Origin of the sequence: Cryomorpha ignava, assembly GCF_010686655.1 — a bacterium.
In the GTDB taxonomy this organism is placed as follows: Bacteria; Bacteroidota; Bacteroidia; order Flavobacteriales_D; family Cryomorphaceae; genus Cryomorpha; species Cryomorpha ignava.
In genome coordinates this window covers 1-57,671 of record NZ_JAAGVY010000023.1, presented here as the reverse complement: position 1 = coordinate 57,671, position 57,671 = coordinate 1, and the positions used below count along the sequence as shown (strand labels likewise).

32 protein-coding genes are annotated in these 57,671 nt (G+C 43.0%); 20 read left to right on the top strand and 12 right to left on the bottom strand.

The window, feature by feature from the left end:
* Positions 1-18 precede the first annotated feature (18 nt).
* Together G3O08_RS12395 and G3O08_RS12390 are read left to right on the top strand one after the other, a co-directional pair.
* Entirely contained in the window at positions 19-759 is a 741-nt protein-coding gene (locus G3O08_RS12395) for an SDR family oxidoreductase (protein WP_163285697.1), read from the top strand.
* 41 nt (positions 760-800) lie between these two features.
* A complete protein-coding gene (locus tag G3O08_RS12390) occupies positions 801-2,201 on the top strand; it encodes an NAD-dependent succinate-semialdehyde dehydrogenase (RefSeq protein WP_163285696.1) in 1,401 nt (466 codons plus the stop codon).
* Positions 2,202-2,208: 7 nt separating this feature from the next.
* Here the strand turns inward: G3O08_RS12390 and G3O08_RS12385 are convergent, their stop codons facing one another.
* From G3O08_RS12385 to G3O08_RS12370, 4 genes are all read right to left on the bottom strand, one after another.
* Positions 2,209-2,379, bottom strand: a complete 171-nt coding sequence (locus G3O08_RS12385; RefSeq protein WP_163285695.1) for a hypothetical protein — start codon at positions 2,377-2,379, stop codon at positions 2,209-2,211.
* A 469-nt stretch (positions 2,380-2,848) separates the two neighbouring features.
* Positions 2,849-3,745 (bottom strand): type IX secretion system membrane protein PorP/SprF, encoded by an 897-nt coding sequence (locus G3O08_RS12380; RefSeq protein ID WP_163285694.1) that lies wholly within the window; start codon positions 3,743-3,745, stop codon positions 2,849-2,851.
* Between the two features lie 2 nt (positions 3,746-3,747).
* Positions 3,748-5,055, bottom strand: a complete 1,308-nt coding sequence (locus G3O08_RS12375) for a T9SS type B sorting domain-containing protein (RefSeq protein WP_163285693.1) — start codon at positions 5,053-5,055, stop codon at positions 3,748-3,750.
* 10 nt (positions 5,056-5,065) lie between these two features.
* Positions 5,066-14,713, bottom strand: a complete 9,648-nt coding sequence (locus G3O08_RS12370) for a LamG-like jellyroll fold domain-containing protein (RefSeq protein ID WP_163285692.1) — start codon at positions 14,711-14,713, stop codon at positions 5,066-5,068.
* A gap of 345 nt (positions 14,714-15,058) precedes the next feature.
* On the opposite strand from G3O08_RS12370, the gene G3O08_RS12365 reads away from it, so the two are divergent.
* Complete coding sequence (locus tag G3O08_RS12365; RefSeq protein ID WP_163285691.1) at positions 15,059-19,381, top strand: hybrid sensor histidine kinase/response regulator transcription factor; 4,323 nt, start codon at positions 15,059-15,061, stop codon at positions 19,379-19,381.
* Positions 19,382-19,676: 295 nt separating this feature from the next.
* Here the strand turns inward: G3O08_RS12365 and G3O08_RS12360 are convergent, their stop codons facing one another.
* The gene (locus G3O08_RS12360; protein WP_163285690.1) at positions 19,677-19,955 is read right to left on the bottom strand and encodes a hypothetical protein; all 279 of its coding nucleotides are present in this window, start codon (positions 19,953-19,955) and stop codon (positions 19,677-19,679) included.
* A 50-nt stretch (positions 19,956-20,005) separates the two neighbouring features.
* Entirely contained in the window at positions 20,006-20,344 is a 339-nt protein-coding gene (locus G3O08_RS12355; protein ID WP_163285689.1) for a hypothetical protein, read from the bottom strand.
* A 341-nt stretch (positions 20,345-20,685) separates the two neighbouring features.
* Between G3O08_RS12355 and G3O08_RS12350 the strand changes: the two genes are divergently transcribed.
* The 5 genes from G3O08_RS12350 (at position 20,686) to G3O08_RS12330 (ending at position 26,461) form a co-directional block, all read left to right on the top strand.
* The gene (locus G3O08_RS12350; RefSeq protein WP_163285688.1) at positions 20,686-22,290 is read left to right on the top strand and encodes a T9SS type A sorting domain-containing protein; all 1,605 of its coding nucleotides are present in this window, start codon (positions 20,686-20,688) and stop codon (positions 22,288-22,290) included.
* A gap of 245 nt (positions 22,291-22,535) precedes the next feature.
* On the top strand, positions 22,536-22,919 hold the full coding sequence (locus G3O08_RS12345) for a hypothetical protein (RefSeq protein WP_163285687.1): 384 nt from the start codon (positions 22,536-22,538) through the stop codon (positions 22,917-22,919).
* 167 nt (positions 22,920-23,086) lie between these two features.
* A complete protein-coding gene (locus G3O08_RS12340; RefSeq protein WP_163285686.1) occupies positions 23,087-25,738 on the top strand; it encodes a T9SS type A sorting domain-containing protein in 2,652 nt (883 codons plus the stop codon).
* 160 nt (positions 25,739-25,898) lie between these two features.
* A complete protein-coding gene (locus tag G3O08_RS12335; RefSeq protein ID WP_163285708.1) occupies positions 25,899-26,126 on the top strand; it encodes a hypothetical protein in 228 nt (75 codons plus the stop codon).
* A gap of 80 nt (positions 26,127-26,206) precedes the next feature.
* On the top strand, positions 26,207-26,461 hold the full coding sequence (locus G3O08_RS12330; RefSeq protein ID WP_163285685.1) for a UPF0175 family protein: 255 nt from the start codon (positions 26,207-26,209) through the stop codon (positions 26,459-26,461).
* Positions 26,462-26,627: 166 nt separating this feature from the next.
* Here the strand turns inward: G3O08_RS12330 and G3O08_RS12325 are convergent, their stop codons facing one another.
* Complete coding sequence (locus G3O08_RS12325) at positions 26,628-27,977, bottom strand: sensor histidine kinase (protein WP_163285684.1); 1,350 nt, start codon at positions 27,975-27,977, stop codon at positions 26,628-26,630.
* The gene (locus G3O08_RS12320) at positions 27,967-29,304 is read right to left on the bottom strand and encodes a sigma-54-dependent transcriptional regulator (protein ID WP_163285683.1); all 1,338 of its coding nucleotides are present in this window, start codon (positions 29,302-29,304) and stop codon (positions 27,967-27,969) included. Before G3O08_RS12320 ends, G3O08_RS12325 begins: the two co-directional genes overlap by 11 nt.
* 705 nt (positions 29,305-30,009) lie before the next feature.
* Between G3O08_RS12320 and G3O08_RS12315 the strand changes: the two genes are divergently transcribed.
* From G3O08_RS12315 to G3O08_RS12260, 12 genes are all read left to right on the top strand, one after another.
* Positions 30,010-31,263, top strand: a complete 1,254-nt coding sequence (locus tag G3O08_RS12315; protein WP_163285682.1) for an efflux RND transporter periplasmic adaptor subunit — start codon at positions 30,010-30,012, stop codon at positions 31,261-31,263.
* Positions 31,264-31,532: 269 nt separating this feature from the next.
* The gene (locus tag G3O08_RS12310) at positions 31,533-32,222 is read left to right on the top strand and encodes an ABC transporter ATP-binding protein (RefSeq protein WP_163285681.1); all 690 of its coding nucleotides are present in this window, start codon (positions 31,533-31,535) and stop codon (positions 32,220-32,222) included.
* A 4-nt stretch (positions 32,223-32,226) separates the two neighbouring features.
* On the top strand, positions 32,227-34,611 hold the full coding sequence (locus G3O08_RS12305; protein ID WP_163285680.1) for an ABC transporter permease: 2,385 nt from the start codon (positions 32,227-32,229) through the stop codon (positions 34,609-34,611).
* Positions 34,612-34,637: 26 nt separating this feature from the next.
* Positions 34,638-37,106, top strand: coding sequence for an ABC transporter permease (locus G3O08_RS12300; RefSeq protein WP_163285679.1), 2,469 nt, complete (start codon positions 34,638-34,640; stop codon positions 37,104-37,106).
* Between the two features lie 27 nt (positions 37,107-37,133).
* Entirely contained in the window at positions 37,134-39,488 is a 2,355-nt protein-coding gene (locus tag G3O08_RS12295; RefSeq protein ID WP_163285678.1) for an ABC transporter permease, read from the top strand.
* 27 nt (positions 39,489-39,515) lie between these two features.
* Positions 39,516-41,966 (top strand): FtsX-like permease family protein, encoded by a 2,451-nt coding sequence (locus G3O08_RS12290; RefSeq protein ID WP_163285677.1) that lies wholly within the window; start codon positions 39,516-39,518, stop codon positions 41,964-41,966.
* Positions 41,967-41,993: 27 nt separating this feature from the next.
* Complete coding sequence (locus G3O08_RS12285) at positions 41,994-44,441, top strand: ABC transporter permease (protein ID WP_163285676.1); 2,448 nt, start codon at positions 41,994-41,996, stop codon at positions 44,439-44,441.
* Positions 44,442-44,513: 72 nt separating this feature from the next.
* Complete coding sequence (locus G3O08_RS12280; protein ID WP_163285675.1) at positions 44,514-46,934, top strand: ABC transporter permease; 2,421 nt, start codon at positions 44,514-44,516, stop codon at positions 46,932-46,934.
* A gap of 2 nt (positions 46,935-46,936) precedes the next feature.
* Positions 46,937-49,348, top strand: coding sequence for an ABC transporter permease (locus G3O08_RS12275; protein ID WP_163285674.1), 2,412 nt, complete (start codon positions 46,937-46,939; stop codon positions 49,346-49,348).
* 243 nt (positions 49,349-49,591) lie between these two features.
* Positions 49,592-51,991, top strand: coding sequence for an ABC transporter permease (locus G3O08_RS12270; RefSeq protein ID WP_163285673.1), 2,400 nt, complete (start codon positions 49,592-49,594; stop codon positions 51,989-51,991).
* 135 nt (positions 51,992-52,126) lie between these two features.
* Complete coding sequence (locus tag G3O08_RS12265) at positions 52,127-52,795, top strand: ABC transporter ATP-binding protein (RefSeq protein WP_163285672.1); 669 nt, start codon at positions 52,127-52,129, stop codon at positions 52,793-52,795.
* 32 nt (positions 52,796-52,827) lie between these two features.
* Positions 52,828-54,243, top strand: a complete 1,416-nt coding sequence (locus G3O08_RS12260) for a TolC family protein (RefSeq protein WP_239541196.1) — start codon at positions 52,828-52,830, stop codon at positions 54,241-54,243.
* 590 nt (positions 54,244-54,833) lie between these two features.
* Here the strand turns inward: G3O08_RS12260 and G3O08_RS12255 are convergent.
* The 4 genes from G3O08_RS12255 to G3O08_RS12240 all read right to left on the bottom strand — a co-directional run bounded on the left by G3O08_RS12255 (position 54,834) and on the right by G3O08_RS12240 (position 57,261).
* Positions 54,834-55,595: a YsnF/AvaK domain-containing protein gene (locus G3O08_RS12255; RefSeq protein WP_163285671.1), complete on the bottom strand. Its 762-nt coding sequence runs from the start codon at positions 55,593-55,595 to the stop codon at positions 54,834-54,836.
* Between the two features lie 50 nt (positions 55,596-55,645).
* The gene (locus tag G3O08_RS12250) at positions 55,646-56,032 is read right to left on the bottom strand and encodes a YsnF/AvaK domain-containing protein (protein ID WP_163285670.1); all 387 of its coding nucleotides are present in this window, start codon (positions 56,030-56,032) and stop codon (positions 55,646-55,648) included.
* A 114-nt stretch (positions 56,033-56,146) separates the two neighbouring features.
* The gene (locus tag G3O08_RS12245; RefSeq protein ID WP_163285669.1) at positions 56,147-56,653 is read right to left on the bottom strand and encodes a PRC-barrel domain-containing protein; all 507 of its coding nucleotides are present in this window, start codon (positions 56,651-56,653) and stop codon (positions 56,147-56,149) included.
* 2 nt (positions 56,654-56,655) lie between these two features.
* Positions 56,656-57,261: a hypothetical protein gene (locus tag G3O08_RS12240; RefSeq protein WP_163285668.1), complete on the bottom strand. Its 606-nt coding sequence runs from the start codon at positions 57,259-57,261 to the stop codon at positions 56,656-56,658.
* Between the last annotated feature and the right edge of the window lie 410 nt (positions 57,262-57,671).

The window sequence follows — 57,671 nt, the reverse complement described above, 5'->3', positions numbered from 1 at the left end:
AATCAAAAATAAGAAAATATGAAAATTGACAAGAAAGTAATCCTGATTACAGGAGCATCAAGCGGAATAGGACAAGCTACAGCTATGAAACTTGCAGGCAAGGGAGCCAAAGTAGTATTGTGCGCCCGGAGCGAAGACAAGCTTGAGAAACTCAAAAAAGAAATTGAAGCAGAAGGTGGAACGGCGATGGTCGTTACTTGCGATGTAACAAAGCCCGCCGATTTTAAAAATGCGGTTAAAGCGGCTGTGGATGAATACGGGGCTGTACATTGCCTGATAAATAACGCAGGCCTAATGCCACTTTCTTATCTAAAAAATCTGAAAACGGACGATTGGGAAGAAATGGTTGACGTGAACATAAAAGGTGTTTTGAATGGAGTGGCCGCTGTGCTGCCCACTATGATTGAAAATAAAGAAGGCCATATTATAAATATCTCATCTTCAGCAGCTCACCGCTATTTTCCCGGTGGTGCCGTGTATTGTGCAACTAAGGCGGCCGTGAAAATGCTCTCTGAAGGAATGAGACAAGAGCTGGCAAAGAAATACGGAATCAACGTTACTTCTATTGAACCCGGAGCAGTTGATACCAATTTATTTAACACCATTACCGACGAAGAAGTATTGAAGCAAATGGAAGGAATGAAAGATATGACAACCATGGAAGCTGAAGATATTGCCGAAGCGATATATTATGCCATATCACAACCGGGCAGGGTGAACATCAATGATGTTTATATCATGCCCACCGAGCAGCAATAATCGTTCAAAAAATAATGTTAAGAACCTTAAAATAGACTATAATGAGTACCGAAACACTTGAAGATCAAATTACCACCGTGAATCCAACCACGGGCGAAGAGTTGGAGCATTACCCATACCATACGGACACGGAAGTGACGAATGCCATTGAAAATTGCCACAAAGCTTTCTTGAACTGGAGGCATGTGCCACTAGAAAAGCGCGCCAAAACGATAGCAGCAATAGGCAAGGAGCTTACAGCAAATAAAGATGCATTGGGTCAACTCATGACCGATGAGATGGGAAAACTCCTAAAGCAAAGCGGGCAAGAGGTTGATCTCTGCGCTGCGATATGCGCTTATACAGCCGAGCATGGCCCCGAAGAGTTGAAAGGCGATGAGCGGACTAGGCTAAACGGCGGAAAAGGACTTGTGTCTTATGAGCCGATAGGAGTTATTTACGGAGTTCAGCCTTGGAATTATCCATCTTATCAAGTTATCCGCTTTGCAATTGCCAGTTTGATGGCTGGTAATGGCGTTATACTAAAGCACGCATCTAATGTAACCGGGACAGGTAAAATGCTTGAAAAGATTTTTAAAGATGCCGGGTTGCCAGATCATTTATTTTCCACATTGGTTATTGAGCACGATCAGTCTGATGCGATCATTGAAAACGATCTGATACGCGGCGTTACCCTTACGGGAAGTCCGAGTGCTGGTAGAAAAATTGCCGAAAAGACGGGCTCTGAGCTTAAGAAATCGGTGATGGAGCTAGGTAGTAACGATGCATATATTGTGCTTGAAGATGCGGATTTAGAACTCGCAGTTAAAATGTGTGTAAAAGGTAGAATCTACAACAATGGCGAGACGTGTATTGCCGCAAAACGGTTTATCGTAGTAGATAAAATATACGATAAGTTTAAAGAAGGATTTGTCGCTGCGATGAAAGCTATCAAATTGGGTGATCCCAATAACGATGAGTCCCAATTAGGCCCCATGGCACGAGAAGACCTCCGCGAAACCCTGCACAAACAGGTTACCAAAAGTGTAAGCCATGGCGCTGAAATTCTCTGCGGTGGCGAGATTCCCAATGGGAAAGGATTTTACTATCCGGCCACAGTGCTTGGATCGGTTAAGCCCGGACAACCTGCTTATGACGATGAGCTTTTCGGACCGGTGGCATCGCTTATAAAAGCGAAAGACACCGATGATGCCATGCGCATAGCCAATGACAGTAGATTTGGTTTGGGTGGCGGAATTTTCTCGAAAGATGAGAAAGGAGCCATTGAGCTTGCACAAAAACACTTCGACACAGGAATGATTTTCATCAATACCTTTGGACTGGCCGATCCGGCGATGCCATTTGGCGGTGTGAAAGACTCCGGTTACGGACGCGAGCACGGCGGATTTGGGTTGAAGGAATTTGTGAATGTGAAGTCTGTGATTTTAGGAAAATCGAAATAATTAAGTACTAATGCTCTCGAATATTTTCGGGATGTATAGAAATTAAAAAAGCAAAGCCGTGAACTTTAGAGTTTCCGGCTTTGTGTTTTTCAGTGGCGGAGTAGTTTGCGCTATCGCAGACGTTCTGAAATTGATGAAATGCAATTCTTCCAAATGAATGAATGATTCGAAATTTCATAAATCGGAATTTCACTGGCAATAAGGTCATGGAGCGTTCAGCTACAGCAAAAAGGAAATTGATGAGGTTTATAATTATATCCTAAATCAAGAAGCGCATCATAAAAAACAATATTTTTCGAGATGAGTATGTAGATCTACTCAAAATGGACGATGTGGATTATGATGAGCGATATCTTTTTCATCCGCCTATCTTACTATATCTTTTTACACTGGGCGTACCTGCGACACGCTGGCGCCAACAGCTCATGGGTTACCTAATGTAAATCTCCGGCTTACAATAAGGAGCGTACCTGCGGCACGCTGGCGATATCTGCTTTGGCTATCGGTGATAAACCCCCCTGGCTTATCAAAATGTTCGTCCGGAAGGCACGGCCTCAACAACACTTGTATTACGGCAGGGTCGCACTTATCTCCATCAGCACTGTTTATGCTGTTTCCTCACAAGGCAGTTCTCGTTGAATCAATGCCTACCACAACTGCAATCTCTTTTCGGGATTTTTAGAACCAGAGCGGAAGGTGATGTTGATATTGTGGATGGCGGGCACAATGGCACTGAACTCCTGAAGAAATCCATTGTACGCATAGCCTATCGTAATGTATCTGGTGTCGACCCCAATGGCACCTACGAGGGTGTTGGTGGTGCGGGCGCCGGCCTTGATCCAGACTTGATTTTTGAAGTCGATTTTTGCACTAAACTCGGCAGAGATTGGAGCTACGTTTGAGCCGAACATTAGCGCTTCGGGTCGGATGCCAATTACTTCGCCGGCCTGGATGCGGTATGACACATTGGCGAGGTATATTGGGTTAAAATCGCTCTCGGTACGTGCGAAGGAGGGCATTGAAAATCCGGCTTTCAGCTTGTTGAGGTAGTTGTAGCCCAGGCCAAAACCAAAGATGAAGCGGTATTGCGGAAAGGCATTGTCCACAAGCATGGGGTCGGTGCGGTTTACAAACTCATTGAGCTCATTGGTGCGCAGTGAATTGAATTGCATTCCAGCGCCGAAACCTGCAAAGAGATGGCTGTTGGCGTTAAGGCGCACTTTCTTGGCGGTTTCGAACTGCATTGTGCTGGTTCGAAAAAGGCCGTAGTATTTCGACTCTACCCGCGTACCAATAGCCAAACCTGACTTTTCCAGTTGGGTAAACCCTTGAAAGTTGATCTGTCCGGTATTCTGTATACCACCGCCTGTCGTGTTTGTAAGCGCTACGGTGAAGGTGGCGTCATCGTCTGCGATAAAGGCGGAGTTGTAGCCAAATTCAGAAAAGTTGATGTTCTGCATCAGCAATGCATCTTGCGCATTTGCCGAAAGGCATAACAAAATGCTGTAAGCGAGTATGGTGAATCTTATTGCGGAATTTTTCATGGCTAAAATTTATTTTCCCGGTAGAGGTGAATGTCACCTTCAAACCGATTTTGGTTATTATCAACTTCTTGAAATATATAGTAGTAAGTTCCGGTGGGCAAAGCAACGCCGCGGTTGGTGTTCCCATACCAGGAATTGTCGTAGTCGCGCATGTCGTAAACTAAATTGCCGATGGCATTGTACACCAGCAATTCGTAATTGACATAAAAGGCCAAATTGGGAATAAAAAAGGTGTCGTTGTATCCGTCACTATTTGGCGATAGAAGATTGCTGGCTTGCAATTCGCCCAATTCTATCACGTCAATGACACGCACCAAGATTGTGGTCGATATCGAATTGCCTGAAAGGTCGGTAATGCGGATATCCAAGTGGTAGGTGTTTTGTGTTTCGTAATCGAGCGGTCGAGTGGTGTAGAGCTTATCGCCGGTAAGTTCAAATGCTGCATGGTCTAAATTGACATCTCCACTTTCGTCGAAAGCGTAAACATGTTCGTCGCCGGTGGTTTCGTCGAGAGCTTCGAGGGTTCCTACCAGCCTTCCAGAAGGTTCATTTTCGGGAACAAAAAGGGTGTCTGTAGTCAGACCTGTGGGCGGCACGTTGGTGTTTTGTACAGTGATTGCTAACACTTGATCAAGCGAGCAACCATCTGGAGTAGTGCCACTTATATGCACGCTAAGCGTATCAGGAAGTGTAGCACCCACTTCACCTTCCCAGATTAGAAACGAGGTGAGAATGCTAAATAGCGAATTGTCCGACCCGAGACTGTCGTTTACAAAAGTGAAATCTCCCACCAATGTATCTCCAATTTCATTGATCAGGAAAAGCTCACCAACCGATTCGCCCGTTTCCGTAAAATCAAAAATGGTATTTGCCGAAAGGGAAAGCTGTCCGATACCATACTGATCGCGAAACTGAAAAGGGGCATCCTGGTTTCCGGCTATTAGGCCATCCGAAAAAACGAATTCTTCAACAGCATCTGTCACCACGTCATCTGCGGCGTTGTAGAGCTTAAAACTCACGACACTTCCCGCTGCTACATGGTCGTAAATGGTGAGATAGGCGAGTTGCACCCCGTTCACTTCGGTGCCAAAAGCTGCTACCCCGCGCACTTCGCCATCGATAAATGCCGCCACCCGATCCATAGGGTTATTCGAGTTGGTACAATTGAATATTCCCATTCCTGTTGCCGTCATGGTGTATTGATAGTCGGGCGCGTTGACTTCCCAATTGGGTTGTGCGAATGCTGTATGAGCGAAGAGCAGTAATATTGTAGCCCCAATCGCGCAATTCCATGTTTTTATCGCTTTCATATCTCTTTAATTAGCGTGATTTAAAAATCTTTTCGGTGTGTATCGCAGCATTTGTTGTAAGCGTGATTACGTAAGCACCAGTGGCAAACTTACCTTCCGGCAAATCCAAGATCCATTGATTCAAGCCTTCTACTGCTATTAATTGCTCACTGTAAATGTCGCGGCCGCTCATATCGCGGATTACTACCACCGCGGTACCTTCGTTGGCGGAAGCCATAAATTTGATCTCCAAATAGTTTTGGAAAAGGGTGGGGTATACGCTGAATATACTGGAAGCAGGAGCGGAAGATGACCGGCAAAAGTCCGATGGAAGCTGTAAGATGTACGGCTGGTCGATGCTGCCAATATGGTCGTTGCCATTGTAACCCACGCCGCCCGTAGCTTGCCAAATTTCACCATTCTCTCGGTCTATCCAGTGCAGATCAATAGTTTCAATGGCATCGCCCCCAATGGTCAAGAAGCTGTACGCATTATCGCTTACTTCAACGAGTTCTGAAATCCCACGAATTTGGCCCTGGCGATCGAAAGCTCCTATGAGCAATCCCGCATCGAAAGCTGATTGCGCGCAAGAATCGGATGGCTGCACAATCATGGTCATATTGGTAGAATAAGCGGCGTAATCAGGCATCCAGCGGGGGTCAATAGGTTTCGAAGGTTTTTGATTCCCGCTTTTGAACATGCCTGCAAAGGGGTAGGTGAATGCCGTGTTTTGGGCAGATTTGTACATGTAGCCACGCCCGGGAACAAGGGTTTGAAGCGTACCCTGCCAACCCAATTGCTGATTTACATACACCGCAAATTGAGACCTTCCCTTTATCTGATCACCCGGTGCTGGGTTGAGATTGCCCAATGCCTGCGCGATGCCCTGGTTGCGAATTGAGATAAAACCAATCCAGTTCCAGCCTGTACTCAGTGTAATTGGCCTTGTGGTTGGGTCTATGATATCACCCTTAATGATTAACGTATCGGCATCGGAAGTGTAGAGTTTATTCAATTGCTCCGGTCGCAATCCCGCATTTTGCAAAGGCCCGTTCCAACCGCTGCCCGTGCTGTAATTTGCAAATTGTGTTTGACCACTAAGCTGATCGCCTGTTTCAGAATCAAGACTTTCTAGAAGGACATTGAAATTCGTACTGTCGGCATTGAGCAAGAAATGTGAGATCCAATTGTAGCCGGCGTCAAGTGGTATTTCTGTTTCTATTTGATAATTTGTGCTGAATATTTGGGGGTCAAGCGCCGAGCCTACCAAACTGTTCGTTGCAAAAGGAATCAATTCGGGTGTTACTTCGCTGTAAATGATTCCTGCGCTGGCATCCCAAATTTTAAAGGTCAGGTTTTCGCCTGCATTCACATTGCTATACACATCCATAAACACCAGGTAGCGGTCTATGGCTTCAATATATTCTACATTTTGACTACCGCGAACTTCGCCATTCACAAAAGCTGCAAGCAAATCTTCCGAATCGCTTGAAACAATATCCTTGATTCTGATCAAGCCCACGATGCCCATTGCTTGGCTCCACTGCGAGGGATCCACCGTCCATTCGGGCGGGGTTTCCCGCACCTTGAGCGCTATGGTAAGCTTTTCAGGAAAGTTGAAGTCCGTGAGCAATTGTACGTCTTGGGCATAGTCGCCGATGTTTACTAAAGGATCTACAGTGAAATTCACATTCATGCTGCTGTTTGGCGGTATTGTCCCTGATGCGGGATTGGCAGATAGCCAGGAAGGTATGTTTTGGATATTGAAGGCTTTGGCTGCTCCACCTTGATTTACCACTTGCGTGGAAAATGAAAGGGTTTCGCCTACATTCTTTTCAAAGCTTAGCAAATCGTCGCCCCATACCACCTGATTTTTGTCGACATAGGCGATCCAGGTGGCCGGTGAAGCCATCACATTTCCTTGCAGGTCTCTCACATTTAATACCGTTACGTCCAGCGTCACATTCTCTACCATTTCCTGTGCGGTGGTGGGCGTGAAAATAATTTCGTCGTTATTCACAGACCAGGTATAGGCTATAGACCCAACAGGACGTTGGATTTTGATGGTGGGAACTTCTTCGGTAAGCACAGTGCCATTGCTTTCCACAAGGTGACCATCCGTGTCGATCTGCTCATTGAATGAGGGTGTGAGTATGGCAATGCCGGTGAGGTCAAGTTCGTAATTTTCCATAGGCAGGTAGAGCTTGAGCGATGGCTCGTTGCCTAACATGCGGTTGCGCTTGTCGCGGCGTATCTGCTCCAGCTTGCGGGCGGTATTCCAGAAACGAAATTCGTCGATCTGTCCGTCAAAATGGTTTTCGACAGTTTCCACCACACCAGTGAGATACCCATGCGCGCCGATATACATGGCAGCACCCGAAAGTTGTTTGAAAGGTGTGGCTTGTGCGGCCAGCTGCGGATTTCCGTCCACAATGGCAGAGAGATTGGCGCTGCGGTTCATCACCACTGCCAGGTGGTGCCACTGCCCGTCGAAATAATTGTTTTGCGAAATCAGAAAGTCGATCCCGTTATTCCGCAGGTGCAGCAGCCCGTTGGCATCTTTTTCGAGCACCCAGGCATAGAGCGAGTCGGAGTTGATACCGTCGGCCTTGCCATTGGAGTAGAGCACGCCTGGGTTGGTTCCGCTTCCGCGAAACCAGAATTCGAGCGTGAAGTCCATATCCTGGGTAATCGCCACATCGCCCGAGCCCACTTTCAGGTAGTTGGTACTTCCGTCAAAATCGGCAGCCGATCCACCCGGCTCCACGCTCCAGGTAGGGCCGAAGATGGCCGCATCGCGGCGGCGCACATGGTCGATCGCAAGGTTGCCTTCCACTTCATCCATGCGCCAGTTGTAGAGCAACCCCGCTTCGCCGCCGCCGAGAATGCGGTTCATGGTGGTGGTAAATTCGGAGAGGGAAAGGGTGCGGTCCCAAACGCGTACTTCGTGCATATTGCCGTGAAACCAGCTGGCATCGCCATGGCCTTTTTTGCCCATCCACACCCGGCCTGCGCCCTGGTAGTTGGGGAAAATCGAAGTATTGCCATTGTTGATCAGTCCGCTGTTCAATTCGTTGGCAAGAAATATTTCAGCAGATTCGTTTTCTAAACTGTAAGCCAAAGCAATATAATGCCACATGTCATTGGCGAGCGGCACCGCATCTGACATTACTTCCTGGTCGTTGATGCGGAATACGATCTGGTTATTTGCCGTAAGGCCAAGATAAAGCTGCTCACCGGGATCGGCGCCTTGCGCAAAGAGTGAGCGCTCGCCGCTGCCCGTGGGCTTGATGGCCATTTGAATGGTGAAGTCGCGGTTGGTCAATGCCGCACCACCCGATACTTCTACAAAATCATCCACCCCATCAAAGAATAGACTCGCGGCATGGCCAGTTTCGGTACCGTTCAGCACACCGCGTATATCGAAGTTCTGGAAGGTAAGCGAACCCTGATCGATCGGCTCGTTGAAGCGGATGGAGAGCTCGTCGTTGGGACTTAAAATGCCATCGGCTGGCGAAGGCGACCCAAAGGGGTGGGGATTGATGCGGTCGATGATCCCCGAATAAGTCACGGAACTTTTCTCGGCCAGCGCACACTGCGAGCGCGCCCGCAAGTCGTAGTTTCCATCGGGCAACTGTCCAATAAGCCAGTCGTAATCCGTAAAGGCCAAACCGGTGGGGATGGGCAGCGCATTCGGGTCGTTGAATCCCGTTGTGTCTTTGTAGAAGGTCTGCAGTCCGTTCCAGACGGCCTCGTTAGAAGGCTTGTATTCCACACGCAGTTCTTCCAAGTCAAAAAAGTTGATATTGTAACCTGCCATGCGGGTATTGATGGTATCGTTGTTGAAATTATTTGCTACCCACAATAGCTCGGGATCGATAAATTCCACATCCGTGCAGGCTGGTATAAACCGCGCCGAGATATACACTGAATCGACAATATCCACACCGTCGCTGGTCCCCGCGCTGTATTGACAAGGGGCGTAAATCACAAACAGCAGGCTGTCGTAATTGTATACCGGACCGGGTCCTTTTTCAACGGTCAGCACTTTGTTTACCGAAGTGGCCGCGTTGATCACAATATCAATGGACGACTGCCCGTCTATCCGCGCGATGGCGCCGAAAGGATTGCTGGTACTCACCAATTGCACCGTGTACTCCCGGCCAGATCCGCTCTCGGACTCATTGGTGAGCGTGAGGTTAAATACAGCCGCATCATCCACGGGTGTGTTGAAGAGTATGGTCGGGGCAGCTGCGATGGCCGGCTTGTCTATTTGGTCGGTCGATGCCGAAATCTGGGTGCCCGGCTCATAAAATTGGGTGAGTTCTGCCCCTTCATGCGGACATGCAGTCTGGCCGCCGGCTTCCTTCCGGAAAATGGGACCCCATCCCAGCATAGAAGGAAATACGCTCACCGAAATCTGATCTCCTTCATCCGGATCTTGCAGGGTATAGGCTACCGTTTCCGTTTCGGAACTTTCATTCGTCCAGTCGCGGCCCGAAGAGAAGTTTACTCCGATATTTTTTCCGAAACCTATTCCGTTGTTGCTGATTTTCGCACTCACTTCCAGGCGCAGCTCGGTACCGATTTCGTATTCGTAAAGCTCTGTGGTGGCATGGCCAGTTTCCTGTGTACTGCTGGCGGTGTATTCCACGCCGCCCCCGAAGGAGACATTTGTTCCTGCTATTGGTAAGAAACGCGCAGTGATCCGCGCCTTTGCAGCCAGGTACTTTTCGTAATCGTCAATGTGCTCACCGATAGAGATGCCCTGGGCAGTGGTAAGGGCAAATACAGGTATACCCAAATAGGCAGTACCGGGCACAGGAATCGATGCCAGCGAAAAGGCAAACTCCGGCGACAACTCGAAATCGGCTTCTTCCAGCTCCTGGTGCTTTGCTATAACATCGGCAAATTTGGCGTCAAGCCGCGCTATCTCCAGCGTCTTCACACTGTCGCGGGCCTGTGTATTGTCCACATTTACCTTTTCCCATTCATTCAGCCGTATCGCATTTTCCCAGTGGCGGATTTGATCGTTCGCAAAGCGCACAAAATCCCGCACACTGTCTTCTGCCGTAACGGGCAAATAGGTGTAGCTCGGCCCGTTAAAATCTTCGTATTCGCCGGTCTCGGGGGTATCGGTGCTCACCGCGGTGCCAAAAACGGGATCGTCATTGCTCTTGCCATAATTGGGATGCCCTATTATCAAATTGCTTGTATACAATGGATTGGCCTGCATGGCAATGTTGCGGGCTTCAAGAATTTCGGGTATCTCATAGTTCAGAATATCGTTCTCGCTGTATATGAAAGTGGTGGCATAGCCACCCGGCACCACCGACATGCCGTATTTTTTGGCCAGCTTGAATTCGCCACCGTCAATGGCTATTCCGAGACACTCCACCTGTGCACAAACCGAATCGGGTATAATGGCCAGATGCTCGGCTATGCCAAATTGTACATTTTGGGTTTTACCTACGTAAATGTCGCTGCCTTTTCCGGGCAGATCTGAACTGCCGTTGGTAGTCCATGCTTGGGTATTGGTGGTGGTCATAAATTGGTTTCCGCTGCGCCCACCGGTAATGGTGCTGTTAAATCCCACGGAGACATTGGCTTCCACTTCGGTATCGATGCTTACACCCAGCCCGGTGGCGAGAGATACCCCGACAAAAATATTGTCTTCGGCGTGCGCGGCACTTTCCAGTGTCCAGCTCCAGTTGTTCACCGTGCTGCGGGTCGTACCAACTTCCCGGGAAGCAAAGCTGCCGCTTCCGGGCGGGTCGCGCAGCACGTACTCCGGTACCTGTGGGCCTTCGGTGAGGAAGTTCTCACCGTTAGACCGACCTGCCAGCACATAACCGCGAAATTGTCCGTCGCTGTTTGCAGGCTCTTCAAAGCCGTAATCGGGCTCCCAAAATATGCTTTGGCCATTGGCTGTAAGCAGGGTCATTGACAAACTTCGGGTGTAGCTGTAGGCGGGGATGCTGGGATTTTGGGCAAAGTTTGGGCTACCCAACTGAAAACTGTACACCATGGCGCGCAGCGTATCCAGCTCGTTTACACCCGCCAGCGATACCGACGACGATTCGAGTGTTGCAAGACTGTTATTCACCACAAGGGTGCCATCGGTGGTGGGCACGCGGTCCAGAATATCTTCCGATCCGTCATAGTTGATGTATGGCTCATAAACCCAAATCATACAGCGGTAGTAGTATTCATCGTCACTGTTTGCAAATACCGGCCAGCGCATGGGCTGGTCTCGCAGGTCGCGGGTGAGCGTATCGCCCGTGGTCGCTGATATATAGGTGTAAAGCGTATCGCCGATGAAGGGGTTTACCCCATCGCGGTCTTTTACTTCCACCACAGGGTTTTTGCGGTGCACGTAGTCCAGCCTTCTGTGGTACTGTACCGAATCGAGTCCCAGCACATCCCCATTGGTATCGTACAAGGTATCGTACACCGTTTGCAGGTTCAGATTTACCGAAAGGTCGAGTACATTGAGCACCCCAAAATCAACGATTTCACTGGTATTCAAAACTTCTACATCCTGTGTATAGCGCAATGGCGGAAGGTGCATGATATACTCACCGGTTTCGGCAGAAGTAACAATGGTATCTCCTGCACATGCGGGCCCCGACTCTGAAAGAAACGTGAGCTGGGCAAGGCCGATATTGTTGGTCGACTTGCCAAAACCGGGGATTTTATTGCCTTCGCGCAAGCCACCCACCACACGGCCCACAACTGTGATCAGCGTGGCATCCTGAAATTCGATATTGGCAAGGTCGTCCTGAAAATTGTATTTCCCCGTTTCCGGAAAACGGCCAACAGAAAAAGTATGGTTCTGCTTCTGCACAGTGATATGGTGCAGGCCGATGGGAACCTGTATGGAAAAACTTCCGTCATTGGACGTTTCCAGGGGAAGGCCATCTTCTATCACGGGATTGCCATCTATAAAGAGACCTATGCCTGGCGCCGGACAGGATGTATTGTCATAAAAAACGGTGCCCGAAACCATAAAGCTGGATATATCTTCAAAGTCAATATTGTTGAAAACAGCGGAGCCATCGCCCACAAAAAGGGCCCTGGTGGAGGGATCGAACTGGTGTATGAGAAATGAAGGCGTGAGCACGAAACTCTCACCGGTATTGTTGTAAGGTATGCTCATGGTATAATTGCCAAGGGCATTGGTGTAGGCCGCGATGCTCAACTGGTTCACACTGGGTATGGTTTCCGAAAAAACGATGTTGCCCGCAAAGCTTCCATGGTTCCGGTTAAAGGAATTGCCCACTTTCGATACATCGTAGGCAAAAGATCCGTAGCCTTCGTCCATACGCAGGTACAGACGTAGATTGGCTTCACCGCCCAGCATAAGTCTGCTGTGGTCCTGGGCCATTTGAAGGGAATCCTTTCCGGCTTTCCAAAAGCGCACCTCGTCCATGTGGCCCTGAAAACCGTTGCCCAGAATGAAGTCATCTGCACCGGCTTCCACAGCGGCATCGGTGGTGGTGAAGGTGGATGCTACCTGCTGCCCATTGATGAATAGCTGCAGGCTGTCCTGATAGAGCTGAAAGGCGAGGTGACTGTAATTATTCAGTGCGAAATCCGGGTCTGAATGCGTCAGGGTATAGCCGGTTCCATCAGTCGCTGTAATACCAAATTCCATGATGTCAGCCAGCGCATCATACTGCGCATAGTAGTCCGATCCCTTTTGGAAAAAGACTGCTGTACCCGAAAGTGCGGTGGGTCGAACCCAGGCTTCCATGAGGAAGGCCGTATCGGGGTTCAGGTCGGTATCATGCGCCACATCAATCTGCGAACTCCCATCGAGCAGGACGCTTTTACCGAAAATCTGGGATGTGCTCTCGGCAGCAATCTTCACACCTTCCACGGCAATTCCGCCGGTATAGGTCACTTTTCCGGTTACGGTGCCAAAAGGACGCCGAAAGCCCACGGTTTGCACGGCATTGGTATAGAGCGTAGCCGATTCGCACTGCGTTTCGCCCACGATGGTGTATGCGTAGAGTACCCCGGCATCGGCAAAATTGTCGATGTAAAGGTTGGTTCCGGAGGTTTCAGATGCCACCTGCACCGAGTCTTCGTCAGAACCAAGCTGCTTCCGGTAAATTTTGAATCCGTTGAGGATATTGTTGTTGTTGGCCACCGTCCAGCTCACTTCCACACGGTTTGAGAAGAAACCCTTCGATCCGCTCAAGGCATTTGGATTGAATGTATTGGAAAGATCGGGCACCAGGTTCCCAAAACGGGTGGAATCGCTGGGTACTCCATTGGGCGCACAGCCATTCACCGAACGCACCCGGTATTCATAGGTTTGGCAGGCCAGAATCGACCCATCCATAAAAGTGGTCAAATCGTTGTCCACCTCAAAGAAGGTTCCCCCGCCCCCGCCGACCTGGGTGCGCTCCACGCGGTAAGAATCGACGCCGATCACCGGCTCCCAGTCTATTTGAATGCCTTCGCCAGGAAGAATCTCTAGCAGCACATTGGCCGAACCGATCGGAAGACCGGGTGACACCCCTTCCAACTCCTGTGAAAAAGGCCCCCAACCACAATTATTTTTTGCCCGGATGGTGTAATTGAAACCTGTATCGCTGTCGGGAACCGGATCGCTGAAGTTGGTTACGCTGCCGGCCACTGCACCTACTGAAGCGCCATCGCGAAATATTTCAAGGCTATCTGTGCCGTTTACAAAATTCCAGGTGAGGGATACATTGTCAGTGCAATTTGTGGTGGACACGGAAAAACCGGGTGGGGGTGGCTGAGGGGCTTTGCGCATACCAATAACATTTGCCGAAAGCGGCCCGCTATTGAAACTCGTACCTGACTCATTTGTGGGAGCCAATTGATTTTCCATATAAGCCCTATAGATATATTCATCTCCACTCTCAACATTCAAATCAAGATATGTCCCGTCCATATAGGGAATCGAAGCAATAAGTTCAAAAGGGCTTCCCGGACTGCCATTGCTCCGCTCAATATTTACGCGGGTTTGGCTACAGATATTTGGAGGATAAGTCCACTCAAGGCTTACTCCCTCGCAGGAGGTATTATTAGAAGCTAAAAAATTACTCAACGCCGGCTGAGGAGGAATAAGTGCGTCCGCAAAATCGGGACTTACACCCCCTGATGACCATGTTCCATTTGCAAGACGAAACTGCATATTTTCACCTATGTGGTCGCCCAGATCCACGAAAGTGGTGTATATCATGTACGGATCGTTGTTGTCAAAAAAGTCGGTGTAAAAAGTATACTCGCTTTGATTGTAAGTTCTATAAGCGAGTCTGTAAGGTGTGAAATTGCTGAATACATTTTTCAATAGAACATAGCCTGGCGGCAAGGTACCTACGGGAGGAAAGAGCCTGTATTTTGCTATAGTGGTCCAGGATATGTCATTTCCGAACTTCAGCTGGAAATCTACACCCCACTCATATTGCTCGAAGCCGGTGTATGCGAAGAGTGCATCCGAAAGTGCAACGTTAAAATAATCATAATAAATCGCGTACTGCGCTGTTACAATTCCATTGCATTCGAAAAAAACTAGATTCGACCAATCATCCTGATAAGCCGGGGGTCCCTGAGCTTGTGCAAAATGACCGGTAATTGCTAAAGTACATAAGAACGACAGCCTTATGCAGATACTTTTTAGGATGGTACTTGACTTCTTCATTATATGGATTTTTAAAGATCAGAAAGCAATTTCGATGGTGGAGTATTGGAAAGAGGATGCGTTTACAGGTAAAATTTTGGTGGACATTGAATGAATTAATTAGAGCCAAACAATTCCCGAAACAAAGATGCCGCTCCTGCCTGTTTGTTGCTAAAACCAGCGTTCCAAATCCTTACAACCTTCGGGAATACATTGTCAGAATCGGTCTAAAATCTGCCATTATTGTTCCGGGTCTCTGATGCCAATCACAACTCAAATAGCTCATATATATGAAGGTTACACACCTTTGGCGAGTTGCAAAACATTGGTGCATTCTTGCAATTGTATTCAGGAATTCCGGGTCGGATGATTGTAGGTGAAATTTTGGAATTATGGACTCATGCAGGTATAGGTCAAAGAATAGTTCCGGAAGATCTACCCATATTTCATGCTTTAATTCCACCAGCCTATCAATTCCATCTCAAAGGCTATCACAATGGTTTCAAAATGCACTTTCAACTTTCAAATTGTCTCTGGTTTTCTCACCTTTACGTCATGATAGTGCGCCCACCCCTTATGCGAATCGTTTTACTCTGGTTCGTTCTGATGATTATTGCGTGCAGCGCGAGTAGTCAAATGGCGAATTACGACCTAAGGTTTCAGACGCTCACCATTGACGACGGGCTCACCCAAAATATGGTGCGAACTATGCTAGTGGACAAAACAGGTTTTCTCTGGATTGGCACTTCTGATGGCTTAAACCGCTTTGACGGTACCGATTTTATTCCCTTTCGCCATAACCCGGATGACCCGAAATCTCTACCGGCCAACCAAGTGTTATCGCTATATGAAGACAGTGGCTCCAGAATCTGGATCGGAACCGCTGATGGGGTGGCCATATACGACCCGACGACCGAACTATTTCGCCGAATTGCCGAACCGGAATCTGATGATTTATCGAAAAACCCGATTCATAGCATTGCGGAAGACCCGTATGGCAATATGTGGCTGGGGAGTTCAAAAGGACTTTTCAAAGTTGTGGTAAGCAATGCGAGTGAGTTCGATTCTGAAGTTTATGAGTTGTTGTTGATTGAGAAATTCCCGGCTTACTCTGTTACCGAATTGGCAAGGACAATGGTGGTGCGCATTTCGAGCTCCGGTCACGTTTACATGGGTTGCAATTCAGGGCTATTTGTGGCGAAAGCCTTAGAAACATCAGGAGCAAAAGAAGAGTTCAGGCAAATCAACGATTCGCCTGTAAGCCACATGGCTATTGATCGAAAAGACCGGATATGGTATGGATCTGCGCGGTTATATATATATCGGCCTATTGAAGGCATTTTTCTCGAGCCACTGCCAAATGAATTTACCCAGGGAAGTGCCATAAGAGCCATAGAGGTCGACCCAAAAGGTGCAATTTGGGTGAGCGTTTACAATTTCACCGAATTTGAAAGCGCAAGTAATCGGCTCTTCAAATTCGATTCTGAAACGCTTGTTCCAAATGAAATAAATGGATCGGATCGATTTTTTATTTCGCTCGCTTTTACGAGAAGTGACCTTGTTTGGGGCGGAACGGCCGGTTACGGCTTAATGCGTGGCGATTTGAAAAGCGCTAACTTCTCGGTGCACGATCTCAAAGCAGAGCTACACGAACTCCGGAATCCCAAGTCGGGAGAGTCTTTTTTCATTCAAAAAGGCAATCCACATTTTGTGCGGCTTCCTACCGAGACCCAACCTTCCAAAACGTACTACGACCCGCTATCAGAGCGAAACATGCCTTTTTCTGATAACCAGATTTTCCCTACCCAGTCTCACTTACCTGCCCACATTTCTACGCAATTTGCACACAAGGCCATCCGCGACAATAGAGGGCATTACTGGGTATTTTTAAACGGTAAGGATGGGCTCCGTGAGCTTCGCGAATACGACCCTTACATGAAGTTGATTCAGCGCAAAGATTTCAATTTGCCCTTAGTTCAGATTGTCTATTTCGATTCCAAAGGCAAGTTGTGGATATCGCTCGGCAAGGAGATTGCATTGTTTGATGAAAACAACTGGACTTTCCAAAAGCACGTTGTGCTCGATCAACCTAATTCTACCACCACGGTGAGTACGATTCTTTCTGATCGAAAGGGCATTTTTTGGCTTGGAACCGACGAAGGCCTCGTGCGATACGATCCCACCATTCGGAATGCTACACACTATCGCAACATCAATTCGGCTCTTAATTATGGCGTGCTCTCCCTATTAAATGATCCGCTGGTGCCCGATGATTATTTATGGGTAGGAACAGAAGGTGGTGGACTCATTAAACTTCAGAAATCTACTGGTACAACTACTCGGTATACAGAAAAAGAGGGCTTGTCCAATCTTGTAATTTACGGCATACTGCCTGATGTACTCGGCACGCTCTGGATCAGTACCAATAATGGCCTTATCCGCATCGATACCAGATCAATGTCTTTCTCTCACTTTACACGTGAGGATGGCTTGCCCACCAACGAATTTAACCGATTCATGTATGGAATCATCAACAATGGACACCTTTGGTTTGAATCGCTGGAGGGTATAGTGGCTTTCGATCCGCTTAAAGTATCGCTCGACACCGTGGCACCGCAAATGGCATTTACCCAAGTGAAGAGTTTCAACGATGTGCTTACCCCGGCCACGTACCCTGATCTTATCGATAAACCCATACCTTTCGCGAAAACAATAACCCTGCCCTGGAACGACAATGTGGTGACTTTTAACTACACCACTCTCGATTTTCGTGCACCGGGCAAGAATCAATTCAGCACACTGATGGAAGGTGTTGACAAGGATTGGTCGCCGCCAATGACTGAACGTACCGCCACCTATGCCAATCTCGCCCCAGGGAAGTACAAGTTTCGGGTGCTGGCTACCAACAGCAATGGAATTTGGAATGAAGAGGGCATCGCCATCACACTTACCATTTTGGCACCCTGGTGGCAAACGGGCTGGGCTTATGCGGTTTATATTTTGCTTCTGATAGCAGTAGTGCATGCCTTGTACAAGGTTCGGACTAACCGGATAAGGCTGCAATACAGCTTCAACAACCAGCGCCTTGAAGCTGGCAGACTCCAGGAAGTGGATCGATTAAAAAACGAGTTTTTCTCAAATATTACGCACGAATTCAGAACGCCGATTACGCTTATCATCAATCCCATTCAGCGCCTTCTGGCAAATACGGAAGTACCGGAAGAGCGCACCGAATTGCGGCGGATACACCGAAGCGCCAATCAGCTGCTACGTCTGATAAACCAGCTTCTCGACCTGAGCAAGATTGATAGCGGAATGATGCATATCGATCATGCCAGAGGCGAAGTGGTGCGCTTTGTGCGCGAAATAGTCGACTCATTTGCTCCCTTGGCAAATAGCAAGCAAATTAGCTTGCAACTGCATTGTTCTGATCCGCACCGCGAAGTTCTCTTTGATCCCGGTGCCTTGGAAAAGATTACTTACAACCTTCTTTCCAATGCCATAAAATATACTGACAAAAACGGCAGGGTAGATGTGTATCTGCGTTTTGAAGTCAAAGACGGCGATAGCAGGCTTTATTTGGAGGTCGCAGACACTGGTCCTGGAATCGCCCCATTCGACCAAAAGCGCATATTCGACCGCTATTACCGCAGCCGCGAAGGTAGCAACAATGCGGGTGGTGGCACGGGTATTGGGCTGGCTCTCGTACGCGAACTTACCCGAATATATGGCGGCGACCTGAGGCTGGAAAGCACACTAGGTGAGGGAAGTAAGTTTTCTGTTACATTGCCCATTCCGGAAACGGATAAGGGGCAGCACCTCCTTGATGGCCACATCGAGCGCACGCCTGTTGACGAATTTGAAGAAGATGAAGGTGATATTGGCGCAGATGAGAAACACTTGAACGATGAAAAACCAGTAGTACTCGTCGCCGAAGACAATGACGATTTGCGAAGCTTCTTACACACTTGCCTCGCTGAACAGTATGCTGTGATTGAGGCGGCAAATGGACAGGAAGCCTTCGACCTGGCTATAGCCCACATTCCAGATGCGGTATTGTGCGACGTTATGATGCCTGTGATGGATGGATTGAAATTTCTTGAAAAAGTCAAAGCCAACCAAAGCACGAGCCACATTCCCGTTATTATGCTAACAGCAAAAACGAACCGTACCGACCGTGAAGCGGGACTTACCAAAGGAGCCGACGCGTACCTTACCAAACCTTTTTACGAAACAGAGCTTCTCGCCTTGCTAAAAAATCTGCTCGTTTTGCGGGCTCAAACCTGGAATCTGCACAGGGCTTCTGTCATTAAGATTCAAAAAACTGGTCGCGACAACGCCGAAGATGCTTTTATTGGCAAATTGCAGACTTACATCGAGTCTCACCTTTCTGATACCGGAATTGGCGTAGATCATCTCTGCCAGGTAGCGGCGATGAGTCGTACACAGCTTCACCGAAAGCTAAAGGCACTTACGGGTTACTCCACCGGCACACTCATACGTCGGGTGCGCATTGAAAAAGCCCGCGAACTGCTGGAAGTAAAGGATGCCAATATTTCTGAAGTGGCCTTTATGACAGGGTTTAATACCCATAGCTATTTTTCAAAGTGCTTTGCAGATACTTACGGCATGAGCCCTACTGATTACCAGAAGCAATTCAGGACTTCAGATGGAGAAATGGCTGATTGAGGGCTGAAAAGCTACTGACTCATTGCGGATCGGTCAGCAAAAAAAGAGGTCCTCGTTTGGCACATGTACCGAGTTTGAAGGCGCATTAAAGAGCGGGATGTTTAAGGACAAACCTCTGTATGAGGGTATTGGAAATTGCACTTTGAAAGAAGGGAGGCAGGTTCAAGCCGAAATGGCTCTTGATCGCAGCCGCTTCTTCGCAGTCGGGAAGGGCACATTATTCAGAATCAGCCGGTAGCTATGATTATTGGGCGAAAGGGGTAAGGAGTCTTTAGTGACTTAAAACCGATTGACCCTAAAATGCCACTGCAAAATTTAAGGTTAGGGTTCGAATGGTTTCCCGGGTTTCTGAAGGGCCGAATCCTGTAAAGAAATTACCTCTGCGGTTTTCTACCGTATTTAAAATGTCAAAATTTTCGTAACCAATGGTTATCATTACTGAAGACTTACCAGAATTTTTTATAGAAATTCCTCCTTTTAGCATGAGTATGGGACCAGTATTCGCCCATTCTAAATTTGGCTGAAAACTCCCACCCAAACCGAGAACGAACACAGGAGAAATTTTTGTATTCATGGGGCGTAAGCGCATATCGAAAAACAAAGGTATTATGACTGCTTCTCTCTCTAAGGGTAGCCTAAGTCCGATACCGACCCCCATGGAGAGTACATCATAAAAACCAAAACCGTTAATGAAGTTAATATTGAAACACTTGATTCAGATAAAGGTATTCCAAAACCAGCCGAGAAAATTCCTTGATAATAGGCAGATCTTTCAGTGCTATAACTCTTTTTCCCGGTCACCACTTTTTTGGTGTAAGCATATCGTCTCACCTCTGAAGTGATGAGGGCAATTTCTTCGTTTGCTATGATTCTGCTCGCAGTGTCTCCTGCCAGAATTGTAACGCTCTCAGAGGGGATGCTATCAGTGATTGTGCCTCTAATCACTTCGGCACTTTTTAGCATTATTACGTCCCAGTAATTTGATTGCGCGTTCGCTTGATTTACGCACAATATCAATAAAAAAAGGGTTAAAATCCTGATTGCATTAATTCGCTTTGGAATGCCCATCACCGTCATAGTTTTTATTCATAGAAAACCAGTTTCGAATTTACCCTTTTAATTGAAACGGGCAATTATAAGCACTTTTAGTAATAGTCGATTTCCAATTGGGCCCTGTATAGGTATTGTCACTTCCTGTAAGTTTTGGTGGACAAAAACAACCCTAAAGTGCCACGGTAAAATTTAAGTGTACCGTGCAACCATCAAAACCCTTTCATCGTCAATTGATTACATTTGTTTCTCCTATGAGAAAACCAATCTCTTACCTCGCTTTACTATTCGCTTATTTTTTCACTCTCAATTTGGGATTAGCTCAATCTCAAATATTCCAGTACGATTGGGTATTGGCATCACCATACCCACAAGCGGGGAATCCGTTTTTGGGAACAGATGCATTTGCGGTAAGCGCTACCGGCGATCAATTTACTGCGCTTACTTCTGAAGGTTTTATTGACACAGGAGCGGGAAATATGGGATCAATAGATCTTACACGTTACGATTCTGAGGGTAACCTCATCTGGTCGATAAATTTGAACGACACCTTGTTTATCAACCAAATTGTTGCTACAACAAGCGGGGGATGCATTCTATTTGGAAGTTTTAATGGCAATCTTATTCTGGGAAACTTTATGCTGCCAGTAGCGGAGACAGCGGCTCAAAGCGTGCTTATTCGTGTTTCAGAGGCAGGTGCAATTGAAGATGTAATTCCTGCATCGTCAACTGTCGGAGATCAAAATCCTGCCGCTATTTGCCTGAAAGGTGATTTGCTCTATGCGATGTTAAACGGCAATGGCTTTGTAGATTACAGTTATATTGAAATATACAATTCAACAACATTTGAGCATCTTGAGACGATAAGTCAGAATAGTGTTTTTACCAATGATCTTGACGTGGATGCTTTAAGTAATATATACCTCACGGGATCTTGCCTTAGTCAGGATGGCACCTCAGATTTTAATGGAACAACGGTGGAAGGAGCCGGAGATTACAATAAATTTCTTGTGAAATACAATAGTTCTCACGAGTTTGAGTGGATACGTATTTTTGACGATGTGACCTGCCCGGAGCCGAGTGTGCGGGTATCTCCAGACGGGAATTCCATCTATTTTAGCGACGAATTATACGACGGTGTTATGATGGGAGATATTGCTCTCGAGGGGCCAAACTGGGTATATGATTTTTATATTGCTAAATATAATCCTCAGGGAGAACTTCATTGGGCCAAAGAAGTCCCTAATTTTGCTGTAGGCGATGCCAACCCCGGTAAAGGAGAATTTCTGGTTGCCGAAAATGACGGGCTGGCCATAACTGGGTTTTTTAGAAATTACCTCACCTGGAATCAGGATACCCTGCTCGCTGATCCGGGGTCACAGAGTTCCCTTTTTGTCCTTAAGCTAGATGTTCTTGGTGATGCTCAATGGTATAAAGGGGTACAGACCCAATCGGGAACTACCAGTGGTTTGTCTATGAGCCGTGCAGGAAATAGTTATTATGTCAACGGATTCATGTTGGGCAATTGTACTTTTTCAGAAGAATACAGTTTTACGGGAGATTTTTATCAAACATTTACTGCGAAGTTGAGTGAAACAGCAACCGATATCTCAAAAATTTCTAAGGAATCAGAACTGCAACTGTATCCCAATCCGTCATCAGATTTTCTTCAAATCAATCACGCTTCAACTCTATCCGGAAAGTCTTTCTCTATTTATTCCGTTTCCGGAAAACGTTTAATCCAGGGGGTTTTGAGTAATTCGATTCAATCAGTTGATCTGCGATCTTTTCCGGCGGGGGTTTATATCCTGAGCATATCGGGAGACGTTAGCATGATGGCACGGTTCGTTAAGATGTAGCTACTAAAAAAGTCAGAGTCCTTCTGCATTAATAATAAAATTTCTAGGCTTCGCTCTGCGTTCAATTCCCATAACGCCCTATTCTCTAGATTCATATTAATTGTTCGGGCCTTTCGTCTGGTATCTATTATGCTATCCATAGGTGAATTTATAAATCTTATCGATTCTCAATTCAAACTAAGCTAATATCCTGAACTTCAGTTTGCATTTTTCTGTATTCATACCAGAACAATCTCTGAAGAAAGATGAAAAAAAACATCCCCCAAGCTTCTATTGCGACCAGCATTATTATTTTCCTATTTCATTTTGCTATGCCCGCAGTCTCTCAGGTTTCTCAAGAATCACCTTCGCCATTAAATACGTCCAATGAATTGGCCTTATTCACGAAAGTAATAGACAGTAAAATAAACAGAAACGATACAGAAGTAGTACGCGCACTTCTTGAAAATTCTGGTCATGCTGAAATGCTGAAAAGCTACAGTAGCAACACCCTTTACATTATGGATTTAGACCAGTTTGAAGAAGGTATGGCCGATTTTGAAGTTTTTGGAAAGGAAGTTAAAGTTCTAACCAAATATGAACTGATGGACATAACCATTCCATATTTATCTCACAATAGATGGTTTTGACAAAAAAGGGACAAGTTGTGAAGCGGTAGTAACCATTCATCAGAAGAACGGAGAAGGTAAAGTGAGTGAGTCAAAGGTGATTAAGCTGCGCAAGTCTGCCCAAAACTGGGAGAAGCAAAATTTATCGAAATAAAATAGTCTTGAAAGAACCTCAAACAACGAAAGATATGGAAAGAAATCTACAACTCAACTTACGATCCACGTCACTCAAGTTTGTACTGCTAGTATTACTTGGAATGGTATCTATGCAAGGCAGCGCACAAACCGTTATTGAAAATGGAAAGCTGCGTTTTGGAAATGGTAGTCAAAACTCGGTGAATGCCACCGGTAATCTTCAGCAGCCCTTTTATTATAGCGTTCAACACAGCAGTTGGAGGCGACTTACTTTTTCAAATATTTCACTCAACGAAACAATTGCTTTCGGTGGTGACGGTACCGATGACTGGAATACACAAGGTACACGCATATCAGATTGTGCATTGACCAACCAAATAGTCAATACCTCTGGTTTTGAATATATTACTGGTACATCCGGCGCGGGTAGTGGTCAAATTATTTCTACGGGTACGCTTTCGGCTGATGGAAGAGTACTAGAAGTAGAAAACACCTATACCATTGCATCTTCTTGTTTTATTACCATAAAAACTAAGATTACTAACATAGGGTCTGTGAGTGCACCAAACCTGCGCTACTGGATAGGCACGCGTGATGATTATGTAGGTGGTATAGATGAACCACTTAAAGAAAGAGGAAATTTAGAAGGCGGAAATTTTGCCTTAATAGCAAATGCGACAGATCAGGCAAAGGCTATTCGCATAAAAACGGCTCAAGAGGGAGTCTTATTCTTCTCTACTTCAGACCGCACGCAGACAATTATTAACAATTGCTGCTCGTGGGATAATGTGCTCTATCAAAACCCTTCGTCCGCACCAATTTCTGTGACAAATGATGGGAGCTATGGAATATATGTACGAATGAATGATTTGGCCCCGGAAGAGAGCGATGAATTTATATGGTATTATGCCGCGGCCAATTTGACTGACCTTGATGCGTTGATAAGCCAAGTAGCCGTCGCTGCCGGAGGACTTGGAAATGTAACTTGCAACAGTGCTGTGTATGAAGCACAATCTAATGTGCAGGGCACAGGGTATTTAATGACCGTTCCTGATGGAGCGGTAGCCCCCGATGCTGAACAGATTAAGGCAGGAGTAGCTTATGGCGGAGTTACACCAATAAGCGCTTTATCTCAGGCTATGACTACAGATTCGACCTATGTGTTTAGTATTTCAGGGCTACTGCCAAATACAACTTACAAAACTTATTTCGTGCTTGAAGATACAAATGCTGTATTTATGAATGTTACAAACGCAGATATTACAACAGCCGGAAATCCTGAAATAACTTTTACGGTTACTGACGCCAACTGCATAAATAGTAGTGATGGTGTTTTGACTGCCTCTGCAACAAACGGAACAGCGCCCTTTGTATTTCACTGGACAGACGGCCCCGCAGATGCCACTTACAGCAATTTAAATGCGGGAGATTATGAAGTGTTGGCGACCGATGCTAATAATTGCCAGGCCACAGCCACCACTACAATTACCGTTCTTGATACTATAAAGCCAGATTTCTTTCTTGAAAGTATTGAACTCGAATTGAATGATGAAGGTGTTTCTTTTCTTTCGCAAAACATGGTGCTTCCATACGCAAGCGATAATTGTGCAATTGCCGAAGTAGAAATCCAAACACAGTCTTATTCATGCGAGAGCTTGCAGGAAGGAACTTCGACACAGATTTTGGTTACTGATATTTATGGAAATAGTGCGCAGAAAACACTCTTGGTAAATGTGGTTGATAGATCTTATCCGGAAATTGAAGTCATGGATATTGAAATCGAGCTCAATCACGATGGTATGGCGGTATTAACATCGGAAATGCTTGATATGAGGGAGAGAGATAATTGCGGAATCGTAAGCCATACTTTGAGCAAAACACAGTTTAGTTGTGAAGATTTAGGTAGCTCAATTATTGTAATGACTGTGAGCGACTTTTCAGGAAATGCCAGCAGCACAAGCTTCAGTGTGAGTGTGGTTGATAAAATGGCACCACAAATTATTCAGCCCGAGCCGATACAAATGTGTGAAGGAATTTTAGAATCTGTTTCAATCATCGTTTCAGACAATTGCTCTGCACAGCTTGAGCAAATTGATGGTCCTGTACCGGGATATTTCCTCACTCAAGGCGAATATGCGCTTACTTATCTGGCTACTGATGCTTCCGGAAATGAAGCGAGCGTTTCAGTAGAATTGCTGGTGTTTGCGAATCCTTTAGTGAATTTAGGAGACGATATTGAGGCCACGGAAGGAACTATGGTAACGCTTACAGCGGGCGATGATGCCGGTGCAACTTATCTGTGGAGTACCGGCGAGACCGATAATGAGATAATGGTTGAGGTTACAGAATCAACCACAATTTCAGTTCAGGTTTATTCTGAAACGGGATGCATGGATGAAGACAAAATTTTTATCGAATTGCTCAATCCATTGGGTGTTGACGACATTGAAAAAGGTGGCATTCAGGTATACCCTAACCCAACTGCCGATTACTTGAATATTGTACCTACGGGAGCTGATAATTTAGAAGGAGTTGCCATTCGAATATTCAACATGAACGGTAAGATGGTTTATGCTCAAGGGTCAGGTTCTTTTATTAAGGGTCAGCCTTCGGTACTTGATCTTTCAAACCTTAGTAAAGGAGTGTATGTTTTGAGTCTACAGTCTGATTATATCAACGCGACTCAACGAATTGTGAAACAGTAAAATTAAAGAGTAAGTAGTGAGAATTCAGTAAAGCCTCACGCCTTAATTGGTGTGGGGCTTTTTTGGTTGAAATGAAAATAACCTGGTGAATTTATGGCTGACTATCGGTCAATCGGATCTGCCTATAAAAATGATATCGGTCAAAGAAAATATTGTGACTATGAACATCGAAGCCACTAAATTAGAGTTAATGCAGCTTTTGCTTCAAACGCAAAAAGAAAGTTTATTGATTAAAATTAAAGCTCTGTTAGAAGCAGAGCAAGAAGACTGGTGGAGTGCAATGTCAAAAGTAGAGCAAGAAGAAATCAAAACAGGATTAGACCAGGCGGATAAAGGCGAATATATTTCTAATGAAGAGATAATGAAACGTTTTGATAGATGGCACTAATAGCAGCTACACGGTTTCTTAGGTAAGACATAAATTGGAATACATCGCCAAATTCAGTATCCTTAATTTAAAATTGAGTTATGGATCTCTTGATTAAAAAAGACATTTTAGAGAAGGCGGAAATAACCGCCGAAGAGTTGACAATAGAAATTGCAGTTCATCTATACGATACTAGCAGGCTATCTATGGGGCAAGCCAGAAACTTAGCTCAGCTTGACCAAATTTCTTTTCAAAAGCAATTGGCGAAAAGAGATGTTTACGTTAAGTACGACATCGAAGATTTGGAAACTGATTTGGAAAATCTAAGAATATTGAAAGAGAAAAGGGCATCGTAACAGATGAGAAATCTTTAAACTATTTAGTGTCCGTCGTCCAAATTGTATGTCTAGGTCATAAAGTTCAAGGCTTGTGAAGATGTGAAAATCAAGGAGTTTACATTTGTAAATGACTGTTTTCCAATCGAGCATAACGCAGATATTGGGCTTTATGGCCAGACATACCCTAATTCCGAAAAGTCAAAACCACCTCAGTCCCAACCCCAACTTCACTATTCAACTGTATTTTTCCTTCGTGCAAAGTCATGATCTGTTTGCAAAGGCTCAAGCCAATACCGCTTCCGGTTTTTTTGGTGCTGAAAAATGGAATGAAAATACTGTCGGCTATTTCTGCAGGAATGCCTTTTCCATTGTCCATGATTCTTATTTGCTCAATGCCTTTGTGATTCAATCCGGCAGAAACCGTGATTTGTGGATTGGCAACATTTTCAGTGGCATCTATGGCGTTTAAAATGACGTTGATTAGCACCTGCTCTATCAAATAAGAATCAATTTCAAAAATGAGTTTCTGATCGGTGAGGTCGAAATGGAGTTCTACAGACTTTTCTTCCAGCGATGGTTTCATCAAGGCATGTATACTGCTAAACAGGCTGGATGCTTCAATGCGCTCTTTGTTTACATGGGTTACCTTGTTCAAGGTTCTGTATGTCTTTGCAAACTTCATCAAGCCTTCGCTTCGTTTTTTAATGCTTCTCAGGCCGGCGTTTACATCTTCCAGTTCCAGTTTTTCAGAGCTGGGGTTTTCGATACTGTTCTGGATGTTTAGCTGAAGGGTTTCGGCAAGTGATGAAATCGGCGCAATGCTATTCATGATTTCGTGGGTCATTACGCTTAGCAGTTTTTTCCAGGCTTCACTCTCATTTCTGTTCAGCGTATCTTCAATATTTTGAATGACGATGAGCTTAAAGGAGTTGGCTTCCATTTCAAAAACCGTATCGGTAATCAATACTTTTAGCTTTTCCCGATTCATTTCCAGCGTTGCAGAAGTGGTGTTTGAATGGTAGGTTTCAAAAAGTTCGTCGTAGATTTTCGGACTCCTTTTTTCAACAAAGCTCACGTTTTTGAAAGCCGGGAAATTCAACATTTTTAAAACAGAATCATTTGCCCAAAGCACTTTGCCGGTTTCCACATTGTAGGCAAAAATTCCAACATCCACCATCTCCAAAATCTTCTGAAGGTATAGAAGTTGAGCCTGCCTTTCCTGGTCAATTGTCTTTATGGTTTTGTTTACGAGATTAAAACCACTGTGCAAACGGCGGATGTCGGCGGGGCCGTGTTCTTCTGAAAACCACCTTGAAAAATCGCGGTATTTCACGGACTCAAAAAAGTCGTCCATCTCAACAAAACGTTTCACCTGAAACCGATACAAATAGTAAACTGAAATTAATGAAAGTACCGATCCACCCACAATGGCGTAGGTGTTTTGCAGGCTTACGCCAAATGCCAGAACCAGCAGGGAGATGAGCACAGCCATAACCCGAATAAAAATCGAAAACCGGTAGCTATTAGAGTTCATATTTATTGAGTCGGCGGTAAAGTGCGGCGCGTGTAATGCCCAGTTCTTTGGCAGATTTCGTGATATTGCCGTTGTTTTTTTCGATTACGGCGTAAATGGTATTTCGTTCAATGGCATCGAGATTTGTCTCTTTTTGCACATCCGCTTTGAGCGGTTTTTCAATTGCAGAAAAGGTTAAATCGTCGGCTGCTAAAGAGGCTTTCTCTGCCATGATCACGGCGCGTTCCAAAACATATTGCAGTTCGCGGACATTTCCCGGAAACGGGTGCCCTTTTAATTTTTTCAAAAATTCAGGTGACATAGACAGACTTCCTTTGCTGTATTTCTGACTGTAAAAATCAACGAAATAATTTGCGAGAAGATTGAGGTCGCTTTCCCTTTCGCGCAAAGCGGGAATTGTAAAATCTATCGTATTAATCCGATAAATCAAATCCTTCCGAAAGGTGTTCTCATCTGCAAGGTCAGCAATGGACAAGTTGGTGGCGCAAATCAGGCGAATATCGATCGGAATAGATTCATTGGAGCCCAGTGGAGTGACCTGTCTGTTTTGCAAAACCGTAAGCAAGCGTGCCTGCTGGCGAAGGGGAATATTACCGATTTCATCTAAAAAAAGCGTTCCACCATGAGCAGACTCAAACCTGCCTTTTCGATCGGCGCGAGCATCGGTAAAAGCACCTTTTTTATACCCGAAAAGTTCGCTTTCGAAAAGGGTTTCGGTGAGCGCACCGACATCTACTTTTACAAAAGGCTTGTTTTTACGGAGCGAATTATCGTGAATGGCACGGGCAACGAGATCTTTTCCTGTTCCGTTTTCTCCCAGAATCAAAATGTTGGCGTCGGTCGGAGCTACTTTTTTCAGTTTCACAAACACGTTTTCCATGGCGGGGCTGTCGCCGATAATTGGGTTTTCGGAGTTCAGGTTGAGCTTGGGTTGCTTTTTCTTTTTCTCGACAAGTGCCTGGACTGCATTTAATATTTTTTCGTTTTGCCAGGGTTTTATTATAAAATCAGAAGCACCTTCCTTAAGCGACCGAATAGCCAAGTCGATATCGCCATAAGCGGTTATCAAAATCACATCGATTTCGGGATTAATCTCCTTAATTCTATTGAGCCAAAAGATGCCTTCATTCCCGGTATTTACGAGACTATTAAAATTCATGTCGAGAATAACCAAATCGAAAGCAGTGGCTTCCATCAAGTTTTGAATGCGATTTGGATTTTTACTGACTACGACTTCTTTCACTTTCGACTTGAGCAAAAGACGCAGGGCAGTGAGGACGTCTTCGTCGTCGTCAATGATTAATATTTTGGTGTTTTGAAGGTGCATTTTTTAAAATTGGTGCAAGATATGAAAGTATGGTGGTTTGACGAGAATTGTTATTTTTCCAAAATAGATGATAGTATTTTCATAGCGGTTTAACTTATTAGTGCTGTAGGCACGATAGTTATTTTAACCACGGGTTTGTAACCCGTGGTTAATTTCGTTTATTAGTTTACAAGTGCCATTGGCACGATCGTTTTTGCCTGATTCTCTTAGTTCGAGAAAATAAAATTTGAAAATCAATGTGTAATAACTGTCGTGCCTCTGGCACTTTGGTGGTATGGGATATTCTTAACCCAGGGTTAAACTTAGCGAAGCGATCTCACAACCGAAGGGCGTAAACCCTGGGCTACAATAATGGTCGTGCCTCTGGCACTATAAAGTATATTATCCTTCATCCTTCCAGAATTCATGAGTAATCGCAAAACGAATTACTCCCTTTTCGAACAGATTAATTTTGGAATATTACTATCATCTTTCACAAATCAATCAACCAAATCAATTCGTTCGTATATAACCATCCATCCACCCCACAATAGTACAAATTTCACATTCGCCGAAAGGCATAAAATATATCTGTACCACCACCGAACAGAGACTGTATTAAAACCGAACACTTTTAATATTTCACGAAGGTGTAAATTACTGAAAAACATAGCACAACGTTTCTGGCACTGTATTCACACCCCATTTTATGAAAAGATATGTAAAATGGACATCCCAATTGAAAAGAAACGATTTAGTACCAAGAAAATCCTGCTTTATGGCGGTATCCTTTTACTCTTGTGCTTTATTGTTTTTGTGATTGCTTCTGCTAGTGGCGTTTCGAAACTGAACGTGGAGATAGAGCGGATGAGTATCAGTACGGTGAGCGATGGTGTTTTTCAGGAAAATATTCCGGTAAATGGAATTGTGCTTCCTATCACTACCATTTATCTCGATGCCCTTGAAGGCGGTCGTGTAGAAGAAAAATATGTTGAGGATGGAGAAGTTTTGGAAATAGGTGATCCGATTTTGAGACTTTCAAATACCGACTTGGAATTGAGCCTTGTAAACCAGGAAACGCAGGTTTATAACTTGCTTACGCAAATGCAAATTTCGCAAAATGCAGCACGCCAAAACACCATCAACAAGCTCAACCAATACACCGATGTGGAGAGTAGTTTGATTGAATCAAAACGGGTTTATGAACTCAATAAAGTGCTGCATGAAAAGGGAGCCATTGGAAGACAGGATTTCATTAAAGCCGAAAATGATTACAACTATCAAAAAGAACGAATGAAGCTTTCGGGCGAAATTTTGAAGGAGGATTCTATCGCCATCATGCAGGAAAACGAGCAGGTAAAAAGCAGCTATGCCCGCACCCAAAGCGCATTGGATTTGATGCGTCGCAAAGTGGCTGATCTTGTTGTGAAATCGCCAATCGCAGGACAGCTTACTTCGCTCGATGCAGAAATTGGCCAGTCTAAAAACAAAGGTGACCGCCTGGGACAAATCGATGTTTTGAGTGGATTTAAAGTCCGTGCAGACATTGATGAGCATTACATTTCGAGAATTTACACTGGTCAGACGGGGAGTTTTACGATGAATGACCAATCGTATTCGTTGGTTATCAAGAAGGTCTACACGCAGGTTACAAGTGGCCGTTTTCAAGTCGATATGCAATTTGCAGATTCGGTGCCCCAGGGAATACGACGGGGACAGACATTGCAAATACGCCTGGCCTTGAGCGACGAAAAGCAGGCTGTATTGATCCCAAAAGGTGGCTTTTTTCAGCAAACGGGTGGAAACTGGATTTTCAAAATCAGCGAAGATGGGAATACGGCTTATAGAACTGATATTTCATTGGGTAGTCAAAATACAGAATACTACGAAGTTTTAAGTGGTTTGAATCCCGGTGATAAAGTGATTACGAGCAGTTATGATAATTATGGGGATGTGAAGGAATTGGTGTTGAAGGAGTGATGTTTTTTTTAATCGCCAAGTCGCAAACCTCGGATCAAGCCAGAGGCATGAGGTTAAGCGCAAAGAGCTTTATGTACAAGGACACACTTTTTGAAAAAAGATTAAATGAATTATTTTAATATAAATATAAGTGTTTGAATTATAGAGTTTGATAGCAAGGTGCACGCACTTTTGGAAATCAAGGAGTTGACGCATGTCAATGACTGTTTACAAAAGAGCGTGCAACGCAGATAGCGAACTATATAAACAGACACCAATTAAAGGAAAAGATGATAAAAATAAAAGATTTAGAAAAGTACTACGCTACCGAAGATGTGAAGACCATTGCCTTGAACAAATTGTCTTTTGAAGTGAAAGAAGGTGAATTCGTTGCCGTTATGGGGCCTTCGGGTTGCGGCAAATCTACGCTGCTCAATATTTTGGGTCTATTGGACGATCCTGATGGTGGCAGCTTCCTGTTTAATGGCACCGAAGTAGCTGGCTACAACGAGCGAAAGCGCGCCAATTTGCGGAAGCATAACCTCGGATTTGTTTTCCAGAGCTTCAACTTGATAGATGAGCTTACCGTTTTTGAAAACGTGGAACTTCCGCTGATTTATACGGGTGTAAAACCAGCAGAACGCAAACAGCGGGTAGAAGAAGTGCTTGAAAAAATGGGGATTATGCACAGGCGCAAACACTTCCCGCAGCAGCTTTCAGGTGGGCAGCAGCAGCGCGTGGCTGTAGCGCGTGCCGTGGTAAATCACCCGAAGCTTATCCTTGCCGATGAGCCTACAGGGAACCTGGATAGCAGCAATGGAAATGACGTAATGGATTTGCTGACAGAACTCAACTCGGCTGGTACCACCATCATTATGGTCACGCACAGCGAGCACGACGCCAAGTACAGCCACCGCATTATCAGAATGCTCGACGGCCAGAAAGTTACAGAGAACATTTTATCAGAGTTTACGCACTAAAAAGATGATCAGGAATCACATTAAAATATCGCTTCGCAATTTGTGGAAAAACAAACTACTTTCCAGTCTTAATCTTCTGGGATTGAGCATAGGAATTGGTAGCGTACTAACCCTTATTTTCTCAGTGTATGCTTATTATAATGCAGATTCTAATATTGAGAATCAAGAGAACATCTACTATTTAAAAACGATGACCACCGGCGGCGATTCATATTCGCAGACTCCATACCCGCTGCTAAAAGAAATCGTTAAAGCGTCTACGGAAGTTATTGCCGCAACTCACATACAAGGCTGGACTCAACCGTGGTTGGAATATGGCGAATTGGATTTCCAAGAACAGACGGATTATGTAGAACCCGAATTTTTTCAAGTTTTCTCATTGCCATTCAAATATGGTGATCCGGAAACGGCGTTGGATAAAAAGTACTCTATTGTACTGACCAACAAGGTCAGCCTCAAAATTTTTGGCGAAGAGAATCCGGTTGGTAAAATCATAAGTGTTCATGACACGCTGAACTTAACGATAACCGGAGTTTTGGAACCTATAAGTCCGTATTCCGCATTCCGTCTGGGTGTTATAATGCCTACCAAACTTTTAGAAGACATTCCCAGCTTTAAAGCGCGTGCCAATTGGAGCGACAGTTTCACGATGAATTTTTTAAAGCTAAGACCATCTACGAATATTGCTCAGTTTGAAAGGCGTATCAACGATTTGGTCGAGACAAACTACTCAAATCCGACTACAATTGCGGCTATAAAGCTAATGCCTTTCGCGGGTATGAGAACGGATTCGATTCCGGTGGTCGATACTATTATCAGTGGCTCAATAGCAGCTTCGATTTTTGTATTGCTCATTGTACTTATCAATCTGCTCAATCTGAATGCTTCTACGATGTTTCACCGTACCAAGAATATCGCGGTGCGTAAAATATTAGGCGGCACCAAAAGAAGTGTCATCATACAGTTTTGTATTGAGAATGGCATATTGGTATTTGCATCGATCTCTATTTCAGCACTTCTTTTTCTCGGAATTTTGTTGCCAAAATTGAACGATATCTACGGAGCCGATTTTGGTAAGATCTCCTTTACTGTTGCAAAGGATTATCCGGTCATCCTTTTCGCGATAGGATTAGGATTGTTGGTTACCCTGGTAGTAGGTATACTTCCAACACTACGGTTTATCTCCGTACCAATTTCAACAGGTATAAAGGGAAAGATTGATGCCATCAAGCGTAATTTTTTCGTTCGCAATTCTTTTATCGTCCTGCAGTTTTCTATAGCCATATTATTCATCTGTGTGGCCATCATCTTGAATAGCCAAATTGGCTTTATGAAAAATGCTGACTTGGGTTTCAACAAAGAAAATGTCATTATTGGGAACATTAATTTGGAATATAAAGATGAGGTATCTGCTTCAGCAAGTTTCAATACGCTTTTAAATAAGCTCGAAGCAAACCCTTATGTTAAAACCTATTCGGTAAGTCAGGCCATTCCTTCCGATTACAACTTCAATTATACTCAATTTTATGATCCTGAAACAGATAATGAAATCAGAACCCGTTATGCTCGTACAGATCAGGGTTACCTCAAAACACTTGAAATTCCATTGGTTATGGGTAGGGATTTTGATGAAAATCTCGATAAAGACGAAGATAATTCGGTAATTATCAATAGAACGGCGATGAAGGCCCTTGGATGGGAGTCTATTGAAGGAAAGCGGTTGAAGGGAAAAGAGAGCGGTTCACCAGATTATCCTGTGATAGGCGTAATGGAAGATTTTCATTATCAGGATATGCAAAACGCGGTTGAGCCGCTGGCTCATTTGTATCGTGAAAGAGATGCTATAGCATCTCATCGGTTTCTTTCTGCAAGAGTTGAAAAAGGACACGAAAAAAGTGTGCAGCAACAAATTGCAACTGGTATTGGAAACATCGATTCTCGCAGAGAATACAAACAGGAATTTTTGACTGACAAAGTTAGTGGCCAATATCGCTTGATTGAAGGGATGCTAAAAACGGTAAATGTGGTAGCACTTTTAACTATTTTTATTTCTTGCCTCGGTATGTTCGGTCTAATTAGTTTCATGGCTAAAAGGCGGGTAAAAGAAATTGGCATCAGAAAAGTTCTGGGTGCAGGTGTAGTAAAAATTATCGTTTTGCTTTCTAAAGATTATGTGCTACTTGTTGGTATTGCGGCGCTTATCGCCTTCCCGATAGCATGGTATGTTATGAACGCATGGTTGGCAGGTTTTGCTTATAGCATAAGCATTAAGTGGTGGATGTTTGCGCTTAGCGGATTAATCGCTTTACTCATAACATCGTTTACAGTCGGAATTCAAGCAATAAAATCGGCTACAGCAAACCCAACTAAAAGCTTAAAGACAGAATAGATTAATGGCCTGTAAAAGAAAATACAATGCTTAAAAACTACTTTAAAATAGCGTGGCGGAATATCCTGAAATACCGGGTGAATAGTCTGATTAATATTCTTGGTTTGGCTATTGGATTGACCTGTGTGATCTTGATTGGCTTATACATTCAAGACGAGTTGAGCTACGACACCTTTTTTAAAGATTCTGATCAGATTTACCGGGTCAATATTGATGGTAAAATGGGCGATAATGCTTTCTACGCCGGCTATACACCACCCCCCGCCGGGGCAGCTTTGGTCGAAAATTTTCCTGAAATTGAAAGCTTTACACGCATTTACCGACCTAATGCAGATGTAGTTGAAGCCAAAACGGAAAATGGCGAGCTGGTTTTTAACGAAACAAATATTTACGCTGTAGATGCCAATTTCCTTGAGTTGCTTTCATACCCACTCGCACAGGGAGATCCCACCACCTGTTTGAAAGCGGTCAATAGTGCGGTCGTTACTCATCAAATAGCCAAAAAGTATTTTGGTGAAACCAACCCCATTGGTCAAACACTTTTTTACGGAAGTGAAAAACAACCGCTCAAAGTAACGGGTGTTCTTGAAGACCTTACGAGCCTTCCGGCCACAGTAAAATTTGATATGCTTATGCCGGTCGAGAATTTCGGTGATGTAGCCTATTTCAACTGGAGTTGGGTATGGCTCAATGTGGCCACGTATGTAAAGCTGACTGATCAGGCCGCGAAAGACCCAAATACACTTGCCCGTCTGGAGTCAAAATTTCCAGACATGGTGAAAACCCAGGCCGCAGGAGCCTTCGATCGGATTGGTCAACCTTACGAACAGTTCTTGAAAAACGGCAACCATTGGGATCTTCATTTACAGCCACTTACCGACATTCATTTGCGATCGGGAGAGATTGTTTCGGCAATTTCGGATCAAGGCGATATTCAGAACCTTTATATTTTTGGTCTCATTGCTTTCTTCATCATCCTGCTTGCCTGTGTGAATTTCACCAATCTGGCAACGGCCCAGGCTGGCAAACGCAATAAAGAAATTGGAATCAGAAAGGTATTGGGTTCGCCTCGAAGTCAGCTTATGAAACTCTTTTTGGCGGAAGCTCTTTTATACACGCTCATTGCCGCGGGTTTCGCCGTTTTACTTGTCTTTTTGCTGCTTCCATTTTTCAATTCCCTTTCGGGAAAAACGATTTTCTTCACGGATATTTTCAATAATGGAATTTGGATAATCCTTATAGGACTGATTTTACTCACTGGTTTTCTCGCCGGTATTTATCCCGCATTTTTCCTTTCTTCATTCAAACCTGTTGCCGTATTAAAAGGAGGTTTAACCGCTACTAAAAATGGTTTTCTGCGGAATGGATTGGTGGTATTTCAGTTTGTTATCGCCATCGTAATGGTCATCTCAACGCTCATTGTGTTTATTCAGTTGAGGTATATTCAGCAGCGCGATCTTGGCTACGATAAAGAAAACATTTTGGTAATTAGCAACACGGAAACCCTTCGTAAAAGTGAGGATTTCTTCAGGCAAGAGTTGGCTGCGATGCCGCAGGTGAAGGCGGCCACAAGCTCTACAAGTATTTTCACAAAGGGGTCTTTTGGTGATTTTTATCTGCCGCAAACCAATGAGGCGAATCATGCGGTAGCGAAGGATATTGTTTTGGAATCGTATCTGGTTGATGACCATTTTATCTCTACGCTCGACCTTCAAATTATACATGGGCGGGGATTTGACGCTCGCTTCAATGATTCCCTTTCTATAGTCCTGAATGAGGCTGCTGCCAAACAAATCGGGTGGGTAAATCCTGTTGGTCAAAAAATTCGCTATCCCGGTGGCAATATGGAGGACTATACGGTGATAGGTGTGGTGAAAGATTTCAATCTGCAGTCGCTGCATCAGTCCATCCAGCCTTTCGCGCTTTTCTCGAATACATCGAAAAGCTATGATACCGGCACTTCTTTTATCACTGTCAAATACAAATCTGCCGATCCAAAAGAACTTCTGTCCAGTATAGAAAACAAATGGAAGCGCTATCAGCAGGATGTCCCTTTTCAATATTCCTTTTTGGAAGATGATCTCAATGCCGCATATCGATCAGACCAGCAATTGGCCAAGCTTTATGGAATTTTTACTTCCCTTTCTATTTTTATTGCATGCTTAGGGCTTTTTGGTTTGGTAGCATTTACCGCACAACAGCGAACCAAAGAAATAGGTATTCGCAAGGTGCTGGGAGCCAATGTTGCCGAAATCGTAAAACTGCTTTCTACCGACTTTTTACGGCTGGTACTCATCGCAGTTATTGTGGCTTCGCCCATTGCCTGGCTTGCTATGAACCAATGGCTTCAAGATTTTGCATATAGGATAGATATTCCCTGGTGGGTATTTGTCGTGGCTGGTACTTCGGCATTGGCAATTGCGATAATTACGGTGAGCATTCAAGCGGTAAAAGCTGCTATTGCAAACCCAGTAAAAAGTTTAAGAATGGAGTAATTTATATCAACCAAAAACCGAACAATCATGCTTAAAAATTACTTCAAAATAGCTTTTCGAAATTTGTGGAAACAAAAGGGATACAGCGCGCTCAATATTTTTGGTCTTGCTATTGGGATAGCCTGTGCAAGTTTGATTTTTCTTTGGGTACAAGATGAAGTGAGTTTTGATGATTATTTTGCTAATAAAGCTGATCTGTATAAGATAAAAACCTTCCTTGCGGATAAAAACAGTATCAATACTTATGATGCGACATCTGGGCTTTTGGCAGCTAATCTGTCGGCGGATATACCAGGGGTCGAAAATTCAGCCCGCTCTTCTGTAATTAGTCAAAAGCTCTTTTCCATAAACGAAAAGAACCTAAATGCTAAAGGAAATTATGTCGATCCTGCTTTTTTGGACATGTTTGAATTGAAATTTTTAAAAGGTTCTCCGTCTACTGCTTTCAATCAACTGTACTCTGTAATTCTCACTCAAAATTTAGCAAATAGGATTTTTGGATCCACAGATAATGTTATTGGCAAAAGCGTGAAAATCAATACGGAAAAAGAGTACGTTGTGAGTGGGATTATAGAAGATCTTCCCGACAACATGTCTTTTGAGTTCGAATGGCTTTTGCCTTTTAAAGTCTACGAACAAGAGAATAATTGGCTGGAATACTGGGCGAGCATCGGCGTAAACACCTATGCAGAACTCGAACCCAAAACCGATATTACCGCCATCAATAAAACACTCTACAATTATATAAGCACAAAGCATAAAGGATCCATAATGAAAATGTCATTATATCCCATGTCTCGATGGAGACTGTATGATACGTTTGAAAACGGAAAAGAAATCACCGGAAGAATAAAATATGTCAAACTCTTCAGCCTTATTGCGTGGATTATTTTGATAATCGCTTGTATCAATTTTATGAATCTCAGCACGGCACGTTCCCAAAAACGGGCAGGGGAAGTGGGTATAAGGAAAGTACTCGGCGCCGGAAAAAACAGGTTGATTTTTCAGTTTATGAGCGAGTCTATTATCACGGCGCTCATCGCTACACTGTTGGCGGTGTTATTGATCTATATCTCATTGCCCTTTTTTAATATTCTTGTCGAAAAAGAACTTTTAGTCAATTTTTTTGATCCGCTTCATTTAAGTAGTTTATTGAGTATAACGCTACTGTGTGGAGTTATTTCGGGAATATTTCCGGCCTATTACCTGTCTTCATTTAAACCCGTTAAAGTTTTAAAAGGGCTGAAAATAAAAGAAGGAAGTGCCAGATGGGTTAGGAAGGGATTAGTAGTGGCTCAGTTTAGCGTTTCGGTAATATTGATTATCAGCACCATATTAATCTATCAACAAATACAGCATATAAAGGACAGAAATCTGGGTTTTGACAAAGAGCATTTGGTCTATGCGAGTGTGAACGGGAATATTCAAAAGAATTTTGACCCGATAAAAAACGAACTTTTGCAAAGCGGTTTTGTGGACAATGTTTCCATGAGCACAAATACCCCATTAGATAAAGGCAGCAGTGCCGCAAACTTCAGTTGGCAGGGTAAAAATCCGGAAAACCAGGTTATGATAACCTACGAAGGAGTTACGCCAGATTACCTAAAAACAATGGGAATTAGTGTCAAAACGGGTCGTGATTTTTATGCCAATACAGATGCCGATAGTACCAACATTATAGTCAATCAAGCTTTTGCAGATGTTGTAGGGAATAAAAATATTGTGGGCTCTACTATTCAGTGGGAAAATGAGCCGTTGACGGTTGTTGGAGTTGTTAACGATTTTGTTTACAATAATTTATATGAGAAGAGTTCGCCGCTTGTGCTCTACGCAAGCGCGTCTGGAAATTACCTAAACATACGGTTCAAGCGAAATACCGACCTAGCCAATGCATTGCCGGCTCTCAAAAATATCATGGCGCAGAACAATCCCAGCTATCCTTTTGAATACAAATTTGCAGACGAGCAATTTGAAAAATCGTTCAAAACGGAAACCCTAATTGGCGAATTAGCGGGAATTTTTGCCGCGCTGGCCATTCTAATTTCCTGTTTGGGCCTTTTCGGTCTTGCCGCTTATACGGCAGAACAGCGCACCAAGGAAATTGGCGTGCGAAAGATTTTGGGTGCCAGCGTTCAAGGTCTTACAGCTTCGTTGTCTCTTGATTTTTTAAAACTCGTTGGTCTTTCCTGTATCATCAGCTTTCCCTTTGCTTGGTGGATAATGGATGATTGGCTTCAAAATTACGCGTATAGAATAAATATTGATTGGTGGGTTTTTGCCATTGCCGGGCTTGCAGCTGTTTTGATTGCCCTGTTGTCTGTGAGCTATCAGGCCATTAAAGCGGCCATAGCAAACCCTGTAAAAAGTTTAAGAACGGAGTAATTTATATCAACCAAAAACCGAACAATCATGCTTAAAAATTACTTCAAAATAGCTTTTCGAAATCTCTGGAAAAACAAGCTTTTTTCATTGATCAACATCATCAGTTTGGCCATTGGGTTGAGCGCTTCTTTTGTAATTGGCCTGATGGTTTATTACGATTTTACGTTTGATAATTTTCACGAAGATGGTGATCGCATGTTTAGAATTACATCCATTTTTAATGATCCTGAAGGTGGTGCTTTCAATTCAGGAATTTCAATACCGCTGGTTGATGTGGTCAGAGAAGAATTTTCGGGAATTGAAACTTCACTGTTTTTTTATAAATATAGTCCTGTCAATGTCACCCAAGAAAAGCAAGAGGTAAAATTCAAACTACCACAATTGGTCATTTTTACAGACCAGAACTATTTTGATTTTTTCGAATATAAATGGTTGGCTGGGTCGCAAAACAACGTTTTATCGAATCCCTATGAGGTCATTTTAACCAAATCAAGAGCCGAACATTATTTTCCGAATTTGACGCCCTCGCAAGCAATCGGTAAAACGTTGATTTACAACGATTCTATTCCTGTCAAAATTACAGGGGTCGTCGCTGATTTTATAGCGCGAACAGACATTGTCTTTCAAGAATTTGTGTCGCTAAAAACTGCAGCGAAAACCGATGTTGCAGACCGGGTTTTTAACTCCAATTGGCATGGGACAGATGGCAATGCTCAACTTTGGATAAAACTAAAGCCGCTTACCTCTTTAGCAAGTGTTCAGGAGCAGTTAGAAAAAACAGCACGTGCCCACGAAACCAAACAATCTATAAAAACCGGTGAAACACGAGAATTCTTTACCCAGCCAATTACAGATTTACATTTCAACGAGCGCTATAATATCTATGATGAAACCAGATCTGTTGCTGATAAAGATGTATTGGTGATGCTAAGTCTGGTGGCTCTTTTTTTGCTGATCTTGGGTTGTGCGAATTTTATCAATCTCAATACCGCACAAGCAACGCAAAGGGCTAAAGAAATAGGTATTCGAAAAACTTTAGGCAGCTCTAAAAAACAATTGATTGTCCAATTTTTAGTAGAAACATTTTTGTTAACGGTCATTGCGGGAATAGTTTCCGTAATCCTATCCGTTTGGCTGATCAATATATTTGATGATTTTATAGCAGAAGGTGTAAATATTTCTCTTTTGACTGATCCATATCTACTATCATTCGTAGGGATTTTATTGCTATCAGTTGCTTTGCTTGCGGGGTTTTATCCCGGAATAATACTCTCAAAATTTCATCCGGCCAAAGTTCTAAAAGGTCAAAATTTAACTGCTCGGGGTAAAAATGGTTTGCGAAAATTCTTGATTGTATTCCAATTTACGATAGCATACATATTTATCATCGCAACGTTTTTAGTAACTAAACAAATCGATTTTCTCGTTCAGAAGGATATGGGATTTAAGACAGAATCAATAGTTTATGTAGAGACGCCTTGGCACGATAAGAAAGTAGATAGCAGAGAATTACTCCTTCAAAAATTAAGGAACATTCCACAAATCGAGAAAGTGAGTATGGGTGGACAACCTCCAGCCTCTTTTGGCTTCAGCATGACTTCATTTGATTACACAAATGGTGAAAATGAAACAACGGCAAATGTGCTACTTCTCTTCGGAGATTCAACCTATCTTGAACTATACGATATACCGCTATTGGCCGGTCGAATGCGTCGAAACGATACAATTCGTGAAGCAATAATTAATGCGATAACTGTCCAAAAGCTAGGGTTTGCAAATAATGAAGAAGCTTTAAATAAAACTGTTTTATCCGGTGGCACGCCCTACGTGATAACAGGAGTTATGGCCGATTTTAACCAAGGGTCTCTTAAAGGCGCTATTGACCCCATGGCATTTGTGGGAGATCTATACAGAAAAGTCTGGAAAACACAATTTACCGTTATTCATATAAGTCTGCCAATGGAAAATACGATAAACCTAAGTTCAACTTTAGCGCAAGTAGAAGAAGATTTTAAAGAGGTTTATCCCGATTCAGATTTCAATTTGCAGTTTATGGATGAGACCGTTTTAAAGTTTTACAATAAAGAGCGTAGCATGTCCAAGTTGCTCAAGTGGGCAATGGGATTATCGGTGCTAATTAGCTGTCTGGGATTGCTTGGCTTGGTTATTTACACTACAGAACGAAGGGTAAAGGAAATCGGTATTCGTAAAATAATGGGAGCTTCCATCGTACAAATCAACACCTTATTATGCAAAGACTTTGTGTTGCTGATTGTTATAGCATTTGCGATTGCAACTCCCATAGCCTATTGGGCACTTGATATCTGGCTTAAAGATTTTGCCAATAGAACGACATTAAACTGGTGGGTTTTCGCTGTCTGTGGTATAGCCATGATTGGATTAGCCCTGGTTATCATGAGCATTAAAACCATAAAAACGGCAATGGAAAACCCGGTAAAAAGTTTAAGAACGGAGTAATTTATACCAACCAATAACCGAACAATCATGCTAAAAAACTACTTCAAAATAGCTTTTCGAAATCTCTGGAAAAACAAGCTTTTTTCATTGATCAATGTCATCAGTTTGGCCATTGGCTTGAGCGCTTCTTTTGTAATTGGCCTGATGGTTTATTACGATTTTACGTTTGATAATTTTCACGAAGATGGGGAGCTGATTTATCGTATCACAACTGATTATAGTTCACCAGAAGGGGACAACTACAATTCAGGAGTTGCGGTTCCGTTAACCAAAGCAATAAAAGAAGGATTTACAGGCGTTCAAAAATCGACTACTTTTTTCACTTCCGAGCCGGCTAGAGTAGAGGCTGGTTCTTCGGCAAAAACTTTCAATAATCCAGAAAAAGTTATTTATGCCGATACTGATTTTTTCCAATTTTTGAATTATGATTTCCTTGCGGGAAATCAGGCAACTGCCCTACAGAATCCCAATGAAGTTGTATTGACTGAAAGCCGTGCGAAGAAATATTTTCCAAATACAGATTTTGATAATCTAATTGGTGAAACGCTTACTTACGATGATTCTGTGATGGCGAAAGTGACCGGAGTTGTTGCCGATTTTAAAGGACGTTCAGATTTTACTTTTCAAGAATTTATCTCTTTGGCTACGGCAAATCAGTCGTATATGAAGGATCAAATATTGGACGACAACTGGCATAGCACAAGTTCCAACACCCAGCTTTTTGTAAAATTAAATAATAAAAATGCCCATACAAATGTTCAGACCCAATTGGACGAATTGGCGAAAGAGCATGAAAGTGAAGACGCTGAAACATATGGAGACTATCGCACATTTCACCTTCAGCCTTTAAGCGATCTTCACTTTAGTGAGAACTATGGTGTTTTTGATTTCACGCCTCACCATGCAGATAAGTCTGTGCTCATCAGTCTGCTCTTAATTGCACTTTTTCTGCTGACTTTGGGCTGCATCAATTTTATTAATCTCAATACGGCTCAGGCGTCTCAGCGCGCCAAAGAAATTGGGATTCGCAAGACATTGGGAAGCTCCAAAAAGCAACTCGTATTTCAATTTCTTGGTGAGACGTTCGTGCTCACACTGTTTGCGGCGGCGATATCAATTCTTTTGGCGGCAGGATTGCTCAAAATATTTGCCGATTTCATTCCCGAAGGATTGCATTTCGGCTTGTTTGCCGATCCGGTAATAATTGGTGCGGCATTGGTTTTGATTATTTTAGTTACTTTTCTGTCAGGGTTTTATCCGGGATTGGTTCTTTCATCTTTCAAACCTGTTTCGGTTTTTAAATCCAGAATTTTCTCTTCCAATAGTCACGCAACTTTACGTAAAAGTTTGATCGTTTTTCAATTTGTAATTGCACAGGTATTTATCATTTCTACGATCATGGTGGGCAAGCAAATTCACTTTTTGATGCAGGAAGATATGGGTTTCAAAACAGATGCCATAACGTATGTGAGAACACCATGGCTTGATAGCTCGATGGAAAAAAGGGAGTTGTTTATTCAAAAGCTGAAGGCTATTCCGGAAATTGAAAAAATAAGCCTTGGTGGTTCACCGCCAGCTTCATTTAGTTGGCATTCTACGGAAGTAGATTATCTTGATGGAGAGAATCAAATTCACAGCGAATTGCAATTGCTTTATGGTGATAGCAGCTATCTGAATCTTTATGGTATTGGCCTTCTTGCCGGTCGAAAATTACGGAATGATACCATCCGCGAATTTATCATCAACGAAACGTTTCGTAAGGTACTGGGTTTTGAAACGCCACAGGATGCCATTGGCAAAATGATCGATTACAGTGGTGAAAAGGTGCCAATTGTTGGGGTGATGGGCGATTTTAATCAGCGCTCCCTAAAATCGAAAATAGAACCCATGGCCTTCGTTGGCGATTGGAGTCGACAGAGGTATTCCCAATTTAATACCGTTCATTTAGCACTACATGAAGCCAATTCAGCCGATTGGTCGGGCGTGATAGCAAAAGCCGAAAACCATTGGAAGTCGGTTTATCCTGGAGCTGATTTTGATTTACAATTTATGGATGAAACCGTAGAAAAATTTTACCGAAAGGAAACCAGCATGACCAAGCTGCTCAATTGGGCAACCGGGCTTTCAGTTTTGATTAGCTGCCTTGGGCTTTTGGGTCTGGTTATTTATACCACCGAACGGCGCGTGAAAGAAATCGGGGTAAGAAAAATTCTTGGTGCGTCCATCGCTCAAATCAATGTTTTACTCTGCAAAGATTTCCTGGTTCTCGTGGTCATCGCATTTGCCTTAGCGGCGCCACTGGCCTGGTATGGATTGAATAGCTGGCTGCAGGATTATGCCTATAAAACCAGTTTGAGCTGGTGGGTTTTTGTGAGTAGTGGTTTGGGAATTTTGATTTTAGCTTTGATTATTATGAGCTTTAAAACGATTTCTACAGCGCGGAGAAATCCGGTAAAAAGTTTGAGAACGGAGTAACGCAGAAGACCTGCCGGGTTTTCAAAACCTGGCAGGTCTCAATAAAAAAATCATTAATAAAAACAAAACACCATGCTAAAAAACTACTTCAAAATAGCCCTTCGGAATCTCTGGAAAAACCGAACGTTCACAGCCCTGAATATCGTTGGCTTGACCGCCGCCTTTGGTGTTGCTTTTCTATTGAGCATGTACGCCATTTTCGATCTTTCTTACGATCGTTTTCACGAAAACACCGGCTCAATCTTCAGTGTTTATGCAAATGAGCAGACACCGGAAGGAGCCGAGTCAGATGAAGCCAATCCGATTCCATTTGCGGAAGCATTGCGAAATGAAGTGCCTGGGGTTGAGCATATCGCGAAATACGTTACCGGTGGCGTGCTCATTACCTACAAGGATAAGACACTTGGGATGAGCAGCGCGCTTACCGATCCCGAATTCTTCCAGATTTTTACTTTTCCGGTTTTGGAAGGCGATGAGAATAATCTTATTGCAGATAAGAATTCGATTGCTCTTACCCGCAAGGCTGCAACGATAATTTTTGGCGAAGAACCGGCTTTGGGCAAAACGGTTACCGTGCAAAGGGGTGGGATGGAAGTACCCGTTACCGTGACAGCTATTTTAAAAGATATTCCGGAAACGAGCGATTTTAATTTTAGCGCCCTTTTTAATTTTAAAAGTCTTCCCGATGCTTTTTATGCAGACAATCTGGATGATTGGAGTGCGCACAATCACAGTGTGTACTTAAAGTTGGCCGATGGCGTAACACCAAGACAATTCGAAAGATCTACCCGCACTTTTTCGGAATTGCATTATGCCGACAATATCTCGAGTGCAAAACGCGATGGAGCACAGCCAAATGCCGAGGGGAATTATCGCCAAATAAAACTTCTCCCTGTGGAAGACCAGAGTTTTGCATCGATCAAAAATGGCGTTATTACAGTGAGCAAAACGCTTCAGTACATCGTTTTGGGAATCGCTTTCCTGATACTTTTTATCGCAAGCGTAAACTTTATTAATATGAGTATTGCCAAGAGTGCGCAGCGCTTGCGCGAAATAGGCATGCGCAAAACATTGGGAGCCGGAAAATCACAATTGTTCTTTCAACTCTGGGGTGAAAGTGGTTTGGTATTCCTGATTGCAGTAGTTCTGGGAAGCCTATTGGCAGTGGGTTTACTCAAACCATTCCAAACGCTATTTGACACGAAAGCTTCTTTTGGTTCTATTTTAAGTCTGCCGATTCTTACCGCAGTATTTTTGGTGATTGGACTAATTACTTTGGTGGCAGGGGGCTACCCATCGCTGCTTATGAGCAAGCTGGGTACTTTGCAAGCTTTAAAAGGAAAGATGCAAAACACAGGCAAAAACAGGCTGCGCGATGTGTTAATGGTCTTGCAATTTAGCATTACCATTTTGCTCATAGCCGGAACGCTTGTGCTTTGGCAGCAACTCGAATTTTTGCGACACAAAGACCTTGGCTTTAATAAAGAACAGGTCATAGCGTTTCCGCTGAACACCAAACAAGACCCGGACAATATAATCCAACTCTTGCGAAATGAACTCTCAAAAAGCCCTGAAATATTGGGTCTCACCGCTGCAGATGATAATTTGGGGCTGGGTCGCGACGGACGTGCAAGTGCGACAGTTTTAGGCTTTGACTTTAAGAATAGACAGGTATCTACAAATATGCTTTTTGTAGATTACGATTATGCAAAAACGCTTGATATTCCAATTCTTCAAGGGCGCAGTTTTGATCGCAGTTTTCCCGGCGATAGCCTTTCAGTTGTAATAAATGAAGCTATGGTAAAAGAGCTTGGTGAGCAGGATGCTTTAAACGTTCAGTTTTATCTTGATGATTCTGTCAAATATTCGGTAATAGGAGTGGTGAAAGATTATAATTTCGATGCCCTTGATATGGCCATTGAGCCTATTACTTATTTTATGGATGGTGGTTCGCCAATGCACTACGTGTATGTAAAAGTGGTGCCCCAAAATCTTACAGATTCTTATGAAACGGTGAAAGAAGCGTGGAGTAGAATAGAGCCAAGCACCCTGTTTATGGGTTCATTTTTAGATGAAAATATAGACAGAACATTAACTAAAGAACGCATGATGACCACCATGATTTCAAGTGGTTCCTTGCTGGCAATTGTTTTGAGTTGTATTGGTCTTTTTGCGATTTCACTTTTGGTTGTAACCCAAAGGCGAAAGGAAATTGGAATCAGAAAAGTCGTTGGCGCATCGGTTTCAACTATTACCATTTTACTGACTAAAGATTTTCTAAAATTAGTTGCTCTCTCATTTTTTATCGCAACGCCGATTGCCTGGTATTTTTCATCGCAATGGCTTCAGAATTATGTGTATCGGATTAATCTTACTCTTTGGGTTTTTCTTGGCGCTGGCGGAATAGCCCTTGTCATTGCTTTGGCAACGATTGGTGTGCGCACCATTCAAGCGGCAATGCAAAACCCTGTTGATAGTTTAAAAACGGAGTAGCTATGATAAAAAATTACTTTAAAATAGCTTGGCGAAATATTGTAAAACACAAAGGCATCTTCTTCATCAATATTTTCGGATTGGCAATTGGCATTGCGACCTGTTTAATGATAGCTTTATTGGTTTTTAATGAGTTGAGTTATGACAAATACAATGAAAAAGCCGATCAGATAGTTCGTGTAGTATTTCACGCCAGAGTGAATGGCGAGAATATTAAAGAAGCTGTAGTTATGGCTCCAGTTGCCGAGGCTTTTAAGCGAGAAATCCCGGAAGTTATTGATGCGACCCGACTCACGAATTTATTTAATCCAAAAATTACTTATAAAAACAATACTTATAGAGATACACGGTTTGCCTATGTTGATCCCAATTTCTTTGATGTTTTTACCCTTCAAATTATTGAAGGGAATTCTAAAACTCCATTGAACCAACCCAATAGTATCGTAATTTCAACCAAAGCGGCGAAGAAATACTTCGGCAGTGAAAATGCAATAGGAAAAGTGCTGCATTTGGAAAATTATAATCGAGACTTCATGGTTACTGCAATAATGGATGAAGTGCCTGAAAATTCGCATTTCCATTTCGATATGTTTGCTTCTACAATTGGCTATCCTGCTGCAGAAAAGAAATCATGGATGGAGTCTGAATTCTTTACCTATTTGGTATTGAAAAAAGGAAAAAATATCATCGAAGTGGAAGCCAAGATTCCACCCATGATTGAGAAATATATGGGGCCGCAAATGCAAGAGAGCATGGGGATGTCATTTTCTGAATTTTCAAAGAATAATCAGATTGAACTTTCGCTTCAACCGCTCACAGATATCCATTTAAACGCAGACTTTTCAGGCGCATCGCAGTTGGAACCGGGAGGTGATATTAAGTACATTTATATTTTCAGTGCCATAGCTCTTTTTATGCTGCTGATCGCTTGCATCAACTTTATGAACCTTGCCACAGCTTCTGCATCAAAAAGAGCGAAGGAAGTTGGTATTCGCAAAGTATTGGGTTCAAATCAAAAGCAGCTTATTTTTCAGTTCTTATCAGAGTCATTCATAGCCACACTACTGGCAACAGTTCTTGGTGTACTTCTTTTAATTCTTGCTTTGCCAATATTCAATGCTATTTCAGGTAAGGAATTAGAGATAAGCTATTTGGTTCGGCCTCCTGTTGTAATTTTTCTAATAGTAATTGTAATAGGAATCACTGTTTTTGCGGGAGGATACCCAGCGTTTTTTCTTTCATCTTTCAAACCTGTTGCCACGCTTAAAAGCAAATTTATTGGCCCTGGAAATAGCAGAGTTGTAAGGAGTGGATTGGTGGTTTTTCAGTTCGTAATTTCCGCCGGACTTATTCTTGCAACCCTTGTGGTGCACCAACAAATGGAATATATTCAAAATAAGCAGCTCGGCTATGAAAAAGATCAACTGCTTGTATTGCGCGATTCTTATTTGTTGGGTCAAAACGAGGCGGCCTTTAAAAATGAATTAATGCACGATCCGGCAGTTGCGAATGTTTCACAATCTGCTTTCGTTCCCGCAGGAGATACCGATAATAATATGTCGCCAATCTTTATCGGTGATAGACTTATAAGGAGAATGGCTGTATATCATGTAGACGACCAATATATTCCAACCATGGGAATGGAGCTGGTTTCGGGTCGTAATTTTTCTAAAGAATTTGGTTCCGATTCTACGAAAGTTATTATAAATGAGCAGGCGGCAAAGGTACTGGGTTTTGGTGATGATGTGCTTGGAAAACAGATAAGGAAGGGGAGTACTAATGGAGGTCAAATATTAACGATTGTAGGAGTTATTAAGGATTTTAATTTTAGATCTCTGCATCAGAATATTGAGCCATTGATTATGGTAAATCACCCTTACGGCGGTCTAATTGTCCGTGCCAAAGTGGGGGATATGGCTGATTTAATCGATCAGGCAAATTCTCTTTGGTTGGGATTTAATACCAAGGAAGCTTTTAGCTATTCCATAATGGACGACTCGTACAATCAAACCTACCTGGCGGAGCAGAAGATGGGAAATATCCTTGCCCTATTTGCCATCCTTACCATTTTGGTAGCCTGTCTGGGATTATTTGGACTGGTGACCTACACAGCAGAACAACGATATAAAGAAATTGGGATACGGAAAGTACTGGGATCAAGTATTGCTCAAATTGTGGCATTGCTCTCCAAAGATTTTTTAAAGCTTATTCTTATCTCATTCTTAATTGCCTTTCCATTAGCTATCTACTTGATGAATATGTGGCTTCAAGACTTTGCCTATCGCATTGATATTAAATGGTGGTTGGTTGCTGTAGCTGCTATAATCACCACTGCTGTGGCTTTCGCAACCATTAGTTTTAAAAGTATTAAAGCGGCGGTTGCTAACCCTGTGGATAGTTTAAAAACGGAGTAGCTTGAAAAGACCTGCCAGGATTATGTCACGTGTGTTTATTTTTTAAAAGTGTTCATGAGATCGCTTCGCTAAGTTTGCAAAACCTGACAGGTCTCACTGGAAAAAACCCTGTACCATCACCGAACAGAGAGTGTATTAAAACCGAACAGTTTCTGAATTTCACGAAAGTGTAATGAATTGACAGGAAGCTGTATAGGGTTGTGGCACTGTTTTCACTTTCTGTTTAATGAAAATAAAAATACAATGCTCAAAAACTACTTCAAAATAGCCTGGAGAAATATCGCTGCCAATAAGCTCTTCACCACCCTCAATATTGCAGGGCTCGCCATTGGAATTTGCGTTTGTATTGTGTTGTTCGCTTTTGTGAATAACGAACTAAGCTTTGACAAGATGTATTCAAATTCAGAGCATATCTACCGGGTCAATATGGAAACTTCGGAAGAGTACAATTATGAAACATGGCCTACTTTGCCCAACGCGGTTGGCCCGGCTGTCGCCAATGAAATTTCGCAGGTTAAATACATGTCGCGGCTTATCAAAGATGATTTTGGATCAACAGCTTCACTGAAAGTTGGCACCAGGAATTTTAAAGAAGACGGGTTGTATCTCGCAGATTCTGCGCTTTTCGACATGTTTGATTTTAAGTTTGTGGAAAGCGCCGGCCAAAATCCGTTCTCACGACCAAATTCCGTTGTGATTTCCCAATCGTCGAAAGCCAGATTGTTTGGCGACGAAAATGCAATTGGTAGAATTATTACGGTCAACAACAACGACAGTTTAGAAGTGTCTGGAATCTATGAAGACCTTCCCAAAAACAGTGTTATTGATTGCAATATGGTTTACAACATCCTGGATTCGTGGATGGGAACCAATGAGTATTGGGGCAATGCGAGCTATGAAACCTATATTTTGTTGCAGCCCGATGCCAATGTTGCCGAAGTGCAAAGCCAGGCCACAGCATTAATCGATAAACACGTAGATAAAGAAGAGCAGTATTTCACAAAATTCTTATTGCAGCCTTTGACTAAAATCCATCTCTATTCTGCTGATATAGGAGAAGGCTACACGTCAAAACTGGGAAGTGTGGGCACAGTAAAAAGCCTTTTGTTTCTTTCAATTTTGGTGTTGTTGATTGCCTGCGTGAATTATATGAATCTGGCTACAGCCAATTCACAAAAGCGCTCAAAAAGCATTGGAATGAACAAAGTTCTGGGCGCCAACAAAGGTCAGATGTTATCGCTTTTTTATATCGAGACGGGCATTCTTGTGCTTATTTCAATTGGTATTGGATATGCCGTGGCGTTTGCATCTCTCCCTGTTTTTCAAAATATTACAGGCAATGAATTGGCTTACGCTGATTTGCTTTCTCTGCCTATTCTCTTGAGCCTGTTGGCAATATGGGTAATTGTAACCATCGTTGCCGGAAGTTATCCTGCCATTTCCATGTCGGCCATTTCACCTTTGGTATTGGTTAAAAAGACCAAAACGACCTATTCAGTTGCCGATTTTGTTCGGAAAGGTTTGGTCGTTTTTCAGTTTGCAGCTTCCATAATTCTGATCATTGCAGTTACCGTTATCCTTCAGCAGATGAATTATATCCGGACTAAAAATCTGGGGTATAATCCCGAAGGCGTTGTGGCCGTTTCTGTGAATTCGGCGGAAACACAAACCCAAATTGACAATGTGATCGCCGCTTTCAAACGACAGCCAAATGTAGAAAGTGTAACGGCTGTGCAATCCATTCCCGGTGCAAACGAGAGCGGCAGATCTGTGCGAAAGTTGAGCACGGACAATGTGGGAATGCCAATTAGCAGTTGCAATACCACTGGGGGAATTGTGAAAACCATGCAACTCGATTTGCTCGCCGGAAACGACCTGCCGGAGCATATCGCCAAAGGCGACTCGACCAATTACACGCTTATAAACGAGAAGATTCTTACTTATCTGGGTTTTGAAACACCCGAAGATGCCGTGGGAAAAAGTATCAATACCGAATTGGGCGATCATTCTGTTGTGACCGGTGTGGTAAAAAACTTCAACTACAAATCCTTAAAAGAAGACGTTGGCGGCTATATGTATTACAGCGGGCGCTATGCACCCGAAGGCGTGCGAACGGTGGTGCTGCGCTACAATTCTCAAAATTTATCGGCTTTGATCGATCAATTGCAAACCACTTTTAATGCCCATTTGCCCAATGTGGCTTTCGATTACGCGTTTATAGATCAGCACGTAGCAGCCTTCTATGCTTCCGAAGAAAAAACGGCAAACACAGCAACTGCTTTTTCCATCCTCGCCATTTTTATTGCCTGTCTTGGATTGTTCGGTCTCTCGGCTTTCACTGCCGAGGCGCGCACCAAAGAAATCGGCGTACGAAAAGTCTTGGGTGCCACGGTTTCGGGGGTGGTGCGATTGCTCACCAAAGATTTTTTGAAACTGGTGCTTGTAGCCTTTTTAATTGCCGGCCCTTTAGCCTGGTGGCTCATGCACAATTGGCTTTTAGATTTCGCATTTCGCACAGAGATAAAATGGTGGGTGTTTTTATTCGCCGGCGGTATGGCGGTGTTTATTGCGCTACTAACAATAAGTTTTCAAGCCATTAAAGCGGCTATTGCCAATCCTGTGAAGAGTTTACGGACGGAGTAGGAAATTAATTAAAATAATTAATGAAACCCCAAAGGTTTCAAAACTTAGCGATGCGTTCTCAGGATTGAAGTGACTCCGTATGGACGCAGCGAAGCAAGTAAACTTTGGGGTCAGAGACGAATAAAAAACGAAACTATGCTATTAGAACTAAAAAACATTTACAAGTGGGTAGACCAGGGTGGAAAGCGTATTTTCCTGCTCAAAGATTTAAGTTTCAAAGTCGAAGAAGGTGAGTTTATCTCCATCATGGGCCCATCGGGTTCAGGAAAATCAACTTTGCTCAATGTGATTGGAATGCTCGATGATTTCCAGGAAGGTGCATATACTTTTCTGGACGAGCAGGTGCATTCTATGAAAGATAAGAACCGCTCAAAGCTCTACAAAGAATATATTGGTTTTGTATTTCAGGCTTATCATTTAATTGATGAGCTCACAGTTTATGAAAATATCGAAACGCCCCTGCTTTACAAAAATGTGAAATCAGCAGAGCGAAAAGCACTGGTAGCCGATATGCTTGATCGCTTCAATATTGTTGGCAAAAAAGATCTTTTTCCGAGTCAGTTGAGTGGTGGTCAGCAGCAGCTTGTTGGCGTAGCGCGCGCTTTAATTGCCAAGCCCAAACTCCTATTGGCCGATGAGCCAACCGGTAATCTCAACTCCGCACAAAGTGAAGAAATCATGAAGCTTTTTAAAGAGCTGAACAATGAAGGGGTTACCATTATTCAGGCTTCACATTCTGAATCGAATGCGGCGTATGGTTCGCGAATAGTAAAGCTATTAGATGGCATGGTTGACAATAGCTAAGCTGATTTTAAATCCTTGAATGCATCGCAATTATGAAAATTAGACTTTTAATATTCTTGTATTTTCTCGCAAGTATGGCGCTTTTCGCGCAAAGCGAAGAAAGCATAACATATACCCTTGATGAATGCATAAATGCGGCCATTCAAAATAACCTCAATTTGAAATCGGTTAAGTTGGACGCCATGAGCAATGATGTGTTTTTTAATCAAAGCAAGAATGCCTTGTTGCCAAATATCAATGGTTCGTACAATTTGGGTGTGGCAAATGGTAGAAATATCGATCCATTTACGAATGCTTTTGTCGACGAGCGCCTCACATTTTCGAATGCCGGACTGGCGCTGGATGCAACTGTTTTTAATGGTTTCCGGCTTATGAATGGATGGAAACAGGCAAAGCTCAATCTCGAAGCGGCAGAAATGGAAATCCAGGCTGCAAAGCAAGCCCTGATTTTGGAAGTTACACTTGCTTATCTTCGGGTATTGAGCGAACAAGATTTGGTGGTGCTTGCAAAAGCGCGAATTAAAACCACCGAAGATCAACTGGCGCGACTAAAAACTTTCTATGATGCAGAAACTGGCAACCCCGCAGAATATCATGACCTTCAAGGCCAACTTGCAGCTGATTTAGCGAATCTTGCAGAAAATAGAAACACGCTAAAATCGTCGATTCTTGGCTTAAATACATTGGTAAATTCCGACGAAAAGATTGCTGCAGCGCCTTTAAATAATAAGCTGGAATTAGAAAAATATCCCTACTCCGCCGATGAAGTTTATGCGCAAGCGTTGAATGTATTCCCAACAATTAAATCGAATGAATTGAGTCTGGCTTCCGCCGAAAAAGGCGTATCAATTGCCCGTTCGCAATTCACTCCCGAAATAAGTTTCTTCGCGGGTTTAAACACAAATTTTTCAAGCGCAGCCAGGCTTTTTAACGAAACAGGATCAAATATTGTCGGCACCAACGATTATGTATCGGTCAATAATCAGGATTACCAAGTTCTTTCAAATCAAATGAATTATTCAAGTCTGGAAATATCGTACCGCGATCAATTTGAAAACAATTTGAATTCTTCATTTGGCATAGCAGTTACCATTCCTATTTTAAATGGATTCAGAGCCAAGAACAACGTTACACTTCAAAAGATACGGCAGAATGAAGCGCTCACTGCCGTACAGCAAACCAAGTTGGATTTGAAGGAAGCCATCGGTCAATCATACAATGCCATGCAATCTGCTTTCGAACGGCTTCAATTGCATCAAGATCAAGTGAACGCTTACCGCGAATCGTTCCGGATCAATGAAATTAGGTTTAACAGCGGCGTGTCTAATAGTGTAGATTATCTCAATAGCAAAAACAACATTGACAATGCAGAAATCAACCTGTCTAATGTGAGGTATGCCTATACCCTTCGTGCGAAGGTTTTGGAGTATTACAGGGTTGGGTTGTAGGGTAGCTGTAAAAAGGAATTCAGAAATCTTATCATTATTTCTGTCGGAGTGTAATGAAAGATCACGAAAGGTTTAATTAGTGTCTGTCCATAAAGTCCACTATCGGCGTTAATGACGATAAATGTCATTATCGAGATGCACTTGTCTTGAAAACAGTCATCCCGCCCCAGCGGACTCCTTGATTTTCAATCCTACGTGCGCCTTGCTATTGGACTTTATGATCCAGCCACGTGAGTGTATTGACAGACTCTAATTAGTGTCTGTCCATACAGTCATCAGATTAATGTGATGGAAATTATTGAGATCAATTCGTTAGACCAAATCTTAGACTAAGTCTTTAAATTAAGACATCTCCATGACCTGAAATTACTATTGCGACTTTTTAAAACTTGAGTTAAATTAGAGTAAAATGTAAGCCTTCAGCCTTAAACGACTCCACCAAATTATGCAATTTCACTAGTACACTTTTCGTGCTTAATCCAGAGACTGCGGCATCAACCGGATGTCTTTTAGTTGCTAATTATTAGATTTAAAAAAAAGGCCACATCAAAAAATGTGGCCCTTAATTTTAGGTGAATCAACTTAGAAAGTTACCTTCTTTGTTTGTCCGTCTCCTTGAAATTCTCATCAATGTCAACTTCAGTCTCGCGAACGGTATCAGAAACTTTTTCTTCGTGGACTTTTACGTCTTTGTTTACAGCAATTTCTTCTACCACACGTGTGCTTTTGTCCACTACGGCTTTTTCGTCGCGCTCGGTCATTTCAATAGTTTTGTCTTTAAAAGCATCTTTGCCCGAAACGGCTTTATCCACAGGCTTACGAGTAACGTAAACGCGTTCATCGCGCAGTCTGATGTTTTCTTGTACCGGCTTTTCTACAATGCGACTTTTAATTTGAACGCCACCTTGATTAACTTCACGTTTGCCAACATTCATTTCTTCTTTCTTTACTTCAATAGAATCACCACGCTTGCCAGAATTAATGTCTTGATTTTTTCTACCCGTTAATTTCTGGTCGTAATCATCTACATCTAAAGCTCCACAATTATCTAAAATAGAAGCAGCGTTTTTCGCACCTTCTTTATCCTTAGCATAAACTGTAACAACATTGGTGCGCGCACCTACTCGACTGTGGCGCTCACGATTGTCGTCGTTGTTATCAAATAACCAACTCCAGAACCCCGAAGTCTTGTCATCTTCTTTGTAGTCATAGTCGGCGTTGGTATATTCACCTTGGGTCTTAAATGGCGATAAATCTACTTGGTTATTTGCAAATCCACCACTCATAAGTTGTTTTTCGGCATTTTGTGCCTCGTCTTTTTCATTAAAAAATCCTACTATTGTGTAATTCATGATATATATATTTTAATTATGTGTATTCATCCAATCGTTTTGGATGTTCTTTATCCTTTTCTGTCTATCGAAACGCTTTCTTTTCTAAGCGCAGTTTCTATGTTTTCTATTTTTTCGACTTGCTCCTTAGTAATATGAATTTCTTTAATAAGCATCAATTTTTTCGTAACCACCGCAACCTCTTCCACTACCGAAATAATGGTAGTATTGCCTTCTTTCCGAATCTTCGGCATCTCTGCTACTTCTTTATTCACGGTGATTTCCTCTATGTTGATCTTTTCGTGAACAAGCGGAATTTCGTGGTTTGATGTTTCCGTTTTCACGGTTTTGCGAATAGTAACTTTACCCTTCTCTACCACTTCCTTCGAGATGTTGAAATCCTCTCGATGAACCTTAATCGTTTTTTTTTCTTTCTTCATCTTGATTTTTTCTTCCATTTCCATACTATTTTAGTATGAAATTTATTTAAGCCTATTTGATCTCAAGAAATTCAGTTGTAGTTATATCTCGAATTAATAAGTATTGTTTTCGAGTTTCGTTACATTAAACATTTACTTGGTCGCAAACTCTTCCCTGTCGTAAAATGAATCGTCTCTCGGATATTCAGATTGCCGATCATCACGGTTGTAAGAATCTAAAACTGTTTCTTCATATTCTCTGTGCAAGGGAGAGCCTTTTTTCATCCGTTTCGTTTCTGAAAACGTGTTGCGGTCTATACTTTTGGTCAGAACCGTTTCGCTATCCATATTGAGATCTGCCAAACCGATAGGAACAATCAGATGGTCTTCGCCGTCTTTATTCAGGAATTCATGCGCGCCATCTTTACTTTTGTTACTGTATGGCTTATGGTTTGCTTTTATGATGGAAGCGTCAACTTCCACATCGAGATAAACTACGCGCTTCGTATTTTTATTGACCAATAAATTGTCAACTTTTCCTACTACGGTACCATCTTTGTCTTTTACATCCCAACCACGAACATCTTTGTCATTGTCGGCTACTTTATAATCAGATAATTCTTCTAAATAGAACAAATTTCTTTCTTTTTCCGTGCTCATGATTACTTGTTTTTCATATTGGTTAATAATTGCCCTGCTTTCTGAAAGAAGTCATTAATGGCATCTTTTTGATTAAGGGTTTGTGTGTCTGGAGCAATAGCACTTGCTGCATTTCCTACCTCGGCACAACTCTCATCTAAATCAGGGAATTTCTGTACCTGGATTTTTTTCAGTGCCTGGAATATAATGTTTGCCGCATTTTCAATTGTGTTTGCATGATCCACTTCATAAGGGTCATCTTCAATATCGCCAGCATTGGCGCGCGCAGTTTCCAAATCTGCTCTTAAGTCAATATCAAGTGAATTTGACACCGCTTCGGTTGCGTCAATAAGTCTATCAAGAGCGCCGTGCGTATATTCATGGTCTAAACTCATATTTGCCTCATTGCCTATAAAGCTTGTATAATCAGTTATTTCCGAGATTGCCGATTCAGAGAGTTTAATTGTTTGCTCTTCATTTACCATTTCTACTTTATCGGTAGCAACATCTGCAGTATCATCATCTTTTAAGAAAAAGAAATAAACCACTGAAACCACTGCTAGAATTACGAGAATCACTATTATCCAAGGCCAGACAGGTTGTTTTTTTTCAATTTTGATTTCAGTCATAATTTGTTGTTTTTAGTTTAAGTTTTGAATCGGTGTTACTTTTGTTAAATATGAACGAACGACCTTTGTTGAACCTGTAATTTTTCTTTTAAAATATATTTGTCGCTCTCGATGTTATGATTTTTAACAATTTCATAAATATATTGGCACGAATTGTTGTCATAACATCCTAATTTAAAAACAATTAAATCTGTTAAATGTTTAAATAAATTGGAATTTATTTTTAAGGATCAAATTATTTTTACATATCAAATCAATAGCGTCCTAAACGTTTAAAAATTTCAAAAAAGAAAGAGGGAAGTTTTGTATTTCAAATTAACTTTGAATTGCACAACAAAAACACTCCCTCTTATGGCAAATATAACGTTGTTTTCTCAGATTATCTCAAAATTAGATCGCTCAAAATTCAA

Coding starts and splice junctions, on each gene's coding strand:
- G3O08_RS12310 (WP_163285681.1), top strand. CDS start 31,533: ATGATAAAAATAAAAGATTTAGAAAAGTACTACGCTACCGAAGATGTG.
- G3O08_RS12360 (WP_163285690.1), bottom strand. CDS start 19,955: ATGAATACAAAAATTTCTCCTGTGTTCGTTCTCGGTTTGGGTGGGAGT.
- G3O08_RS12325 (WP_163285684.1), bottom strand. CDS start 27,977: ATGAACTCTAATAGCTACCGGTTTTCGATTTTTATTCGGGTTATGGCT.
- G3O08_RS12250 (WP_163285670.1), bottom strand. CDS start 56,032: ATGGAAGAAAAAATCAAGATGAAGAAAGAAAAAAAAACGATTAAGGTT.
- G3O08_RS12320 (WP_163285683.1), bottom strand. CDS start 29,304: ATGCACCTTCAAAACACCAAAATATTAATCATTGACGACGACGAAGAC.
- G3O08_RS12365 (WP_163285691.1), top strand. CDS start 15,059: ATGATTGTAGGTGAAATTTTGGAATTATGGACTCATGCAGGTATAGGT.
- G3O08_RS12275 (WP_163285674.1), top strand. CDS start 46,937: ATGATAAAAAATTACTTTAAAATAGCTTGGCGAAATATTGTAAAACAC.
- G3O08_RS12305 (WP_163285680.1), top strand. CDS start 32,227: ATGATCAGGAATCACATTAAAATATCGCTTCGCAATTTGTGGAAAAAC.
- G3O08_RS12315 (WP_163285682.1), top strand. CDS start 30,010: ATGGACATCCCAATTGAAAAGAAACGATTTAGTACCAAGAAAATCCTG.
- G3O08_RS12240 (WP_163285668.1), bottom strand. CDS start 57,261: ATGACTGAAATCAAAATTGAAAAAAAACAACCTGTCTGGCCTTGGATA.
- G3O08_RS12395 (WP_163285697.1), top strand. CDS start 19: ATGAAAATTGACAAGAAAGTAATCCTGATTACAGGAGCATCAAGCGGA.
- G3O08_RS12375 (WP_163285693.1), bottom strand. CDS start 5,055: ATGAAAGCGATAAAAACATGGAATTGCGCGATTGGGGCTACAATATTA.
- G3O08_RS12335 (WP_163285708.1), top strand. CDS start 25,899: ATGAACATCGAAGCCACTAAATTAGAGTTAATGCAGCTTTTGCTTCAA.
- G3O08_RS12255 (WP_163285671.1), bottom strand. CDS start 55,595: ATGAATTACACAATAGTAGGATTTTTTAATGAAAAAGACGAGGCACAA.
- G3O08_RS12245 (WP_163285669.1), bottom strand. CDS start 56,653: ATGAGCACGGAAAAAGAAAGAAATTTGTTCTATTTAGAAGAATTATCT.
- G3O08_RS12260 (WP_239541196.1), top strand. CDS start 52,828: ATGAAAATTAGACTTTTAATATTCTTGTATTTTCTCGCAAGTATGGCG.
- G3O08_RS12280 (WP_163285675.1), top strand. CDS start 44,514: ATGCTAAAAAACTACTTCAAAATAGCCCTTCGGAATCTCTGGAAAAAC.
- G3O08_RS12350 (WP_163285688.1), top strand. CDS start 20,686: ATGAGAAAACCAATCTCTTACCTCGCTTTACTATTCGCTTATTTTTTC.
- G3O08_RS12370 (WP_163285692.1), bottom strand. CDS start 14,713: ATGAAGAAGTCAAGTACCATCCTAAAAAGTATCTGCATAAGGCTGTCG.
- G3O08_RS12290 (WP_163285677.1), top strand. CDS start 39,516: ATGCTTAAAAATTACTTCAAAATAGCTTTTCGAAATCTCTGGAAAAAC.
- G3O08_RS12340 (WP_163285686.1), top strand. CDS start 23,087: ATGGAAAGAAATCTACAACTCAACTTACGATCCACGTCACTCAAGTTT.
- G3O08_RS12330 (WP_163285685.1), top strand. CDS start 26,207: ATGGATCTCTTGATTAAAAAAGACATTTTAGAGAAGGCGGAAATAACC.
- G3O08_RS12285 (WP_163285676.1), top strand. CDS start 41,994: ATGCTAAAAAACTACTTCAAAATAGCTTTTCGAAATCTCTGGAAAAAC.
- G3O08_RS12355 (WP_163285689.1), bottom strand. CDS start 20,344: ATGCTAAAAAGTGCCGAAGTGATTAGAGGCACAATCACTGATAGCATC.
- G3O08_RS12270 (WP_163285673.1), top strand. CDS start 49,592: ATGCTCAAAAACTACTTCAAAATAGCCTGGAGAAATATCGCTGCCAAT.
- G3O08_RS12345 (WP_163285687.1), top strand. CDS start 22,536: ATGAAAAAAAACATCCCCCAAGCTTCTATTGCGACCAGCATTATTATT.
- G3O08_RS12295 (WP_163285678.1), top strand. CDS start 37,134: ATGCTTAAAAATTACTTCAAAATAGCTTTTCGAAATTTGTGGAAACAA.
- G3O08_RS12300 (WP_163285679.1), top strand. CDS start 34,638: ATGCTTAAAAACTACTTTAAAATAGCGTGGCGGAATATCCTGAAATAC.
- G3O08_RS12265 (WP_163285672.1), top strand. CDS start 52,127: ATGCTATTAGAACTAAAAAACATTTACAAGTGGGTAGACCAGGGTGGA.
- G3O08_RS12390 (WP_163285696.1), top strand. CDS start 801: ATGAGTACCGAAACACTTGAAGATCAAATTACCACCGTGAATCCAACC.
- G3O08_RS12380 (WP_163285694.1), bottom strand. CDS start 3,745: ATGAAAAATTCCGCAATAAGATTCACCATACTCGCTTACAGCATTTTG.
- G3O08_RS12385 (WP_163285695.1), bottom strand. CDS start 2,379: ATGAAATTTCGAATCATTCATTCATTTGGAAGAATTGCATTTCATCAA.